The organism is Rothia sp. HMSC066G07, from assembly GCF_001814485.1.
Lineage (GTDB): Bacteria > Actinomycetota > Actinomycetes > Actinomycetales > Micrococcaceae > Rothia.
In genome coordinates this window covers 1-57,671 of sequence record NZ_KV816932.1, presented here as the reverse complement: position 1 = coordinate 57,671, position 57,671 = coordinate 1, and the positions used below count along the sequence as shown (strand labels likewise).

Annotated in this window: 41 protein-coding genes and 1 tRNA gene; 32 read left to right on the top strand and 10 right to left on the bottom strand. The window is 57.7% G+C overall.

The window, feature by feature from the left end:
* Positions 1-160: 160 nt before the first annotated feature.
* The 12 genes from HMPREF2971_RS07445 (at position 161) to HMPREF2971_RS07390 (ending at position 14,460) form a co-directional block, all read left to right on the top strand.
* The gene (locus HMPREF2971_RS07445) at positions 161-3,949 is read left to right on the top strand and encodes an Rne/Rng family ribonuclease (RefSeq protein WP_083314095.1); all 3,789 of its coding nucleotides are present in this window, start codon (positions 161-163) and stop codon (positions 3,947-3,949) included.
* A gap of 526 nt (positions 3,950-4,475) precedes the next feature.
* On the top strand, positions 4,476-4,787 hold the full coding sequence (gene rplU, locus HMPREF2971_RS07440) for a 50S ribosomal protein L21 (RefSeq protein WP_005505764.1): 312 nt from the start codon (positions 4,476-4,478) through the stop codon (positions 4,785-4,787).
* 41 nt (positions 4,788-4,828) lie between these two features.
* On the top strand, positions 4,829-5,086 hold the full coding sequence (gene rpmA / locus HMPREF2971_RS07435) for a 50S ribosomal protein L27 (protein ID WP_005505766.1): 258 nt from the start codon (positions 4,829-4,831) through the stop codon (positions 5,084-5,086).
* Positions 5,087-5,280: 194 nt separating this feature from the next.
* On the top strand, positions 5,281-6,888 hold the full coding sequence (gene obgE / locus HMPREF2971_RS07430) for a GTPase ObgE (protein ID WP_070692203.1): 1,608 nt from the start codon (positions 5,281-5,283) through the stop codon (positions 6,886-6,888).
* Between the two features lie 409 nt (positions 6,889-7,297).
* On the top strand, positions 7,298-8,047 hold the full coding sequence (nadD, locus tag HMPREF2971_RS07425) for a nicotinate-nucleotide adenylyltransferase (RefSeq protein WP_044150379.1): 750 nt from the start codon (positions 7,298-7,300) through the stop codon (positions 8,045-8,047).
* The gene (locus HMPREF2971_RS07420) at positions 8,040-9,116 is read left to right on the top strand and encodes a sulfite reductase subunit alpha (protein WP_070692199.1); all 1,077 of its coding nucleotides are present in this window, start codon (positions 8,040-8,042) and stop codon (positions 9,114-9,116) included. Before nadD ends, HMPREF2971_RS07420 begins: the two co-directional genes overlap by 8 nt.
* A gap of 66 nt (positions 9,117-9,182) precedes the next feature.
* Complete coding sequence (gene rsfS, locus HMPREF2971_RS07415; protein ID WP_005505774.1) at positions 9,183-9,620, top strand: ribosome silencing factor; 438 nt, start codon at positions 9,183-9,185, stop codon at positions 9,618-9,620.
* A 242-nt stretch (positions 9,621-9,862) separates the two neighbouring features.
* Positions 9,863-9,935: transfer RNA gene (locus HMPREF2971_RS07410), tRNA-Ala, on the top strand.
* A gap of 112 nt (positions 9,936-10,047) precedes the next feature.
* Entirely contained in the window at positions 10,048-11,037 is a 990-nt protein-coding gene (locus HMPREF2971_RS07405) for a cation diffusion facilitator family transporter (RefSeq protein WP_070692195.1), read from the top strand.
* 404 nt (positions 11,038-11,441) lie between these two features.
* Entirely contained in the window at positions 11,442-12,842 is a 1,401-nt protein-coding gene (locus tag HMPREF2971_RS07400) for a glutaminase (protein WP_070692192.1), read from the top strand.
* A gap of 324 nt (positions 12,843-13,166) precedes the next feature.
* On the top strand, positions 13,167-14,141 hold the full coding sequence (locus tag HMPREF2971_RS07395) for a polysaccharide deacetylase family protein (protein ID WP_070692189.1): 975 nt from the start codon (positions 13,167-13,169) through the stop codon (positions 14,139-14,141).
* 46 nt (positions 14,142-14,187) lie between these two features.
* Positions 14,188-14,460, top strand: coding sequence for a hypothetical protein (locus tag HMPREF2971_RS07390; RefSeq protein WP_246823570.1), 273 nt, complete (start codon positions 14,188-14,190; stop codon positions 14,458-14,460).
* 116 nt (positions 14,461-14,576) lie between these two features.
* Here the strand turns inward: HMPREF2971_RS07390 and HMPREF2971_RS07385 are convergent, their stop codons facing one another.
* A complete protein-coding gene (locus HMPREF2971_RS07385; RefSeq protein ID WP_070692185.1) occupies positions 14,577-15,557 on the bottom strand; it encodes a restriction endonuclease PLD domain-containing protein in 981 nt (326 codons plus the stop codon).
* Between the two features lie 219 nt (positions 15,558-15,776).
* Positions 15,777-16,877, bottom strand: coding sequence for a DNA cytosine methyltransferase (locus HMPREF2971_RS07380; protein WP_246825086.1), 1,101 nt, complete (start codon positions 16,875-16,877; stop codon positions 15,777-15,779).
* A gap of 330 nt (positions 16,878-17,207) precedes the next feature.
* Between HMPREF2971_RS07380 and HMPREF2971_RS07375 the strand changes: the two genes are divergently transcribed.
* From HMPREF2971_RS07375 to HMPREF2971_RS07360, 4 genes are all read left to right on the top strand, one after another.
* Positions 17,208-19,997, top strand: a complete 2,790-nt coding sequence (locus tag HMPREF2971_RS07375) for a Z1 domain-containing protein (RefSeq protein WP_070692178.1) — start codon at positions 17,208-17,210, stop codon at positions 19,995-19,997.
* Positions 19,998-20,149: 152 nt separating this feature from the next.
* Complete coding sequence (locus HMPREF2971_RS07370; protein WP_141755865.1) at positions 20,150-22,090, top strand: hypothetical protein; 1,941 nt, start codon at positions 20,150-20,152, stop codon at positions 22,088-22,090.
* A 5-nt stretch (positions 22,091-22,095) separates the two neighbouring features.
* Positions 22,096-23,019 carry a hypothetical protein gene (locus HMPREF2971_RS07365; protein WP_070692174.1) on the top strand — a complete coding sequence of 308 codons (924 nt, stop codon included), beginning with the start codon at positions 22,096-22,098 and terminating at the stop codon, positions 23,017-23,019.
* Between the two features lie 2 nt (positions 23,020-23,021).
* On the top strand, positions 23,022-24,410 hold the full coding sequence (locus HMPREF2971_RS07360) for a DUF6339 family protein (protein WP_070692172.1): 1,389 nt from the start codon (positions 23,022-23,024) through the stop codon (positions 24,408-24,410).
* A gap of 76 nt (positions 24,411-24,486) precedes the next feature.
* Here HMPREF2971_RS07360 and HMPREF2971_RS07355 read toward each other — a convergent pair whose 3' ends face one another.
* The 3 genes from HMPREF2971_RS07355 to HMPREF2971_RS07345 form a co-directional block, all read right to left on the bottom strand.
* The gene (locus tag HMPREF2971_RS07355) at positions 24,487-24,978 is read right to left on the bottom strand and encodes an excalibur calcium-binding domain-containing protein (protein ID WP_083314093.1); all 492 of its coding nucleotides are present in this window, start codon (positions 24,976-24,978) and stop codon (positions 24,487-24,489) included.
* A 251-nt stretch (positions 24,979-25,229) separates the two neighbouring features.
* On the bottom strand, positions 25,230-25,970 hold the full coding sequence (locus HMPREF2971_RS07350) for a DsbA family oxidoreductase (protein WP_070692170.1): 741 nt from the start codon (positions 25,968-25,970) through the stop codon (positions 25,230-25,232).
* A gap of 219 nt (positions 25,971-26,189) precedes the next feature.
* Positions 26,190-27,320, bottom strand: coding sequence for a polysaccharide deacetylase family protein (locus HMPREF2971_RS07345; protein WP_070692168.1), 1,131 nt, complete (start codon positions 27,318-27,320; stop codon positions 26,190-26,192).
* A 177-nt stretch (positions 27,321-27,497) separates the two neighbouring features.
* Between HMPREF2971_RS07345 and HMPREF2971_RS07340 the strand changes: the two genes are divergently transcribed.
* From HMPREF2971_RS07340 to HMPREF2971_RS07295, 10 genes are all read left to right on the top strand, one after another.
* Entirely contained in the window at positions 27,498-28,607 is a 1,110-nt protein-coding gene (locus HMPREF2971_RS07340) for an App1 family protein (protein WP_049350113.1), read from the top strand.
* Between the two features lie 773 nt (positions 28,608-29,380).
* On the top strand, positions 29,381-29,605 hold the full coding sequence (gene nrdH, locus HMPREF2971_RS07335) for a glutaredoxin-like protein NrdH (protein ID WP_005505794.1): 225 nt from the start codon (positions 29,381-29,383) through the stop codon (positions 29,603-29,605).
* Positions 29,606-29,679: 74 nt separating this feature from the next.
* Positions 29,680-30,207, top strand: coding sequence for a class Ib ribonucleoside-diphosphate reductase assembly flavoprotein NrdI (gene nrdI / locus HMPREF2971_RS07330; protein WP_044150387.1), 528 nt, complete (start codon positions 29,680-29,682; stop codon positions 30,205-30,207).
* Positions 30,180-32,360 carry a class 1b ribonucleoside-diphosphate reductase subunit alpha gene (gene nrdE / locus HMPREF2971_RS07325; protein ID WP_070692166.1) on the top strand — a complete coding sequence of 727 codons (2,181 nt, stop codon included), beginning with the start codon at positions 30,180-30,182 and terminating at the stop codon, positions 32,358-32,360. The genes nrdI and nrdE overlap by 28 nt, the downstream gene beginning before the upstream one ends.
* Before the next feature lie 147 nt (positions 32,361-32,507).
* Positions 32,508-33,485 carry a class 1b ribonucleoside-diphosphate reductase subunit beta gene (gene nrdF / locus HMPREF2971_RS07320; RefSeq protein ID WP_049352870.1) on the top strand — a complete coding sequence of 326 codons (978 nt, stop codon included), beginning with the start codon at positions 32,508-32,510 and terminating at the stop codon, positions 33,483-33,485.
* Between the two features lie 295 nt (positions 33,486-33,780).
* Positions 33,781-34,830, top strand: coding sequence for a zinc-dependent alcohol dehydrogenase family protein (locus tag HMPREF2971_RS07315; protein WP_070692163.1), 1,050 nt, complete (start codon positions 33,781-33,783; stop codon positions 34,828-34,830).
* Between the two features lie 232 nt (positions 34,831-35,062).
* Positions 35,063-36,775, top strand: a complete 1,713-nt coding sequence (locus HMPREF2971_RS07310; RefSeq protein ID WP_005508799.1) for a formate--tetrahydrofolate ligase — start codon at positions 35,063-35,065, stop codon at positions 36,773-36,775.
* A gap of 1,270 nt (positions 36,776-38,045) precedes the next feature.
* Positions 38,046-38,819: an MBL fold metallo-hydrolase gene (locus HMPREF2971_RS07305; protein ID WP_070692161.1), complete on the top strand. Its 774-nt coding sequence runs from the start codon at positions 38,046-38,048 to the stop codon at positions 38,817-38,819.
* 127 nt (positions 38,820-38,946) lie between these two features.
* Complete coding sequence (gene uvrA, locus HMPREF2971_RS07300) at positions 38,947-41,835, top strand: excinuclease ABC subunit UvrA (RefSeq protein ID WP_070692159.1); 2,889 nt, start codon at positions 38,947-38,949, stop codon at positions 41,833-41,835.
* Between the two features lie 28 nt (positions 41,836-41,863).
* Positions 41,864-43,009: a GNAT family N-acetyltransferase gene (locus HMPREF2971_RS07295; RefSeq protein ID WP_070692157.1), complete on the top strand. Its 1,146-nt coding sequence runs from the start codon at positions 41,864-41,866 to the stop codon at positions 43,007-43,009.
* 186 nt (positions 43,010-43,195) lie between these two features.
* Here the strand turns inward: HMPREF2971_RS07295 and HMPREF2971_RS07290 are convergent, their stop codons facing one another.
* Both HMPREF2971_RS07290 and HMPREF2971_RS07285 read right to left on the bottom strand, forming a co-directional pair.
* On the bottom strand, positions 43,196-44,677 hold the full coding sequence (locus HMPREF2971_RS07290; RefSeq protein ID WP_070692445.1) for a glycoside hydrolase family 1 protein: 1,482 nt from the start codon (positions 44,675-44,677) through the stop codon (positions 43,196-43,198).
* A gap of 192 nt (positions 44,678-44,869) precedes the next feature.
* Positions 44,870-46,351, bottom strand: coding sequence for an anion permease (locus tag HMPREF2971_RS07285; RefSeq protein ID WP_070692155.1), 1,482 nt, complete (start codon positions 46,349-46,351; stop codon positions 44,870-44,872).
* A gap of 379 nt (positions 46,352-46,730) precedes the next feature.
* Here HMPREF2971_RS07285 and HMPREF2971_RS07280 point away from each other — a divergent pair, with 379 nt between their 5' ends.
* From HMPREF2971_RS07280 to thrS, 5 genes are all read left to right on the top strand, one after another.
* Positions 46,731-47,429: a lipoate--protein ligase family protein gene (locus HMPREF2971_RS07280; protein WP_049342038.1), complete on the top strand. Its 699-nt coding sequence runs from the start codon at positions 46,731-46,733 to the stop codon at positions 47,427-47,429.
* 67 nt (positions 47,430-47,496) lie between these two features.
* Positions 47,497-48,387: a fumarylacetoacetate hydrolase family protein gene (locus tag HMPREF2971_RS07275; RefSeq protein WP_005505816.1), complete on the top strand. Its 891-nt coding sequence runs from the start codon at positions 47,497-47,499 to the stop codon at positions 48,385-48,387.
* Between the two features lie 919 nt (positions 48,388-49,306).
* Complete coding sequence (locus HMPREF2971_RS07270; RefSeq protein ID WP_070692153.1) at positions 49,307-51,871, top strand: Rib/alpha-like domain-containing protein; 2,565 nt, start codon at positions 49,307-49,309, stop codon at positions 51,869-51,871.
* 118 nt (positions 51,872-51,989) lie between these two features.
* On the top strand, positions 51,990-52,445 hold the full coding sequence (locus tag HMPREF2971_RS07265; RefSeq protein ID WP_070692151.1) for an ArsR/SmtB family transcription factor: 456 nt from the start codon (positions 51,990-51,992) through the stop codon (positions 52,443-52,445).
* A 132-nt stretch (positions 52,446-52,577) separates the two neighbouring features.
* Positions 52,578-54,611, top strand: a complete 2,034-nt coding sequence (gene thrS, locus HMPREF2971_RS07260; protein WP_049350123.1) for a threonine--tRNA ligase — start codon at positions 52,578-52,580, stop codon at positions 54,609-54,611.
* A 226-nt stretch (positions 54,612-54,837) separates the two neighbouring features.
* Here the strand turns inward: thrS and HMPREF2971_RS07255 are convergent, their stop codons facing one another.
* From HMPREF2971_RS07255 to HMPREF2971_RS09120, 3 genes are all read right to left on the bottom strand, one after another.
* Positions 54,838-55,410 (bottom strand): HD domain-containing protein, encoded by a 573-nt coding sequence (locus tag HMPREF2971_RS07255; protein WP_049347345.1) that lies wholly within the window; start codon positions 55,408-55,410, stop codon positions 54,838-54,840.
* Positions 55,411-55,542: 132 nt separating this feature from the next.
* Positions 55,543-56,067: a DUF1697 domain-containing protein gene (locus tag HMPREF2971_RS09125; RefSeq protein WP_080975295.1), complete on the bottom strand. Its 525-nt coding sequence runs from the start codon at positions 56,065-56,067 to the stop codon at positions 55,543-55,545.
* Between the two features lie 7 nt (positions 56,068-56,074).
* On the bottom strand, positions 56,075-56,704 hold the full coding sequence (locus tag HMPREF2971_RS09120) for a DJ-1/PfpI family protein (RefSeq protein ID WP_080975296.1): 630 nt from the start codon (positions 56,702-56,704) through the stop codon (positions 56,075-56,077).
* 622 nt (positions 56,705-57,326) lie between these two features.
* Here HMPREF2971_RS09120 and HMPREF2971_RS07250 point away from each other — a divergent pair.
* A complete protein-coding gene (locus HMPREF2971_RS07250; RefSeq protein ID WP_070678239.1) occupies positions 57,327-57,596 on the top strand; it encodes an aminotransferase in 270 nt (89 codons plus the stop codon).
* Positions 57,597-57,671: the final 75 nt, after the last annotated feature.

The window sequence follows — 57,671 nt, the reverse complement described above, 5'->3', positions numbered from 1 at the left end:
CCCTACGGCAGAAGCACTGAACGAGATAGTGCCCGGTAGCGCCGATGAACGCGCACCGTAGGGTGAGGCTTGAGCCGCGGTGACAGCAACTAGGCTTTGCGCTGTATGCGCGCTGTTAAAATCCTTGCGGTGCGGAGCAGGGTGTAACGAAAGAAGATTAATGTCTGACGAGAAGAACGTCGAACTTGGGGTTTTTGAGGCGCTGAACGCCCTCGCGGAGGAGAAGAACGCCTCTGCAGAGACCCGTGAAACTCTGCGTAAGAATGTTCGTGAGAGCTCTGACGCCCAGCAGGGTATTGAGCGCCGCCGTCCGGGTCGCCCGAAGAAGGAGAAGGCTCCTGAGGTTCCCCTGGATGAGGCGATTGCGGCTGGCCTGACCAACCTGCGTAACGCTAAGGCTAAGCACGCGCCGGCACCGAAGGTTGCCGCTCCCGCTGCGTCTGAGACCGAGGTTGCTTCTACTCTGGATAGCCTGTTTGAGGCTGCTGAGAAAAAGGCGGCTGAGCCTGCTGTTGAGGAGAAGACCGCGAAGGTTGAAGAGATCGCCAAGGTTGAGAAGGTTGCTAAGACTGAGACCGTGGAGAAGACCGCCAAGGTCGAAGAGATTGCCAAGGTCGAGAAGGTGACCAAGGCAGAAAAGACCGAAGAAGCCGCAGAAGAGACTGCCGAAGCTGAATTCGTTGAGGGCGAGGCCGCAGCGGAAGCCGAGGTTGAATCCGAGGCAGAGGAGACTGAGACTGCCGAGAAGCAGGCTGAGAACACTGAGGCTGACTCCGCAGAGGCAGAGCCCGTAGCTGAAGCACCTGCAATTGAGGAACCTGCCGCCGAGGAGCCCGCAGAAGCTCCCGAGCCCGTAAAGACCATTAGCGACCTGCAGCGCGAAAAGCTGCAGGAGCTGCGCTCGCGTACCCCCATGGGTGCGATGCCGCTGTTCATGGCTCCCGAGCCGGAAGAGCTGAGCGAGCTCGCTGTTGCCGCCAAGCTGGAGCGTGAGGCACGCCGCGCCGCTGCCGAGGAGCAGAAGCGTAAGGAGCGCATGGAGCGCCGCCGTGAGGAGGCTGCCGCTGAGGCTGAGGTGACGAGCCACCGTCGCCGTCGCCGTCGCCGCGGTACCGAAGATATTGAGATTGAGGGCGGCGTTGATGACGACGTTGAGACCGTCACCAAGGTGCGTGCGCCGCGCCTGGCTGACTCTCACGCGTCCAACACTGTGACCGGTGTGCGCGGTTCTACCCGCCTGGAGGCGAAGCGTGTGCGCCGCCGCGAGTCCCGTTCCCTGGGTCGCCGCCGCCATATCGTGACCGAGGCTGAGTTCCTGGCTCGCCGCGAGTCCGTGGACCGTCAGATGCTGGTTCGTCAGAAGGACGGCCGCATCCAGATTGGTGTGCTTGAGGACGGCGTGCTGGCTGAGCACTTCGTGTCTAAGACCCAGCAGGATTCCCTGATTGGCAACGTGTACCTGGGTAAGGTTCAGAACGTTCTGCCGTCTATGGAAGCCGCGTTCGTTGACATTGGCCGCGGCCGCAACGCTGTGCTGTACGCGGGCGAGGTCAACTGGGATGTTACCGGTCTGGACGGTGCGCCCCGCAAGATTGAGAACGCCCTGAAGCCCGGCGATTCGGTGCTGGTGCAGGTCACCAAGGACCCGATTGGTCACAAGGGTGCCCGCCTGACCAGCCAGGTTTCCCTGCCCGGTCGCTTCCTGGTGTACGTGCCGGGTGGTTCGATGACCGGTATTTCCCGCAAACTGCCCGACACCGAGCGTGCTCGCTTGAAGAAGATTCTGAAGGACAAGCTGCCCGAGGGCGCTGGCGTGATTGTTCGTACCGCGGCGGAGGGTGCTTCTGAGGAGGAGCTGACCCACGACATTAACCGTCTGCGTGCGCAGTGGGAAGAGATTCAGGAGAAGGCTAACTCCCGCAAGGTGCTGGCTCCGGAGATGCTCTACCAGGAGCCCGACCTGATGATTAAGACCGTGCGTGACGTCTTCAACGAGGACTTCACCGCGATGATCGTTCAGGGCGAGAACGCGTGGGATTCCATCGAGGCATACGTGACGTACGTGGCGCCGGACCTGGTTTCCCGTCTGCAGCAGTGGGACGGCGATGACGACCTCTTCGACCACTACCGCATCAACGAGCAGCTGGCGAAGGCACTGGACCGTAAGGTGTACCTGCCTTCGGGTGGTTCGCTGGTGATTGACCGTACCGAAGCCATGACCGTGGTGGATGTGAACACCGGTAAGTTCACCGGTAGCGGCGGCAACCTTGAAGAGACTGTCACCAAGAACAACCTGGAAGCTGCTGAGGAGATTGTCCGTCAGCTGCGTCTGCGCGATATCGGCGGCATTATCGTCATTGACTTCATTGACATGGTGCTTGAGTCGAACCGTGACCTGGTTCTGCGTCGCCTGATTGAGTGCCTGGGCCGTGACCGTACCAAGCATCAGGTGGCTGAGGTGACTTCGCTGGGTCTGGTTCAGATGACCCGTAAGCGCCTGGGTACCGGTCTGCTTGAGGTCTTCTCGGAGCCCTGTGAGCACTGCGCCGGTCGTGGCCTGGTGGTTCACGATCAGCCGCTGAGCGGTCGTAGCGGTGGCGCGTCGGATTACATTCACCGCCATGAGCGTAATGACCGTAAGCGTAGCCGTGCCGCTGCCCGCGAGGATTCTCGTGACCAGCAGAAGCAGGATGCTCTGGAGTCGAAGAAGGCTGAGCGCCGTAACGCTATGGCTGCGGTGGCTGCCGCATCCGCTCACAGTGAGGAAGCTTCGGAGGAGACTGCTTCGACCCGCAAGAAGCGTAAGCGTCGCAAGCGTTCGCGCCGCGCGGAGACCGCTGAGCTGTCGCTTGAGCAGGAAATTCAGGGTATTGCCGAGGCTGCCAGCGAGCAGGCCCACGCGGAGGTTGCTCAGCGTGAGGACAAGGTCGCTGAGGTCACCGAGGGCAACTGGATCGGTGAGCAGGGCGGTTTCTCCCTGGAGCAGCTGGCGAGCGCGTTCGACCGCGTGGAAGAGTCCGCTGAGGGTTCCTCGAAGGACTCTGCTGAGGAGCGTTCTGATCAGGAGCGTGCGGAGGAGCGTCGTTCGTCTAAGCGCGGCGAGAAGAAGTCTTCTCGTAACCGCCAGCGCCGCGAGCTGACTGATGCGGATATTGCCGCTGTGGAGGATTCCGGCGCGGGTGCGCTGGAGGATGAGCACCACGTTGACCCGGAGCTCGACCCGCGCTTTAGCCGCTCTTCGGATCGTTTTGAGGCGATTCGTGCTGGTGAGGCGAAGGCTCGTGCTTCTCAGAAGGCTGGCCGTCTTGCCCGTACCGAGGGTGAGTCGTTCCGTTCGGGCCGCGAGGATCGTTCGGCGAAGCGCCAGAACGCTGAGCAGAAGGGCGCTGAGGCAACCTCCGCTGAGGTAAACTCGGGTGTGCAGAAGGCTCAGGAGTCCAAGCGTGTTGAGCGTGAGGACCTGCGCATTGAGGATGTTCGTGAGACCCCGCGTGCGTCCCGCCGCCGTGCTCGTCGCGCCGCTGATGAGAAGCGCGCCGAGAAGGCAGCTGAGCAGAGCGTGGCATCCGAGCAGGCACCCGCAAAGGCTGATAAGATTGAGAAGTCTGAGTCTCGCCCGGTTGTGACCGGCGTGATTGGTGCTCCGGCTGTGACCGGTGTGGTGGGCGCAGCTCCCGCAGCGGTTGAGGCTCCGGTTGAGGATCAGACGCCTGCGGCTCAGGTGCCCGGTTCGACCCCGCGTAAGCGTCGCACTCGCCGTGCGGCTTCGAGCGCCGGTGCCGGTGCTCAGGTCGTGACCGTGGACGCTTCCGAGCGTGCTGAGGGTTCCGTGGTTGCTTCCGCTTCTGTTGCGGATGTGGCTCCGGTGGCTGATGACGCTTCGGCCCCTGTCTTGTTCGGCATTGGCGTTGCCGCTGCCGACATTAAGCGTGAAGGTAAGGACGATTAGTCTTTAGCTTCCGATCATCGGAATTCCGATGGTGTGTGTATATGAGATAGCCTCGGTAGGGCGAGCCGGAACTTCCCTACCGAGGCTATTTTTTTCTGTGCGTGTGCTGCGTCATTTTAAAGGCGCTACTAAGAGTGCGGTGCAGTATTAGAGGAGCATCACGTGGTGTCTGCGGATAATCCGTAAATTTATCTATTGCGCGGCGCGTAGATCATGCCGTATCCTTAAGGACTGGTGTTTATCTCAGTGAAGCCCTATCGACGCAGGGCCAGCGGGAGACACCGCTCCCACCCGCATCGTCTTCGGCGTGGTCGAGTATTCGGCTGAGTCGAAACGTGCGGGAGAGAGACACCACCGGTGAGCCTCGCGTGTTGGCTTCGGCGGGCAATCCCGCCGGAACGCACGGGCCGTTCCTCCTTGTTCGCGGTCATTCGACTGGCGGGGGAGGGCGCACAGCAATGAAAGCGCAGGTTGCTCATTCGTGTGAGATCCAAGAAGCAAGTTGTCGAGAAAAGTGAGTCCCATAGTGGCATACGCGATTGTACGCGCTGGCGGCCGCCAGGAGAAGGTTTCCGTAGGCGACCTCGTTACCCTTGACCGTGTTGCAGGCGAGCCCGGCAGCACCATCGAGCTGCCCGTGCTGCTGCTCGTCGACGGTGACAAGGTCACCGCTGATGCAAAGTCCCTGGCTTCCGCCAAGGTTGTTGCTGAGAAGGTTGAGGACCTGCGCGGTCCGAAGATCGTTATTCAGAAGTACAAGAACAAGACCGGTTACAAGAAGCGTCAGGGCTTCCGCGCCGAGCTGACCACCGTCAAGATTACCGCTATCAACGCGTAATTAAGACGACCGGAATTCAAACCCTAAGGTAGGAATACAGAATGGCACACAAGAAGGGCGCAAGCTCCACCCGTAACGGCCGTGACTCGAACCCCCAGTACCTCGGTGTTAAGCGCTACGGCGGCCAGTCCGTCAACGCAGGCGAGATTCTCGTTCGCCAGCGCGGCACCCACTTCCACCCCGGCCTGAACGTTGGCCGCGGTGGCGACGACACCCTGTTCGCTCTGGCAGCAGGCACCGTCGAATTCGGTACCCGCAAGGGCCGCAAGGTCGTTAACATCCTGGCAGCAGCTGAGTAATACTCACCGCTAGGGCAGAGGGGGTAGGCGTTAGTCTACCCCCTCTCGCTATGACCTCGAATGCCGTGGACGCCTGTGCTGGGCTCCACGATGAGGCGCACCCCAACCCGGTCGCGCCTGCCGCCGCATCCGCAGCATGATTGGTGTGTGCCGTGCGGTGGCGAAGTGAAGATTTTCCAAGATAAGGAGAACCCGTGGCAGAATTCGTGGACCGCGTGGTCTTGCATGTATCTGGCGGTCGCGGAGGTAACGGCTGCGTCTCCGTGCGACGTGAAAAGTTTAAGCCCCTGGGCGGCCCTAACGGCGGTAACGGTGGTAATGGTGGCGCGGTGATTCTGCGCGTGGATAACCAGACCACGACCCTGCTGGAGTACCACCACAGCCCGCACCAGCACGCCCCGAATGGCGATATTGGTCGTGGCGATATGCACCACGGCTTTAACGGTGAGGACCTGGTTCTGACCGTGCCGCAGGGTACTGTGGTGAAGGACCGCGAGGGTAATGTTTTGGCTGACCTGCTGCGTGTGGGCGACGAGTACGTTGCTGCCCGTGGCGGTATGGGTGGTCTGGGTAACGCTGCGTTGGCTTCGGCTAAGCGTAAGGCTCCCGGTTTTGCTCTGCTGGGCACCCCCGGTGAAGAAGCTGATATTGTTCTGGAGCTCAAGTCCATTGCGGATGTGGCTCTGGTGGGTTACCCCTCGGCGGGTAAGTCTTCGTTGATTGCTGCGATTTCTGCGGCGCGTCCGAAGATCGCTGACTACCCGTTCACCACTTTGATCCCGAACCTGGGCGTGGTGCAGGCGGGCGATGTTCGCTACACCGTCGCGGATGTTCCGGGTCTGATTGAGGGCGCTTCGGAGGGCCGCGGTCTGGGTCACCGCTTCCTGCGCCATGTGGAGCGTTCTTCGGCTCTGGTGCACGTGATTGACTGCGCTACTTTGGAGCCGGGCCGCGACCCGATCAGTGACTTTGAGGTGATTCGCGGCGAGCTACAGAACTATGAGGTTGACCCGACTGCGGGTGTGACCGTGCCGCTGCATGAGCGTCCGCAGATTGTGGTGCTCAATAAGATTGACGTTCCTGAGGCTCGTGAGCTGGCTGAGTTTGTTCGCCCCGAGTTTGAGGAGATGGGCTTCAAGGTCTTCGAGATTTCGACGGCTTCCCATGAGGGTTTGAAGCCCCTGATCTTTGCGATGGCACAGCTCGTTGAGGAGGACCGTGTGGCTCGTGCCGCTGCCGAGAAGGAAGCGGAGCGCGTGGTTGTTGAGGCTCCTGTGGTTCGCCCGAAGGGCTTCCGCGGTAAGAAGAAGCAGGAGTTCACTATTCGCCGCGAGGAGCGTAACCTTGAGCCGCTGTTCCGCGTGATTGGTGAGAAGCCTGAGCGTTGGATTCAGCAGACTGACTTCAATAATGATGAGGCTGTCGGCTACCTGGCGGACCGCCTGGCGCGCCTGGGCGTTGAGGATGAGCTGTTCAAGGCTGGTGCTCGTGCCGGTGACGCCGTGGTGATTGGTGAGAACGACAACTCGGTGATCTTCGATTGGGAGCCGACCATGGTCGGTGGCGCTGAGCTGCTGTCCTCCCCGCGTGGTACGGACGCTCGTCTGGAAGAGATTATTCGCCCGACTCGTGCGCAGAAGCGTGTGGAGTACAAGGAGCGTATGGACGCGAAGGCGGAGGCTCGTGCCGAGCTGGAGTCCGAGCGCGCTGCAGGCGTGTGGACCGAGTCGGTTGAGTACCGCAAGAAGCTGAAGGAAGGCAAGGTCGACGAGAATATCGACATGCCGAACGTCGAGGACTAATAGCTGAAGCGTTAGCTGTTGCCTAGACAGCTGTTTCCTAGGCAGCTGTTTTCTAGACGGTGAATGGTGCCGCGTACCGGGGTTTGGCTCCGGTGCGCGGCGCTTTCTTGTGTGCGGTGCTTTCTTTTGTGTTCTGTGGTTGCCGCTCGCACCGGATGTGCGTGTCGGAACACGCGGGTGAGCCTGTGGAGAACTTGTGGTTGGGCGTGCTGGCTGGGTATTCCACTGGCGGCTTAGCTCACCCCCGTCATTTCGGTGTTTTTGACCGTAAGCAGGTAGCATAGAGGGGAATGTACGCGGGCACCGTTTTCGGTGTTGCGTACCTTCTGTGTACCTGCCCGCATCCGCACCTGTGGTGGCTCCTTAAGCTGCCGTGGTGCGGTCTCTGTCCCCAGCAAGGACGGCATTTGTGACTGACCAGCCTGTTCACCTTGATCTTGGTGCCCCGAGCACCGAATCGATTCCCCCGCGCACTCCCGGTCGGGTGCGTCTGGGTGTGATGGGTGGAACCTTTGACCCGATTCACCACGGACACCTGGTGGCGGCTAGTGAAGTTGCCGCCGTGTTCGACCTGGATGAGGTCGTTTTCGTTCCGACCGGTCAGCCCTGGCAGAAGGTGGGGGAGCGGCACGTGAGTGACGCTGAGCATCGTTACCTGATGACGGTGATTGCGACCGCGTCGAACCCTCGTTTTACGGTGAGCCGTATTGATATTGACCGTGGCGGCGCCACCTACACCTTTGATACGCTTAACGAGCTGCGCGCCCTGCGCCCGGATGCTGACCTATTCTTCATTACCGGTGCGGACGCGATCAGCCAGATTATGACCTGGCGCAATGCCCATAAGCTGTGGGATTTGGCGACTTTTGTGGGTGTGACCCGCCCCGATCATGAGCTGGATCCGCCGCTGGCAGAGGGTCGTCATATTACGACCCTGAAGATTCCTGCGATGGCGATTTCTTCGACCGATATTCGTCGCCGCGCAGCTGAAGATGCCCCCATCTGGTACCTGGTGCCCGATGGTGTGGTGCAGTACATTGCTAAGTACGGCCTGTACAAGAAGGACGCCTTGACGGCGTACCGTGATGGCTTGCCCCGCGTGAAGGATGAGTCTGGGCAGGCACCCCAATCGACGAATAATGAGGGAACACATGAGTGAAGCTACGGGTTCGAAGCCCTATAGCGAGGACGAAGCGTACCTCTACGAGACGTACGTGACCGAGGACGGCATTGAGGTGCCGCCGCCTACTAAGGTGATGGGTCCGCGCCGTCTTGCCCGTTACCGTGAAGAAGTTGCCGAGTACCTGCGTGCGAACCGCCGCGGTGAGCCCGCGAAGCCTGTTGCGAACATGGGCTCCGTGATTTATACGGACGCTATTGACCCGCAGGTTCTGGCTGTTCAGCGTCGTTTTGCGGCGCTGGCGGCTCAGGGCAAGATTGACACTGAAGCGAACGATGAGGAGAAGCTGCACGAGCCTGCTCCTCTGACCAGTAGCCTGCGTATTCTGCGCCCCGAAGAGATCGCGCAGAACCGTGTGGATGCGACCAGCCCCTCCGCGGTGGATAACCCGATGACTTCTTCGATCCCGGTCATTGCCGTGGTCAAGGAGGAGAAGCCGGAACCCGAGCTGCACCAGTACTTGGTGCGCGATGAGCCGAAAGTTGAGGAGCTGGACAGCTCTGACGTTGAGGCTGAGCAGACCGAGGTTGCTTCCATTGAGGAAGAAGCCGTTGAGATTGCTGAGGTTGAAGAGTCTGCTGACGAGCTACCCACCCGCGTGAGCGCCGTGAACGCGCAGGGTCTTGACCTGAGCGTGCTGGATAGCGCCTCCGCAGGGGATACCGTGGATTCGGTGGACGGCGACCCGACTGTTGCTCTGAGCCCGGATGAGGTGGAGGAGCTGCTGCAGCGCATGGTGGATCGTCAGGATCCCGAAGAGTCGGCTGCTCTGGTTGAAGAGGTTACCGAGGACGCTGAAGAGTCTGAGGAAGCCGCAGAAGACGGCGAGTCCAAGTCCGCTGAGTCGAAGTCGGCTGAGTCCAAGTCTGCTCCGGTGCCTTCTGCTGAGGCTTCGAAGGAAGCTGATGAGTCTGCTTCTGAGAGCGCTGTTGAGAAGGCTGAAGAGGTTCTGCAGCCTGCGCAGAAGGCCTCCCTGGCGTGGCTGTGGATTGTGCTGTTGCTCGCCCTGGTCGTTGTTGGTCTGATTATGATTTTTGGCCCTAAGTAGGCCGTGAACAATGCACCCCTGTTGCGGGTGCTGCCGGCGGGTGTTCTGCCGGCAAGGAAGGAAAATATGACTGCTGCACAGTCCTCGATTGAGGCTCTGCGCATTGCCGCCCGCGCTGCGGAGGAGAAGCAGGGAACGAACCTGTTCGCTGTGGATGCATCCGACGCGATGGGTCTGATTGATGGCTTCCTGGTGGTTTCTGCCCACAATGAGCGCCTCGTGAACGCCGTTGCGGATGAGGTTGAGGACGCTCTGCGTGAGCAGGCTGACCTGAAGCCGGTCCGCCGTGAGGGTCGTTCCTCGGGTCGTTGGATTCTGCTGGACTTCGGCGATATTGTCGTGCATGTTCAGCATGAGGAGGACCGCGAGTTCTACGCTCTGGATCGTCTGTGGGCTGAGGCCCCGCGTATTGAGCTGGGCGTTGAGAACGAGGCTCCCTTCGACATCGAGGGTGAGACTGAGGAAGATGCTGCACGCATCATTCCCGCTCAGGATGAGGCGTAGGCTTCCGCTTGATTTTTAGCTGATGAGGGGTGGGCTCTGCTGGCGCTGTATGGTGCCGCGGGGTCCGCCCCTTTCGGCGTGTTTGACCTGCGTGTCGAGGGTGTTTTTGCTTGCCCGGTTGCCGCTTCTGCTTACCCAGTTGCCCCAGAACTTTTTGGATTTTTGGGTGCGCTGGTTTGCATCGTTGTCCGTGGTGTGTGTAATATATTCATGTTGCCTCGTTGAGGTCACTAACAGAATATGGGGATATGGCGCAGCTGGTAGCGCACCTGCATGGCATGCAGGGGGTCAGGGGTTCGAGTCCCCTTATCTCCACGTTTTCCTCGATTGAGGAGCTTTTCGCCCGGTTCTTGTGAATCGGGCGATTTTGCTATCTGCCGATAACTCTCGATAATCAACAACGCAATTCATAGTTGAGGAGAAGCGCATGGGAGCGCACGCACATCACGCACACCACGGCCACCACGGCCACCACGGGCATCATCATGGGCACGACCATTCGCATGCCCCGAGCCCTGAGGACGCCGCCTCCATGCGTCCGCGCCTGCTGATTGCGTTCAGCTTGGCGGTCGTTATTGTGTTGGCGCAGGCGATTGGTTCGTTGGTCACGGGAAGTCTTGCCCTGCTGACCGATACGGCGCACGCCATTACGGACGCGTCCGGACTGCTGGTGGCGCTCACGGCGGCTTCGCTGATGACGCGCCCGGCAACGTCCCGCCGTACGTGGGGTTTCCGCCGCATTGAGGTGCTTGCCGCCCTCGGACAGTCAGTGCTACTGCTGGCGGTGGGTATCTACACGGCGGTGGAGGGCGTGCATCGCCTGTTCGCTCCGCCGGAGGTGCCCGGTACCGAACTGCTGATCTTTGGTGTGGTTGGCCTGGTCGCGAACGCTATTGGTATTGCGGTGCTGGCTTCGGGCCGTAACTCGAACTTCAATATGCGTGCCGCGTTCCTGGAGGTGCTCAATGACGCCCTGGGTTCGCTGGGTGTGATTGTGGCGGCTATCGTGATTTGGCTGACCGGCTTCTACCAGGCGGACGCTCTTGCGGGTCTGTTCATTGCGGCACTGATTGTGCCGCGTGCGGCGCGTCTGATGAGGCAGACCACGGCGGTGCTCATGGAGTTCACCCCGGACGGCCTGGATTTGGACGCGATGCGTGAACACATGCTACGCGTTGACGGCGTTGTAGAGGTGCACGATGTGCACGCCTCGATGGTGGCGACCGGTCTGCCGGTGGTGACCGCGCACGTGGTGGTTGCCGATTCGTGCTTCCATGACGGGTCTGCGGTGACGATTTTGGACCGTATCCGTTCGTGCGTGGCGGGCCATTTTGAGGTGTCGGTGGAGCATTCGACGTTCCAGCTGGAGACTGCCGAGTTGGGTGGTCGTGAGCCGGACTCGGTTCGCCACCCCTAGGCTGGCTCGCGCAGGTTTTGCCTCGCGCAGGTTTTGCCTCGCGTAGGTTTTGCCTCGCGTAGATTTTGCCCATGCTTCGCCGGCAGGTCTGCCCGCCGCGGTAGATAGAGCAGAAATAGCAAGCCAGAACAGGTACCAGAACCAGAGATAGCGGGGGAGAAGTGACCGTTATATTTGGTGGCTTCAACACGCAAAAGATACACTCTTTAGGGAGCAAAAGGTGCTCCTCACCCACACACTTTGACAGGCTCGCTGGCAGACTCTTTAGTTTGGTAGCCGCGGTAGCCTGCAACGATGAGCGCCTCAGCCCAGCTGAAACGGAATAGCTGAAACGGAACAGCGGGCGGGCGCATCCTGGAATTTTTGACGAGAACAACCACGATTAGCAGCAGATACGGAACACTATGCATTCACCTATTGCCACTTACCTGACCGAGACCCTCGAGTCGGTCGCTTCTGATACCTCCGGTGAGCTGGCAAACTACATTCCGGAACTTGCCGCCGTGGACCCGGACAAGCTCGCCGCGTCTATCGCCATGGTTGATGGTGAGCAGTACGCCGCCGGTGACTCCGATGTGGAGTTCACGATCCAGTCGATTTCTAAGCCGTTCGTGTACGCCCTGGCGCTCGCGGACCGCGGCTATGATGACGTGCTTGCGAAGGTGGGCGTGGAGCCTTCCGGTGAGCCGTTCAACGAGCTGTCCCTGGAGGACGGCTCCGGCAAGCCGCTGAACCCGATGATTAACGCCGGCGCGATTACCACGCATTCGCTGGTGGGTCCTCCCGGCGCGACTCAGGGCGAGCGCATGGAGCGCGTCATTTCTGGTTTGTCTGCGTTTGCGGGCCGTCGCCTGTCGGTGAATGAGCGCGTGTACGAGTCTGAGCTGGAGCACGCGCACCGCAACTACGCGATTGCGCACATGCTGCGCGGCCACGGCATCCTGACCGGTGACCCGACTGTGGCGGTGCAGGGTTATACCCGCCAGTGCTCGCTGATGGTGACGGTTAAGGATTTGGCGCTGATGGCGGCGACTTTGGCGAACTATGGTGTGCATCCGGTGACGGGTGAGCAGGTGGTTCCTAAGACTGTGGTGCGTCAGGTGCTGAGCGTCATGTTCACGTGCGGCATGTATAACTCTGCGGGTGACTGGGCGACCCAGGTGGGTGTGCCGGCGAAGAGCGGCGTGGGCGGCGGCATTATTGGTGCGGTGCCCGGTCAGCTGGGTGTGGCGACGTTCTCGCCGCGTCTGGACGGTCACGGTAACAGTGTGCGCGGCGTGGAGCTGTTCGAGCAGTTCTCGGATGACATGGGCATGCACGTGATGAACGTGCCGACCGTGGCTCGTTCGGCGTTGCGCGCGAACTACCAAATCGGTTCGGGCGATGAGTCTATGCGCCTGATCCAGTTGCAGGGCCGTATCCGTTTTGCGGGTGTGGAGCGCGTGATTCGTGAGATTGTGGAATCCCCGATGGAGGGTTCCAAGGTTGCCCTGGATGTGACTCGCGTGTACGCGGTGGATGAGGTTGCTCAGAGCATGCTCCTGGAGCTGATGCGTCGCCTGCGGAATGATGGGTACAAGGTGTACCTGATTGATAATGACGAGACGATCACGAATACGGATGCGCTGCGCAGCATGGGTGTGAAGGTTCTGACGAACCCGGCGGCGGTGACTTCTGCTGAGTCGGATGTTGAGCGTGTGGCTGAGGCTGACGCCGAAGAAGCGGCGGAGGCTGCAGCGCTGGAGGCGCTGAATGCGCTGGATTCCGTTCAGGCGGAGCAGCCGGAAGCTTCGGAAACTGAGTAGGTTTCTCTCCGCGTACTTGATCGTATCTGCGTACTTGGCAGTACGATTGCGTGAACTTTATATATTGAGGCCCCTTTCCCGGGCGCGTTGTGAACGTGTTCTGGGGGAGGGGCCTCGCTGTACTTACCTAGAGTTGCACCTTGCGCTGTAGCTGGAGCTGTACCTGGATTGCCTGGCGGGGGTAGCTTAGTGCGCTGAGCGTGGTCTTCGGTGAGTGAGGGGACTGAAAGTACGTAGAGGTTCTTTAATGGCGCAGTTGTTAATCATTAAGTAATATTTTGAATTTTTCGATAGCTAACAGTGGTCTCATCATACACTCGTAATATGAACACTGTTCCACACCCAGAAACACCTATCGCTCCTCGTCAATCCGCTATCGTCAACCCCGTTACTGACCACATGGTATCGGGCGCCTCTGCCCGCGCCTCCATGGGGCGACGGGAACTCTTACAACACGTTGGTACCTTTGGTCTGGGCGCGGTGGGCTTCGGTGTGCTGGGTCTTGGCCTCGCCGGTTGTACCCCATCGAGCAACCCGTCCGGTAGTGCGTCGGGTAGCGCCTCGGCGAGCCCCTCGGCAAGCTCGGCGGCTGCCCCTTCCGCAACGGGTACTGCATCCCCGACCGCCGCGGCATCTAAGACCGCTTCTGCGACTGCGACCTCGTCGAACCCGGTTCCCGAAGCTCGTGCCTGGACCGGCCCGCAGACCGGCCTGCCCGGTGAGGGCAAGTACATTGCGTGGACGGTCGATGACGGCGCCGACCCGGAGGTGGTACGCGCCTACGCGGAGTTCGCACACCGTACCGGCACGCGCCTCACCTTCTTTATCAACGGTCAGTACCCGGCGTTTAGGCAGCATCGTGACCTGTTGTTGCCGCTGGTGAAGAGCGGCCAGTTGCAGATTGCGAACCATACGTATAGTCATGCGGCGTTGACGAGCCTGACGGATGAGCAGATTGTTCAGGAGTTGACCCGTAATGATGAGGAGATTAGGCGCCTGTTTGGGGTGTCTTCGAAGCCGTACTTCCGCCCGCCGTACGGGTATTATGATGCGCGCGTGTTGGCGGCTGCGGCGTCGTGTGGTTTTACGCGCCCGGTTCTGTGGTACGGGTCGTTGGCGGATTCGTCTAATATTTCTTCGGCTGAGGTGTATGCCTATGCGGAGAAGTATGCGTTGGCTCAGCATATTGTGATTGGGCATTTGAATTATCGGGGTGTGGTGTCTGAGCTGGACCGTATTCGGGCGTTGTTGGATCGGCGCGGGTTGAAGACGGTGACGATTCGCGACTATTACGGGTAGTGCGGGGGAGCCCCGGCGAGGGGTTCCGGTGGGTATACTGGGAGGCATGATGAAGCTTCCTCAGAACCCTATCCTTCGGCAGGTGCACCGCTTCCGTGAGTCGCTGCTGCTTCTGCTGTATTACTCGCTGTCTTTTCTGGGTGTGCGGTGGGTGCGCACGGGGCATCCGCGTGTGGCGGCGGTGTGGTCTGTGGGTTTGTGGCTGAACTTGGTGCTGCGCGGTATGGGCCAGGTGGTGCGTATGCTGGTGCCGGTCCTGCAGGATGCGGAGGCGCGCCGTGCTCGCGCTGAGCGTGCCCGCGCCTACCAGCCGCGCTAACCTCACCGGCTGAGCTGACAGAACGAGGCTGATATGACGAAGCCCCCTTGCCCCGGTTCAACTAAGAACCGGCACAAGGGGGCTTTCGTCATATCTGAGGGCACTAGCCAGGGGAGCTATTCGTCTTCATGAGAAAACTCGTTGACAATCTCTGGAGTCTGCATCGCAAACTCATCGGGTTCCGCCGTCTCGGGAGAGAAATCCAGATAGTAGTTACCCTCAGAGGTGCGGGTGATGGTGACGTAGGTTCGACCGTAATCGAGCAGTTCGCGAATGCCGACCTTGGTGCCTTCATCGAGGCCCATGCGCTTACGGATATAAGAGCCAAGCTCGGAGTTCGGGATAGTCGACATGTCCTTACCGCAGCGGTCGGAACCACTGGCAACGCGCATGATGAGGTCTTCGCCGTCATCGCAGTGCACCACAATGGGGGTGTTCTTTACCGGGAAGAAGTTGGACCGCCCAATATTCGCGGGAACCGCGAAGTAGGCTTCATCCTTATTGGCTCGAATATCTCGTAGGCCCCAGTTAATACCGGAACCGCAATTGTACGAAGAACCCTTACCACCATGGCTGTACAGGTACAGCTTGATGGAGGAGAAGTCCTTCAACCGTTCTTCGCGTTCCGTCTCAGGTTCGGGGAGCGGAGGAACCGGAGGCAGAGACTTATTCGCCAGGACGTCCGCGGGCGCTTCTGGGAAGGTGAAGAGAGAATCAACCACAGGGTCGGTGCAGCTCAGCGAAGCGCCGAAAAGCGTATCGGTATAGTTCTCCGCATACTCCACCGACACCGGCACAAGAATGTTCTCCTGCTGACATTCCGAAGCGTCACGACCGATATTGAGACCGTCCGTCGACAGGTTAGCTGAGCCAGCGTAGGCAATATCGAAGGAGCCGTTCTGCGCCCAAGCGTAGAGCTTGGTATGCACCAGGGGAGAGACGCGAGGATCCGGGTAACGAATATCCAGGTACCCGCGACTAGCCTTGACCCACCCCTTGAGGATTTCATGAGTCGTAATGCTCACCGCACCGTCTCGTGCCATACCAATCAGAAGATGAATCTTCGGCGTGGTAGAGGTCGGGGTAAACTTGCTCATCTCACCCCAATGACCACCCTCCTTAGAGCGTCGTCCGGGGGTAAAATCAGCCTGATACAGCGCACTGAGAATGGTAGTTCGCGAGATATATCCGGTAACCGCCCACAGTTCGTGTCCGGCGCAATCATCCTGAGGATATGGTGATTGGAGAACAAGCTCAGCGAGGTTGTCGCCCATGAGTGACGAGTAAAATTCCATGGGAATACGTCCTTCTTTTACCTAGAAAAGAGTGCCTTCTTTCTCCTCAAGTTCACGAATGCGCTTATCTACATCAATATTCGGTTCGATGCTTTCGTAATACATACCTTTAAGACTCTTGAAGAGAGCTTCGAATATGACCTGCGCACCGTCCGGGGGAACCGCCATACCAATCTGGCGACGGACGTTCTCCTTGTTGCCGATGAACTTGTACCAGTCAGGGAACGTCTGCAGGCGCGCGCGCTCGCGGTTGGTCAGGGCGCGGGGCTCTTCCCAATGGTAGATGTGCGTTCCGCCGCCGCCGGATCCGGTGACGGTGTATGCGGGCTTATTGGGATCCAGACGCTTATAAATCTGGCTGAGCTTAGCACCACGCACATTGAGGCGCAGTTCCTTAGGCATATCGGTAGCGTTGAAGGCGTTCTCGCCGGGCTTGATGTAGGCGAGGCGTTGCTTCACCACCTCAGACTGGCGAGTGAGCTCATTGTTGGTTGCCCACTCGGGGATGGGAGGCTCGGTAAGCGCCTGCTTAGCGGTGCGCATCATCGAAGGTTCGGGAGTGGTGGGTTTCGGAACCTTGAATTCTTTGCCGCTGGCAATAAGGTCATTATGTAGGCCTACGATAATGATTCGGTGTCGAGCCTGGGGGAGACCGTACTCCTCAAAGCGGTATTTATGAGCGACAACAGTGTACCCCTTACGCTGCATTTCACGCAGAATGTAGGGGAAAGCAAAACCCTCATTAGCGCCAGAAAGACCACCCACGTTTTCTGCCACAAACCAATCAGGCTTATGGCTCTCGAGCACGTTGATTCCGTAGGTGTAGAGGGGACCGTAGGTACCGTCTAGACCCTTCTTTTTTCCTACGAGGCTGAAGTCGTTGCAGGGAAAACCGAACGCAAAACCGTCAATCGGGGGCAAGGCATCGGTGTCGAGCTCACGAACGTCACCTACGTAGACGGTCTCTTCAGACGCACCGGGGGTATTTTCGCGGTAGGTATCTGCAGTCGTGGGGTCGTAGTCATTAGCCCAGGCGTGTTCAACCTTGACTCCGGGTACCTTATCGGCAGCGTTGTGCGCGCCCAGGGCAATGCCGCCGGGGCCACAGAAGAGCTCTCCCATTCTGTAGATTTTGGGTGATGTGTGCTTCTCAGTCATAAGGTTCTCCGCGGTTCATAGTGTTGTGTCATGTGCCGGTTGAATACACAGATTAACCGTCTATGTATTCAGAGTTAAACCCTCTAAGAATAGCAGCCCGGGAGCCCTGCTCGCACCCTTACCCCAAGTAGATTTTGTTGCCTGGAGCAAAACAACTTGGCTTTAGTAGTTTTATGGTGCATCGTGATGACGAAAAGCTGTGCTGACGTGTGAGAACGAGTGCTAAACTCACAGAGGAAGCTAACCATTGGCTCCCGTAAACACTCACATCTCTATTTTTCAACGAGGAGAAAAATGGCCGAGGAAATTTCCCAGCCGGAACAGCATATTTATGACACGGCTGCGCGGGAACTCATCTCGTACGAAGACGCTTGCCGCCAGGTAATTGACGGTATGGTTGCCGTGCCTATTCCTGAAGATGTAGTCGTTCCCATCTATGAGAAGGCACTTCGTAGCATTCAGGAGCGCGAAGCCGCGAACGCCAAGGGCGAGTTCGATGAGGCCGCTACGGCCAAGGAAGACTACCACCACTGGTACGATGCTGCGAAGCCCGATACTGCCGGATGGAGCCACCTGCGTAGGAAGCTTACCAAGAAGATTGGTGAGGACGGTACGTCCACTATTCACCAGGAATCCGGCAAAGTTGTCGGTCTTCTTGCCGACCCCGCGACGAAGAATCTGACCCACAAGGGCCTTGTCGTCGGCTACGTGCAGTCCGGTAAGACCGCGAACTTCTCGGCGGTTATCACCAAGGCAGTTGATGAGGGTTACCGATTCATTATTGTGTTGGCGGGTATGTTTAACAACCTGCGCCGCCAGACTCAGGAACGCCTAAATGCCGATGTCGTGGCCTCCCTACATGACGCCGATAAGAGCGTTTTCCCTCTGACTAATGCCGAGGATGATATCGCTCCGAACACTGACCTTCTGGCTATGGGGCTACGTAACAGGAGCAACGTTGTTTTTGCTGTGGTAAAGAAGAACCCCAGCCGCTTGAAGAATCTGCTGAAGCATATGGAATCTGCAAACCGAGAAGGTCTGCTGGATGACGTTCCCGTGCTTATCATAGATGATGAGTCGGATCAGGCGACTCCCAATACCGCGAAGGAAGATGAAGCGTACTCCGGTATTAACCGACTTCTCCGCCAGATTTGGGATCAGGTACAGCATGGCTCCTACGTGGCGTACACCGCGACTCCCTTCGCTAACGTTCTGATGGATCCGAATGACGAGGACCGCTACACCGAGTATCTAGAGCCGGTTAATCCTGAGGAATCCGAGGGGGAGACCATCGAGCGTTACCCGGGTCTGTACCCCTCCGACTTCATCTACGCTTTGGAACGCCCGAATGGCTACGTTGGTGCGTCCCGTATTTTTGGTACCCCGCTGTGGGCTACCGAGGACGAAGACGGCGTACTCAACGATGGCGTAGATGTCGATGCTGTCCGCGATATTGAGGAAGAGGAAGCAAAGATTCTGCGTCCTCCTACTCGTAAGGATGGTGGGGACTACATGCCTGAGATGGTTCCCAGTCTTGAAGCTGCAGTGCTGTGGTTTATGATTGCCACGGCTCTTCGTCGTCGTCGCACTCAGAAGAAGCAGCACAGCTCGATGCTGATTCACCTTTCGCACAGGGTTGAGACTCACTTCGAAGCGGTGAAGGTGATTGAGGACTACATCTCAGAGCTGAAGGAAAACTACGGCAGTCCTAAAATTAACGATGCGATGCAGCGTCTGTACGAACGCGAAGTTGCTCGTATGCAGGCTATCCGCCCTGAAGAGATTTACCCCGAATGGGATGAGCTGAAGCTTGCTGTGGGTCAGGTCGTCCGCGAGACTAAGTGCATTGTGGACAACGGTTCCTCGGATGAGCGCCTGGAATATGACGCAGATTCGCCGGCTACCTATGTCGTTATCGGCGGTAATACTCTCGCCCGTGGTCTGACCCTTGAAGGCTTGATTAGCTCGTACTACCTCAGGACGAGCAAGACCTACGATACTCTTCTGCAGATGGGTCGCTGGTTCGGTTTCCGCCCCGGCTATGATGACCTGATTCGTCTGTGGACGACCAGGGACCTTCAGGACTATTACCGTCACCTTGCCGGTGTCGAGGATGAGATCCGCGAAGAAATTCGTATCGTTGGTAGCACCCCCAAGACCGTTGGTGTGAAGATTCGTACTCACCCTGGTGTGCTAAAGGTTACCGCTGCCAATAAGATGCGTCATGCCAAGGCGCTTACCGTTGATTACAGCGGTAAGCTCCATCAGCTGACTCGCTTCGAAGAGAAGAACGCCGAAATCCTGAACCACAATATTCAGGTATTCGAGTCCCTTGTTGGCTCTATCTCGAGTACTCATGAGGTAGTGCAGGATAAGAACAACGGTAGCTACCTCTTCACTGGCGTGCCTGTGGATGTCGTGCTGTCCTACTTGAAGGACTTCAAGGCACACTCCTCGCATTACGAAGCTGGCTCGGACAAGCTGGTTGAGTGGATTGAGAAGTACGCCGACCAGGACTGGAACGTTGTCGTCTACTCCGGTACCCAGAAGGATATGCCGCAGCAGAACTTTGCTGGTCTGGACATTCGCATGGCAACTCGTAGTGCACACGTTAACTCTGAATCTGGCATCGTTGATTTGAGGGCTATCGCTGCGGGTGAGACTCCGGTTCTGGACTTCAAGATTCTCGCTAACACGGGAAATCAGGAGTACAAAGATCTGCTTGAGGGTCTGAAAGAAAAGGAAAAGAAGAACACTGGGAAATCTGAAAAGAAGCGTACGAGTCGAGCTGCACAGCTAAACCTTCGTTATGTTGAAGGTAACGTGCCGCTTCTGGTCATTTACGTGGTCAACCCCCACTCGAAGGCTAAGCCGGGCGCTCGCCGTCGTGACCTTGACGCTGTTGCACCGGTCGTCTTGCACGCTGTGGTTCTTCCCCAGGTTGCAGGTTCCGACTACAGCAACTTCATCTCGGTTGTTCCTGAGCAGGTTGAGGATCTGGCTCTTGATGAGGAAGAGCTGGATGAGAACAGCTCGATTCTGGCTGCAGTCGACAGCGATGATGAAGGCGACTACAAGGAGTAACCTCAGGTAGCTTCTTGAATACCCAAAAGTGGGTATAGGTTTCGGGGTGGCATTTCACCGGATAACGCCACCCCGAAGCTTTATGCCCCCCCACAACACACACCGTACGACTCAATAGCGCCCATACTTCTACAGGGCAAGGAGATAACATCGTGAGCCTTAACTGGTTCCCCCTTCCTAAAAATACTGGTTCGATATCTGCTCGAGGTGCCTCGCGTACCCTCGGTCGACCCAATCTGAGCCCGCTTGCTCTGGTGACCCGTGAGATGGCTCAGAACTCGTGGGATGCACGCCTCGAAGAACATATGCCGGAGTTTGGCTGCCTGGTTCGGCACGCCAATCAGGGTGTGCTGAATACCCTGAGGAATGAGGTATTTGCAGCTGGTTTTGAGATTCACAGCAAGTACACCGGTCTCGACCAGACTTTTAACCGCGGCGACGTCTACTTCTTGGAGTTCTGGGACCGCGGCACCGTCGGTCTTGATGGCCCGGACCGCCCAGACGAAGCCGTTGAGGAAGGGGAGAGCCAGAACTTTGTTAACCTCACGATGAACCTTGGTAGCGATAACAAGGGTCAAGGTAACGGTGGCTCATACGGCTTCGGTAAAACGGCTGCTTTTAATATGAGCGAGTCTCAATCTGTTATTTACTGGTCTGCCTTTAAGACCAAAACTGGCGAGATTGATTACCGACTTATTGCTGTCGCTCTCGGCAAAGAATATACGTATGGTGGTCGAAACTACACTGGTCGCCATTGGTGGGGATATGAGGGACCCACAGTTAAGGGAACAGGTAACATTCTCCCGCTGACGGGAGAGCCTGCTCGTCGGCTGGGTGAGGCTATTTTCTCTCGTCACTTTAACGATGGCGAAACTGGCACTTCAATTCTTATCGTTGATGCAAAGCCTGCAGAGCTTATGGAAGTATCAGACGATGAAGGTAAGATTCCGGATGACCCGGGTCGAATTATTGACCGTTCCCACGAAAAAATTCAAAATATCGTGATGTACCATCTTTGGCCCAAATTGGATGTTGAAGATGGAAATAGGTCTATGGATATCAGGATTAACAATAAGCCTGTCTTAATTCAGGAACTTAAAAATAATCCTGAATATAAGGGAATTGAGCAGCTGTGCTCAGCTCTTGTTGACGTGCGAAAAATGGCTGAGCTTAAAAGGATGAATTTTGATGCCGACTCATTTGACGGTGTTTTCTACTATAAGAGCTTTGTTTTTAAGCGAGCAAGGGATTCCTACAATATCGGATATCTAAGGATTGCTCGAGGTGCGTACGATATTAACGCTGAAAGGTCCATCTATCCGCAAAACACTGTGTGTTTGATGCGTAATGAGGCTGAATTGGTTGTCCAGTACCGAAAGGTGAATGATCTGGATGACTCGAAGGCCACCTGGTACGGTGTGTTCAAACCCGACCTTGAAACGGACGTTGCTTTCCGAGAGGCTGAGCCTCCGGCCCACGACGAATGGAATCCGAGCTCTCTCGAAAATGCTAAGCACAAGAATATTGTTGTTTATGCTGCTTCGAATATCACTAAGAGCCTGAAGAATCTTTTTGAATCGAAGGACACTAAGCGTGATAGCGGGTCCTTGGGTTCCTTGTCGAAGATTTCTCAGAAGCTTGCTCGGTTCAACCCGATTATGTCCACCGGAGGCGGTGTCATTACTGAGCTGCCGGATGAGGATGAAGGAAAGAATAAAAAGCGCCCTGGTGGCGTCGTTCGTCGTGCCTCGGTGTCAATTGAGTCGGCATCGATGACTGGCGTGCACCCGCAAAACCCTGATTACGTGCAATATTTCATTAGCTTCTCCTGCAGTAGCGCTTGGAAGGCTGGTCAACGCGTCGGCATCAAGGTATCTATTGCAACCGGTGATGAGAGGACTCTGGAGTACACGGACTCTCACGACCTTGAGCCTTCTTGGAGCGAAGGCTGGGGCCCCGATGCTAACGACACCCAAAAGGCGGGCCACGTTTATGTGCAGTGGGACGGTCCTGAAGATTCCGAGGAGAACCAGGGATCTGTGGTCATCACGCTGCGTAAGGGTAAGACCTATATTTTTGAGGTGGAGGGCTAATAGCTATGGCAGGTAAGCGTGTAAAGGCGTATCCTCATCTCACCCTTTTCCCGCACGAAGTGGAATGGGGCGAATGGGATATTCGTACTCAGAACGGCGAAATTGTTGACCCGGAGAAGTTGCCCTCCAACTGGGATTACGATACTGATCTGGAGCTCTCCATCACCGTCAAAGTACGTCTTGAAGGAATCCTTCGAGTACTGGGCAATGAGGAGTCTCTGCCTCGACTGATTTGTGAGGTTCAGTGTCGACCGACCCACTGGAGCGTCATTGAAGAGAGCCGAGATATTCAGCTTGATTCGGAATCATTTGTCGCGGTTGTTAGCGCTAAGATTCCTGGACGTAAGGTTGCGGGAGAACTGAAACTTCGAGCCGCTCTAGTAGCGGGTGCCCTGAATATCGATGGATATAACACCGATGAAACCGCCTATATTGCCGTGCAAGAGGACAGCCTGTCTTTGAGCTCTAAGGGCGCTGGTATGCCGTTCTCGCAGCTTGATTTTTCTCGAGTGCGAGAGTGGGATAAAAATGCTCCCTGGGTTGTAAGGTGCAATGCTAGTAATCCGGAAGCGCTGTATTCACGGTGTGTGCGAGTATTTGTAAATACGAAACACCCGGTTTGCAAGGTTTTGGTGCGAGGGGAAGAAAAGGATTATGAAATTCTAGAACCCGCTATTTCTCGAGATTTCCTGGCAACTCTTGTGCGAGAAATTTATGTTGCTCATCTGAATGAGAATTCTTTGTATACGTCGCAGAAAGAACTCACTGAAGGAAATTGCGAAGAGTTCCAAATCGTCACGCAGAGGATTATTAAAGAAAATTTCTCAATGACGATTCCGGAACTTATTGACGCGCTGAAAAGGGATTGGAATTCCGTGCAGAGCAAGATTGACGGTATTACCGGGTACATGCAGAAGGGATGGAAGTAGGTATGGTTCAGCAGAATGTGGAACCTGCGCAGCAGGACGTTAGCCCTGAGTCTACTCAGGCGCCTGCAGAGCAGGAAGAGCAGTATCTTTACTACCGCCTGGAAGAATTTCTAGCGGGTATAGAGTTGCAGGAATGGAAAAACTCTGGGGTTCCGCTACGCAATGTAGATTGTGGAGAAATCGACACGAATCTAGAAATCCTCAACATTGGCGGTAACGAGATTCCGATGCCGACTCTGAAGAATCTCCGCAGAATTGTAGATAAAGAGCTCGATAGCCTTAAGGCCTTTTCCGATGATCGGGATAAGTGGAAGTACGAGTACTCTCACCGTATCGGTAAAGCTCTGCACAAGAACCTGCATATGATTCGTGGTGAAGCTGAATCTATTGAGGTGTGGCAGTTTATTGGTCTGAGGGTTCTTCCTGCGGCTGCTTTTGCACGTTTTGCACCTTCGAAAGAAGTCCGACATATCGGTAACTTGCGCCGCCACGTGCTACGCCGAACCTGGCTGACCTATGACCTCCTGGGCGAGGTCATGGACGAGGGAGGCTACCTCACGGAAGATGACCTGAACCAGATTCTTGACCGAACCTCTATCTCGACGAATCGTGATTTGGCGTTGGCTCTCGCTCGAACCCTAAACTCTGTGGGTGCCCCCAGCGAATATGGTTTGGAGAGGGGAGTCTCTGCCCGTGATATCAAACGTAAAATTGCTGAAGAGCTCACGGTACGTATGGGCGTTGAGATGGTGCAGCACAAGTCGTATGAGGATATGTGCGCACTCCTTGAGATCATCAAGAACGAGGTTATCGAGGCCTTCAAGCTGCAGGAGGGTATTGCCGAAGAACAGGATGAAGATACCTGGGATTCTGATTCCGAAGCTGTAGAAGACTACGAGTCAGAAGATGTAGAAATCGAAGAATCGGAAGTCGTAGAGATTGAAGAGCTGGAAGACTCAGAAGACTTCGATACCGAGGCTGACGAGTATGACGAAAGCCACTACGAGGATTTCTCCGACGAGGAGTCTGAAGAGGAGGAAGAGTTTGCAGATCTCGATGTTGCTAAGGCTATCGAAGCTGAGGAGTCTGAGGCTGAGGAGTCTGCGGAACCTCAACCATTCTTCGTGCCGGTTAACGAATTCCGCGAATCAAACCTCTTCAGCTCAACGCAGTACGGGTACTACGTTGACGAGGAACCCGAGGAGCGTCCGTCACGTCTTCGAACTCCGCAGAGCAAGCTCAAGGCCAAGCTGGAACAAGCAAGCTCTGAGGTAACTGCGGATGAAGAGGCTCATGAGCAGGCTTCTGAAGCTAAGACTCACAGGAGCAAGCTCACGCCTCCCAAATCTAAGATGGGACAATTCTGGGACAACATGCCCTGGAAGCGCTAAAAACTAAGAAGCCCCCTTGCCCCGGTTCAACCAAGAACCGGCACAAGGGGGCTTCGCTATATCTGGGGGTAGAAGCTTAGTGCTTCTTCTTCGGCTCGCACGCCACGCCGTCACCATCAGAATCAAGACCGGGGCGGTAACCCGGCTCGCCACGATGCAACGGCGCCGCACCAGCTGCACGTACCGCATCACAATTCTTGTAATAAACACTCGACTGCGCCGGAGCCTGCTGCACCGGCTGCGCGGGAGCTTGCTGAGCGGGAGCCGCAGAAACCGGAGCCGCCGGCGCCTCCGCGGAAGGTGCCTCAGCCGCCGGTACCTGCACGGGAGCCTCAGTCGTCGGAACCGGAGACGGGGTTACCGTCGGGGTAGGAGACTCCGAAGGAGTCGCAGACGCACTCGGCGTCGGAGAAGAACTAGGAGTAGCTGAAACCGAAGGGCTAGCAGAAACAGACGTCGACGATGACGCAGAAGGCCCAGGCTTCGGAGCGCGAACAGACGAAGAGCAGCCAGTCAGCAGCAGAGCACCCGCAAGAACACCAGCGGTCGCGGTGTGAATTTTCAACACAATATTCCTTTATAAAGTGAGTGGACAAGTGTGTTCACCGTAGAACACACACTCAAGTGTAAATGAAAACGGCCCCATTCGCAGGCAATATTGAGCCACCCAAACATTTCTGACAAGGGAAGATGTAACGTGTGGGCATAGTAAAGCCCCCTTGTACTAGAAATAGTACGAGGAGGCTTCGCTATATCTGGGGCTGCATTAGCCGGGGCGCTAGGGGAGTAGCACCCCCGCCGCGCACTTCTCAGCGGCTACTAGGAGCAGTTGCCATTCACATCGCAGGACGGACCCGCCTCCGCAGCATTGTTACCTGCTGCGTCACCAGCCGCGCCCGCCAGCGGGTTCAGGAACTCAACCTGATGAGTCTGCTCCCACACCTGACGCAGCGCCTGCACCAGCGCCTCCGCAGGCTGCGCACCACTGACCGCCCACTTCGACTCAATCAAGAAGAACGGCACACCATTAATGCCCAGCTGGTGTGCCAACTGCTCATCAGCGCGCACATCCGCCGCGTAACGGTCGCTCTTCAGAACAGCCTCAACCTCGGCGGTGTCCAGGCCAATCTCAGAGGCGATATCCAGAATCGACTCGTGATCCTGCACCGAACGGCCCTGCGTGAAGTACGCCTTCTTAAACGCCTCCTGCGCCGCCGCCGCCAAACCCTGCTCCGCCGCATAATGAATCACACGGTGCGCATCAAACGTGTTACCGTAGCGTGCCTGCCGCCAATTGAAATCCAAACCCACCTCGCGGGCACGCTCCGCCAACGACTCCTGGCTCGCAATCGCCTGCTCCAGCGGCATCTGATACTTGCCAGCAATCATCTCAGGCAACGAACCTGCCGGATGCTCCGTAGCCGACGGGTCCAGCTCAAAACTATGCCACACCACCTCAACCTCGTCACGGTGCTCAAACTCGGCGAGCGCCAGCTCCAGGTTACGCTTGCCCACGTAGCAGAAGGGGCACACAATATCGGACCAAATATCAATACGCATGTTATCTATTCCTCTCATACTCGGATGCGGCAACTGCCGCCCTGTACGCTCACCTAACACCCCGGTTGCCGCGCTTATTCCCTAGCCTTTATTCCCGCGCGTTTATTCCCACCGGGTACGGCAAAGCCCCCTCGCGCCGGTTCGTACAGAATCTTCTGCACAGGAATATCCGTACAGGAACCGGGTCAAGGGGGCTTAGCACACGCGAAATACGCGACCCTATCGGCGGGCAGCCGCCGGTGCGGTCGTGGCAGTAGCCGCGGGAGCAGTCGTAGCCGCAGGTGCAGCGGTCGCACGAGCAGGCGGAGCCGTAGTGGGTGCCGCCGCAGGTGCAGTCGTAGCCTGCTGGGTAGCCGCTACCTCATCCTCATAGCGGGTAGTCGGCGCCTGAGTCGGAGCCTCAGTAGTCGGCTCCGGGGTAGGGGTAGGCGCCTCCGTAGTTGCCTCGGGGGAGGGGGTGTTCTCCTCCGGGGTGGGGGTCGGCGAAGGAGCCGCCGCCTTAATCTCTTCCTCGGATGCGTCACCGTAGTAGTCACGAACCGTCACTGCAGTCAGGCCGCGGTCATCGAGCAGGCCCTTCACCTTATCCAGAATCGGGATGATCGTCTCGTAGTTCAGGTGACCCAGCACGATCTGCTGCGGCAGCATGTAGCGGATACAACGCATGTAAATCACACGGGAGCTGGTCTTCGCCTCGTCGCCGGTAGTGCCGTTCCACATGACCGGGCGGGTAAAACCAATCTCACCGGCAGCCTTCAGCACCGCATCGTTATAGCGGCCGTAGGGCGGGCGGAAGTACGGCTTCGACGAGACACCGAACATGCTCATAATCTCGTCTTCGTTACGCTGCAGCTCTTCCTTCACACCCTCAGCATCCAGGGTGGTCAGGTCAGCGTGGTTGTACGTGTGGTTCGCAACCTGAATCTGGCCGCTCTGAACCAGCGGACGCAACAACGACACATGCTCCTTAAAACCGGTGTAAGAAGCGTTAATGAAGAAGGTCAGGCGAGTATTCGTACGCTTCGAGAACTCAGCGTAGCCGCGAATCGCCTCCGGGCTTGCGCCGTCATCAACAGTCCACGCAACATACTTGCCGTCACCAATGAGGGAGTTGCCGATGCCGGGCCATTCGCGCGGCTTATCAACCGGGTTGCCAGCAGCGGCAACCGTCGGCGAATTCGTGGGTGCGGGGCGAGTAGCAGTAGCAGAGGTCTCGCCGCCAGCCTGATACGGAGTGAAATTACCGCTGGTGCCGTCGTAGTCATTCGACTTCTTCGAGCAGGCAGCAATCAGCGGAAGCATAGCAGTGCCGAGCACAAAAAGTCGGCGGTTAGGCTGTGAGTGGGTCATACTCTCCAGGATAACGCCCCCACCTGCAAGGAACGAATCTGAACAGCGAATACACCCTAAATAATGTGCACATCACACCCCGCGCTCAGCACCACAGTATTAATAGGTATAAAAACTAGGTATAAGAACACAAAATCCTAAAGCCGCAAGCCGGTAACGCTCCGCTACACTAGTGGGATGGAGAATTTGGGCACTCACGAACTGCGCAACCTTGTGAACGATGCTGCCGACGAGGCTGTCAACATCGGCTACCGTGTTGCAGACCGGCTGCACAGGTGGCGCGAAAAGCGTGCCATCGCTGCCGGTCGCGAGCCTATCCTCGTGCCCACCGAAGGCTACGGCCGCGCCGCCTCCGACGGAACCCCCGGCTGGGTCCGCGTTATCGCCCGCGCCCTTTACAAGACGGTCAACCTCGAACGCCTCCTGCAGGTCGTCGACGGCACCCAAGACACCGCCAACCCCATGCGCGGCTGGCGCTCCTTCACCGCAACCGCAATGTCCGATGCGCCCGTCACCATCGTCATCGACGGCACCAAGCACGAGGCGTACACCGACCGCGGCGGCGTGCTCGACGTCAAACTCAGCATCGACCTGGAACCCGGCATACACGAAGTCATCATGTACGTGCCCGGTTCCCGCGCCGTAGCAACCAGCGTCTATATCGTTCCCGAAAGCCAGAAGCTCGGCGTCATCATGGACGTCGACGACACCGTCATGGTCACCATGCTGCCGCGCCCCATGGTTGCCGCCTGGAACTCCTTCATCCTCGACGAGCACGCACGTATCCCCACCCCCGGCATGGCGGTCATGACCGACCGTATCCGCCGCAGCCACCCGAATGCGCCGTTCATGTACCTGTCCACCGGCGCCTGGAACATCACCCCGACCCTGCGCCGTTTCCTCAGCCGCAACGGCTACCCGCGCGGCACGTTCCTGCTCACCGACTGGGGCCCCACCCCGGACCGCTGGTTCCGCTCCGGAACCAACCATAAGGTCGAGTCCCTGCGCCGCCTCGCCGAGGAATTCCCGCAAATGAAGTGGATCCTCGTCGGTGACGACGGGCAGCGCGACCCGTACATCTACAACGGCTTCGCGGTACGCTACCCGGACAACGTCGCGGCAATCGTCATCCGCAACCTGACGGTGGGGGAGACCATGCTCGCCTCCGGCCGAGTCTGGAGTGACTACCGTGCCGAACAGATGATGCGCTCGCCGCTGTGGATTGAAGCCACCGACGGCGTAACGCTGAGTAAGAAACTGCGTGAGCTGGGCCTGATCGATTTCTAGCCGGTTACTGCTCGCCGGTTGCTAAAATCTGTGCCTATAGCCTGTAAACCCACCGCAAATACCGCGAAATGCCGGTATATGCGGTGGGTTTTGGTGTTTCAGCGGAATTAACCAACTTAAACCCACGACACACCGGCTGCTGAAAAAGAGTTAAAAATCTTTTCTACAGCCTTAATCACATAGCTTAAAGCCGCTCGAAGGGGGTTAACCCCCGCCTTTAAGAAAGTCCGTTCTGCTTTAAAACCGCGCCGTTCCGCGCAAGAACGGGTGAGAGCGGAAATCTCTTTAAAATCAAGCCCGAATCTGCCGGGTTTTATGCCCCCAAACGCATACATGAGGTTAACTGAACCTCAACTCAGCGGGCGAATGAACCCTTAAAAATCCTGCCCAACTTAAACCCCACCTGTGGATAACCCGGCGCACCCCGCGAAAATCCAACGAACTAGCCTCGCGGTAGGGTGTGGATAAGCTGTAGGCACCCCCTCTTAAGTGGGTTCAGCTGTGGGTTTATCGAACGAAACACGACCCTTGCACCACATCATCTTGTGGTGAAGAAAAATCTCGACACTAGATGTAGTATTAATACTCGGTTCCACCACTACGGCACTTTTGACCGCCCTGCCCCAACGCAGGAAGCCGCCACACCCCATTAGGAGGGGCAGCGGACGGCACCGCGCCCGCCGTAAACAACACGTGGTGAACCACAAACGAAACACGCCAGATTCATTCACGAGATAACCCCGCCTGAGCGGGAGAAAGTAAGAGGCACTCCCATGGTAGTGACCGTGTACACCAAGCCCCAGTGCGTCCAGTGCAACATGACCTACCGCGCCCTCGACGCGAAGGGTATCAGCTACACCAAGGTTGATATCACCGAAGACGCTCAGGCCCTCGAAATGGTCAAGTCCCTCGGCTACATGCAGGCACCCGTCGTCATTGCAGGCGACGAGCACTGGTCCGGCTTCCAGCCCGACAAGATCAACGCTCTGGCAGCCTAACAACCCAGCCGAACCCGTACAAACGGAAAAATCGGCACGGAACTCACACCGGCACACGAGATAAGGAGTACACGTTGAGTACCGCCCTCACGCCCAACCCCGTCGACGAGCACGCAGAAATCCGCAAGATTCTTATGGATGCACGCAATGCTTCCGAGGGTCGAGCGACCGAGGTCCTGGACGACTCAGCGCCGCTCATCGTGTACTTCTCCTCCATCTCGGGTAACACCCACAAGTTCGTGGAGAAGATTCGTGCCCGCCGCCTCCGCCTGCCGCTACGCACCGGCGAAGACACCCTCATTCTTGATGAGCCGTTCGTGCTTATCGTCCCCACCTACGGCAAGCCTGAAGGCGCCGGTAACGTTCCCCCGCAGGTGGTTAAATTCCTGAACGTGGAGCAGAATCGCCACCACATGCTCGGTGTGATTGGCTCCGGCAACACCAACTTTGGTCCGCTCTTCGGTATCGCGGCAGACATTGTCGCCAAGAAGTGCGATGTGCCCGTGCTCTTCAAGTTTGAGCTCATGGGCACCGATTCAGATGTAGAAAAAGTCAACGAAGGATTGGAAGCATTTTGGACGCAAAACTGCCCTCAGCACTAGAAACTCTCGGTGCGAGCCACAACGGCAAGAGCGTACCCGAGAAGTTCAAGGGTATGAGCTACCACGAGCTGAACGCGCTGCTGAACCTCTACGATGAGAACGGCCAGATTCAGTTCGATGCAGACCGCCAGGCTGCACGTCAGTACTTCCTGCAGCACGTCAACAACAACACCGTCTTCTTCCACGACCTGGAAGAGAAGATCGAGTACCTGATCGAGAACCAGTACTACGAGCCGGAACTCTTCGACAAGTACAACTTCCAGTTCATTAAGAACCTGTTCAAGCGCGCCTACGCCGTGAAGTTCCGCTTCCCGACCTTCCTGGGTGCCTTCAAGTTCTACACCTCCTACGCGCTCAAGACCTTCGACGGTCAGCGCTACCTGGAGCGTTTTGAAGACCGCGTCTGCATGGTCGCACTGCTGCTGGCAGAAGGCAACGAGAAGCTCGCCGAAGACATCGTCGACGAGATCATCTCCGGCCGTTTCCAGCCGGCAACCCCCACCTTCCTCAACGCAGGTAAGAAGCAGCGCGGCGAGCTCGTCTCCTGCTTCCTGCTGCGCATGGAAGACAACATGGAGTCCATCGGCCGCTCCATCAACTCTGCACTGCAGCTCTCCAAGCGCGGCGGCGGCGTGGCATTTGCCCTGACCAACCTGCGCGAGTCCGGTGCGCCCATTAAGAAGATTGAGAACCAGTCCTCGGGCGTTATCCCCGTCATGAAGCTGCTGGAAGACGCCTTCTCCTACGCAAACCAGCTCGGCGCACGTCAGGGTGCCGGTGCCGTGTACCTGCACGCACACCACCCCGATATCTACGCCTTCCTGGACACCAAGCGTGAGAACGCTGACGAGAAGGTCCGCATCAAGACCCTCTCCCTGGGTGTTGTCATCCCCGACATCACCTTTGAGCTGGCGAAGAAGAACGAGGACATGTACCTCTTCTCCCCGTACGATGTGGAACGCATCTACGGCGTGCCCTTCTCCGACATCAACGTCTCCGAGAAGTACTACGAGATGGTCGACGATGCACGCATCACCAAGACCAAGATCAACGCACGCGAGTTCTTCCAGACCATTGCAGAGATTCAGTTCGAGTCCGGCTACCCGTACGTGATGTTCGAAGACACCGTCAACCGCGCGAACCCCATCGCCGGTAAGGTCATCATGTCCAACCTGTGCTCCGAGATTCTGCAGGTTTCTGAGCCGTCCACCTACCACGCTGACCTCGGCTACGAGACCGTCGGTAAGGACATCTCCTGCAACCTCGGTTCGCTGAACATTGCACTGACCATGGACGGCGAAGACTTCGGCAAGACCGTGGAAACCGCGATTCGTTCGCTGACCTCCGTCTCCGACCAGTCTGACATCCGCTCCGTACCCTCCATCGAGCGCGGCAACGGCATGAGCCACGCCGTGGGTCTGGGCCAGATGAACCTGCACGGCTACCTGGCACGCGAGCACGTCTACTACGGTTCTGAAGAAGCACTGGACTTCACCAACATGTACTTCTACACCGTTGCCTACCACGCAATCCGCGCCTCCATGCAGATTGCTAAGGAACGCGGCCAGCGTTTCGAGGGCTTCGAGAACTCGAAGTACGCATCCGGTGAGTTCTTCGCAAAGTACATTGAGAAGGAATGGGCACCGCAGACCGAGCGTACCCGCGAACTGTTCGCTAAGCACCACATCCCAACCCGTGAAGAGTGGATTCAGCTGGCTGCTGACGTGGCACAGTACGGCATGTACAACCAGAACCTGCAGGCTGTTCCGCCGACCGGCTCCATCTCCTACATCAACGGTTCGACCTCTTCGATTCACCCGATCGCTTCGAAGATTGAGATCCGCAAGGAAGGCAAGCTCGGCCGCGTCTACTACCCGGCACCGTACATGACCAACGAGAACCTGGAGTACTACCAGGACTCCTACGAAATTGGTTACGAGAAGATTATCGACACCTACGCTGTGGCAACCCAGCACGTGGACCAGGGTCTGTCGCTGACCCTCTTCTTCCGCGATACCGCAACCACCCGCGATATCAACCGCGCCCAGATTTACGCATGGCGTAAGGGCATCAAGACCATCTACTACATCCGTCTGCGTCAGATGGCTCTTGAGGGTACCGAGGTTGAAGGCTGCGTATCCTGCATGCTCTAGCCCGAATGCTGTGACGCATTCAGCCTGAGCTGGCACACTATAACTAAAGACTGGAAGGGGCGGTTACGGTAAACACGCAAACCGCCTGCGCGACTGGCTGGGCGCGCGTGGCACCGTAACCGCCCCTTAAGAATCGGAGAATTACTAATGAGCGAAAAGGTGAAGCTCGTCGACCACGTGGTCGAGGCTATCAACTGGAACCGTATTGAGGACGAGAAGGACCTTGAGGTTTGGGATCGTCTGACCGGTAACTTCTGGCTGCCGGAAAAGGTGCCGCTGAGCAACGACGTGCCCTCCTGGAAGACCCTGACCGAGGAAGAGAAGCAGCTGACCATGCGCGTCTTCACCGGTCTGACCCTGCTGGACACCATCCAGGGTACTGTCGGTGCTGTGTCCCTGCTGCCGGACGCTGTGACCGCGCACGAAGAGGCCGTGTACACCAACATTGCGTTCATGGAGTCCGTGCACGCAAAGTCGTACTCCTCGATCTTCTCGACCCTCGCCTCCACCAAGGAGATTGACGAGGCGTTCCGCTGGGCTTCTGAGAATGAGCACCTGCAGAAGAAGGCGAAAATCGTTCTGTCCTACTACACCGGTGACGACCCGCTGAAGAAGAAGGTCGCCTCCACTCTGCTGGAGTCCTTCCTGTTCTACTCGGGCTTCTACCTGCCTATGTACTGGTCTTCGCACGCGAAGCTGACCAACACCGCTGACCTGATTCGTCTGATTATTCGTGACGAGGCAGTGCACGGCTACTACATTGGCTACAAGTTCCAGCGCGGCCTGGCGAAGGAGTCCGCGGAGCGTCAGGCAGAGCTGAAGGAGTACACCTTCAACCTGCTGTACGAACTGTACGAGAACGAGGTGGCGTACACCCACTCCCTGTATGACGGTGTGGGTTGGAGCGAGGACGTGAAGAAGTTCCTGCACTACAACGCTAACAAGGCTCTGATGAACCTGGGCTACGAGCCGATGTTCCCGGCGTCTGTGACTAATGTGTCTCCGGCGATCCTGTCGGCGCTGTCCCCGAACGCTGATGAGAACCACGACTTCTTCTCCGGTTCCGGCTCTTCCTACGTGATCGGTAAGGCTGTGAACACCGAGGACGAGGACTGGGACTTCTAAGCCCCTTCTCGCTGCGAGATATCAGGCTGAGATAAACCGAGCGGAACCCCCGCGTATCCACTATGGATGCGCGGGGGTTCCGCCGTTTAACCGGGCTATTCAACGTGCCGGGATGTCCAGGATTCCCCGGTTTAACCTGGTGTGGAAGCGCTGGGGAAGCGGGGGAGTGGGAGCAGTTTTGCGGGTTCAGATTGTCGGAGTTTTTGCCTTCACCCCGTAGCATAAAAAATCATTGATATATCGGGGCGCGGGGCGTACTATTGGACTACTATCCCACAACCCCTAAAGGAACATCATGCGTTCAGTTGTTATGGAAGCCCCCGGCAAGGTCGTCGTCAACGAAGTTGAGAAGCCGACCCTGCTCGAACCCACCGACGCCATCATCAAGCTCGCAGCATCCTGCATCTGCGGCTCCGACCTGTGGCCCTACCGCGGCGCAGACGCAAAGCCCGTCGACCACCGCGCAATGGGCCACGAATACATCGGCGAGGTCGTAGAAGTCGGCTCCGAGGTCACCACCGTAGCCCCCGGCGACTTCGTCGTAGGCTCCTTCTGCATCTCCTGCGGCGAGTGCGAAACCTGCACCGCAGGCTACCCCTCCCGTTGCCTCAAGGCAATCGCAGCAGGCGACACATTCATCGGCATGCGCTCCAACGGCACCCAAGCAGAATACGCCCGCGTACCCTTCGCAGACGGCACCCTCGTCAAGACCCCCGCAACCCCCACCGAAGAGCAGATTCCGCACCTGATGGCGGCATCCGACGTGCTCGGCACCGGCTGGTACGCAGCAGACGCAGCGCAGGCAGGCCCCGGCAAGACCATCGTCGTTGTTGGCGACGGTGCAGTCGGTCTGAGCGCAGTCATCGGCGCTAAGCAGCTCGGCGCGGAAAAGATCATCATCATGTCCCGCAACCCCGAACGTCAGGCGCTTGCTAAGGAATTCGGCGCAACCCACATCGTGGAAGAGCGCGGCGAAGAGGGCATCGCCAAGGTTCTGGAGCTCACCGACGGCGTGGGCGCACACGGCGTTGCGGAGGCTGTTGGCTCCCAGCAGTCCTTCGACCAGGCACTCGGCTGCGTACGCCACGGTGGCTACATCGGCTTCGTGGGCGTGCCGCACGACAGCGCCATCGGCACTGATAAGCTCTTCGACAAGCAGGTTCACCTGGAGGGTGGCCCCGCCCCCGTGCGCAAGTACCTGCCGACCCTCATCGACCTGATTTACAAGGGCGACATTGAGCCCGGTAAGGTATTTGACCTGGTTCTGCCCATCGACGAGGCAGCTAAGGGTTACGAGGCAATGGACCAGCGTACCGCCACCAAGGTTCTGCTGACCATGCCGTAATAGCCGCTCGTATCGCCGGTTCTTGTACTTTCTTGTACTAGCAACCCGGCGCGTATACGCTACTAATCCCCGCACCGACCCTGTTCACTCCATGTGAGCGTAGGGTACCGGTTGCGGGGATTCGTGCATTAAAAATTGAGTTTATTTGTCGGAGTCCGGCGAGGTGAGGGACAAATGCGTGAGCCAAGGCATAGAATAAAAGAGCATGATTCGTACAACTCGAAGGATGACAATGACGAAGAAGCCTTTCCCTTCCGACCTCGAAATCGCACTTGCTGCAGATCTCTGGCCTATCAATAAGATCGCAGCGGACAACGGCATCAGCGAAGATCGCCTTGAGCCCTACGGCAAGTACGTTGCTAAGGTCCTCCTCGATGAAACCACCAACGCAGAGACCGCCCGCAAGCGCGGCTCCAAGTACATCGTGGTTACCGCAGTCACCCCCACCCCCCTCGGTGAAGGTAAGACCGCAACCTCCGTATCCCTCGCACAGGGCTTCGCACAGACCGGCCGCAAGGCAATCCTGGCTCTGCGTCAGCCCGCAATGGGCCCGACCTTCGGCATCAAGGGCGGCGCAGCAGGCGGCGGCTACTCCCAGATCGTTCCCATGGAGAAGCTGAACCTGCACCTGACCGGCGACTTCCACGCCGTCACCGCAGCACACAACCTGCTTGCCGCCATGATTGACAACCACCTGCACCACGGCAACGAGCTGCGCATCGACCCGCGCGCAATCGAGTGGCGCCGCGTTATCGACATGAACGACCGCTCCCTGCGCAACATCGTCGTGGGCCTGGGCGAACGCATGGACGGCGTGGTCCGCGAGACCGGTTTCGACATCACCAGCGCCTCCGAAATCATGGTGATTCTCTCGCTGGCAACCTCCTTCAAGGACCTGCGTGAGCGCCTGGCAAAGATTGTTATCGGCCTGAACTACGACGGCGAGCCCGTCACCGCGGCCGACCTGAAGGCTGACGGCGCAATGTCCGTCATCCTGGCGGACGCAATCAACCCGAACCTGCTGCAGACCCTGGAGCACACCCCCGCCCTGATTCATGCGGGCCCCTTCGGCAACATCGCAACCGGTAACTCTTCGGTTGTGGCTGACTATGTTGGTCTGGAGTACTCCGACTACGTCATTACCGAGGCTGGCTTCGGCGCCGACATGGGTGCCGAGCGTTTCTTCAACGTCAAGTGCCGCGTCTCCGGTCTGAAGCCCGACGCAGCAGTGCTCGTCGTCACCGTGCGCTCCCTGAAGTCCCACTCCGGCCTGTACAAGATCGTTCCGGGCAAGCCCCTGCCCGAAGGCATGTTGCAGGAAAGCCCCTCCGACGTGGAGAAGGGCGCAGAGAACCTGAAGAAGCACATCGAGATTGTGCGCAACTTCGGTGTTCAGCCGGTCGTGGCAATCAACGCCTTCCCGACCGACTTCGAGTCCGAGCACGAGACTATCCGCCGTATCGCTGAGGAAGCTGGCGCTCGCGTCGCTATCCACCGCGGTGTGGCAGAGGGCGGTAAGGGCACCACCGACCTGGCAGACGTGGTTGCTGAGGCATGTGACGACGTTTCGGATCTGAAGTACACCTATGATCTTGAGGACTCCATTGAGACCAAGATTGAGAAGGTTGCCACCAAGGTCTACGGTGCGGACGGCATCTCCATTGCTCCCGCTGCCGCTAAGCAGCTGAAGCGTTTCGCTGAGCTGGGCTACTCGCACCTGCCCGTGGTTATTGCGAAGACACACCTGTCCATCTCTTCGGATGCAACTCTGAAGGGCGCACCGACCGGCTGGACCCTGCCCGTGCGCGAGGTTCGCCTGGCTGCAGGTGCTGGCTACGTTTACGCTATCTGCGGCACCATGCGCACCATGCCGGGCCTGAGCAAGAGCCCCGCAGCTGAGCGCATCGGCTTCGACGAGAATGGCGTGATGGTCGGCCTGTCCTAAGGCTTGTCCTAAAGCGGCTGTTCCAGCTGATTTATAGCTAGTGGAGGCGGCGCTCCTTCCCCACAGCGGGGGAGGGGCGCCGCCTTTGCTGTGCCCTATGGTGCTCTCTGTAGTGATTATAAGGGGAAGTAGAGTACCTGAAAACGGGGGAGTGAAGGATTCTGAAACCCCTGGTGGAGGGGTCTTTCAACCTTTCATTGAGGCTTCTAGAGCGCCTGTTTTGAGGGTGAAATTGGTACGTGCTGGTTAATAATTGGGCTCTATTTGTGCTTAAAGGTCAGGTTTTATTAAACAATCTATAGAGGTTGATTTTTTAGTGACACACTGTCTTGCATTTTGTGAAAATACGGCATTGACTAGGTATTTTGCTTTTTGAAAGGGGTTTTAATGGGTGCACTCAGTGAACCTGAATGTGGGGCTGATGTTATTGTTTTGTAATAAAACCTCTACTTTAGGGGGTACCTACAGGGGTAAAACAGACCAATTGATTTTGCCCTCGCGCAAATAATTGTGCAGATTTTGAACGGTGAGCGGTACATTTTTTCCGGCTAATGAAGTTGCAACTACTTGAAGATACTTTTACCTTAACCCTCTAGTTCCGCGGAATACCGGGCTAAAACCGGGCATTGAGCCTTCAAGATTGGTGAGCATGAAGCTCAAGTTAAAGGTGCACTAAAGTGCCAAATGAGGGAAAATCTGAAATTATTTTGGGTGAAATAAGTCACATCAAAACTCGAAAAAAATGAAATTGGTACGTATGGATACCCTAAAAAACACCTGTTTTTATTACAGAATGATTACAATGAGGTGTGGGTCACTAAATCTGGCTCTCCGTACCAAATTGGGCGGTAAAACAGCCCCCAAAAAGTTCGCTACTATTGAGTCATCAAGTAATCGTGAGATTTCCAAAGTCCTCGGGTTGCTTGTGTTTGAGTGAGTGATAGATACCCCTGGGTGTCATGAGAAGCGACTGTGTATCGATGCGCAGTCGCTTCTCTGTTTAACTTTTGAATTTCAGCGGACTTTTGAATTTCACTGAACCCTCAGCCAGGCGGGATCCAGCCGGGACCTAATCCGTGCTGAACCCAATCTGTACTGAGCCTAATCTGTACTGAGCGTGCTCCAGAATCTGTTCCCTGTGCATCCCGCACATACATCCCGCACACATGCAACCCGTACATGTATCCCGCGCGTTCAACGCCGAATGCGCTGATAGGGGAGTATTACGCATAGGTAACTGCTGTGCGGTCACAACCCCTACACTGGAACTATGACTACTTACCCCGAACCTACCCTCATCTTTGAGAACCCCGAACTGACCGTCCGTGCGTTCAGTGTCTCCGAGATGGACAACAGCGTCTACCTCATTACCATGCGCGCCACCGGCGAGCAGGTACTCATCGACCCTGCAGACGATGCAGAAGAACTCTACGCATTCACTCTTGACGCGCTCCTGCACGACTGCCCGCAGCTCGAACTGGCAGATGGTGAAGAACGCCGCGTGCGCGTCATGGAGAAGGAAGAGGACTTCAACTCCATCAGGCCCCGCGCTATTGGTCTGACCGGCATTCTGGTTACTCACGGCCACTGGGACCACATCCGCGCTATTAAGGAGCTCGACCACCTCACCGGTGCCGTCACCTCCGCGGGTGCAGCTGACGCCGCTGAGATTAAGGAACTGGAAGACTACACCGTCGAAGAGGAGCTGACCGGCGGCGAAAGCTTCGACTTCTACCTCTCTGACACCGTCATCCGCGCCCTGCACGTGCCCGGCCACACCCCCGGATCCATCGTCTACACCCTCGAAACCACCTGGGAAGACGGCACTCCCGCAACCCTGCTGTTCACCGGCGACACTCTCTTCCCCGGCGGCGTGGGCAAGACTGACTCCCCGCAGCAGTTCGGCGAGCTCTTCTCCAATGTGCTCGAAAAACTCTTCGGCGGCTTCGAGGACGACGCTATCGTGCTGCCCGGCCACGGCCGCTCCACCACCCTCGGCGATGAGCGCCCCCACCTGGAAGAGTGGGGAACCCGCGGCTGGTAAATCGCGCCTGACAGTCCACCTCATATAAGTACTGCACCCTCATGCCTTCACCGCCCGCATAATCGCACCGGTGAAAGGTATGAGGGTGTAGAATTTAAGTTCGAAGATTAAGACGAAAGGATTTTCGATGACACCCCGCCCGGCACACGGAAGCACCGCACTCAAAGCGAACGACCTGACCAGTATCCGGGTTCAGGGTGCCCGCGAAAACAACCTCAAGAACGTAGACCTCACCATTCCGCGCGATGCGATGGTCGTCTTCACCGGCCTCTCCGGTTCCGGTAAGTCCTCCCTCGCCTTCGACACCATCTTTGCGGAAGGTCAGCGCCGCTACGTTGAGTCGCTGTCCTCCTACGCGCGTATGTTCCTCGGCCAGGTTGACAAGCCCGACGTAGACTTCATCGAGGGCCTCTCCCCGGCGGTGTCTATCGACCAGAAGTCCACCTCCAAAAACCCGCGCTCAACCGTCGGTACCATCACCGAAATCTACGACTACATGCGTCTGCTCTGGGCGCGCATCGGCCACCCGCACTGCCCCGAATGCGGCGAAGAAATCACCCAGCAGACCCCGCAGCAGATCGTGGACATTCTGCAGGAGTACCCCGAACGCACCCGCCTGCAGATCCTCGCGCCCGTCGTCAGCGCACGTAAGGGCGAGTTCGTGGACCTCTTCAAGGACCTGCTCACCCAGGGCTATTCGCGTGCCCGCGTGGACGGCGAAACCGTGCAGCTCTCCGACCCGCCCAAGCTCGCCAAGCAGTACAAGCACACCATCGAGGTGGTCGTCGACCGCATCGTCATTAAGGACGGTATTCACCAGCGCCTGACCGACTCCATCGAAACCGCGCTCAAGCTCGCCGACGGCCGCGTACTCATCGACTTCGTGGACCGCGAGCAGGACGACCCCGAACGCACCCGCTCCTTCAGCGAAAACCTCGCCTGCCCCAACAACCACCCACTGCAGATCGACACCATCGAGCCGCGCGCCTTCTCCTTCAACTCGCCGTTCGGCGCATGTAGCGCCTGTGACGGCATCGGCTCGCGCCTGGAAGTAGACACCGAACTGCTCGTACCCAACCCCGACCTGACCCTCGGCGAGGGCGCTATCGCCCCCTGGTCGCAGGGCAAAGCAACCACCGAATACTGGTTGCGCCTGCTCGCAGGCCTGGGGGAGGAGCTCGGCTTCGACCTGAACACCCCCTTCAAGGACCTGCCCGCCAAGACCCGCGCCGCCATTCTGGACGGCAAGGACTACAAGGTTGAGGTCTCCTACCGCAACCGATTCGGCCGCGAACGCCGCTACACCTCCGGATTCGAGGGCGTGAAGGCGTACATCAAGCGCAAGCACGAAGAAACCGAATCGGACTTCGCCCGCGACCGCTACGAACAGTACATGCGCCAGGTCGCCTGCCCCTCCTGCGGTGGCGCGCGCCTGAACCCGACCATCCTCGGCGTGAAGGTTGGCGGCCAGTCCATCGCAGACATCACCGACCTGTCCCTGGCTGACGCGCTCGCCTTCGTGCGCGGCCTGCAGCTCAGCGCCCGCGAAGCCAAGATTGGCGAGCAGGTCCTCAAAGAAATTGACGCGCGCCTGCAGTTCCTGCTGGATGTGGGCCTGGACTACCTGACCCTCTCACGCTCCGCCGGTACGCTCTCCGGCGGTGAGGCGCAGCGCATCCGCCTCGCAACCCAGATTGGTTCAGGCCTGGTCGGCGTGCTCTACGTGCTCGACGAGCCCTCCATCGGTCTGCACCAGCGCGATAACCGCCGCCTCATCGAAACCTTGACCAAGCTGCGCGATATGGGCAACACGCTTATCGTGGTTGAGCACGACGAAGACACCATGCGCGAAGCCGACTGGATTGTGGATGTAGGACCCGGCGCCGGCGAGCACGGCGGCGAAATCGTGCACTCCGGCAGCTTTGAGGAGCTGCTGAAGAACACCAAGTCCATTACCGGCGACTACATGGCTGGCCGCCGCACTATTGAGGTGCCCGCATCCCGCCGCCCCGTGGACAAGAAGCGTCAGCTGACCGTGCGCGGCGCCCGCGAAAACAACCTCAAGAACGTGACCGTGTCCTTCCCTCTGGGCGTATTCACCGCGGTGACCGGGGTATCCGGCTCGGGTAAGTCCACCCTCGTCAACGACATTCTGTACACCTCCCTGGCGAACAAGCTCAACGGCGCCAAGCAGGTACCCGGACGCCACAAGAGCATCGACGGCCTGGAACACCTGGACAAGGTCATTCACGTGGACCAGTCGCCCATCGGCCGTACCCCGCGCTCGAACCCCGCCACCTACACCGGCGTGTTTGACCACATCCGCAAGCTGTTCGCAGAGACCAGCGAAGCGAAAATGCGCGGTTACACCCCCGGCCGATTCTCCTTCAACGTCAAGGGTGGCCGCTGCGAAGACTGCTCCGGCGACGGCACCCTGAAGATTGAAATGAACTTTCTGCCGGACGTGTACGTACCCTGCGAAACCTGCCATGGCAAGCGCTACAACCGCGAAACCCTCGAAGTGCACTACAAGGGCAAGACCATTGCCGACGTGCTCGAAATGCCCGTGGAAGAAGCCGCAGAGTTCTTTGCCGCATTCACCCCGATTGCGCGCCACCTGAACACTCTCGTGGACGTGGGTCTGGGCTACATTCGCCTGGGTCAGCCCGCAACCACCCTCTCCGGCGGTGAGGCGCAGCGCGTGAAGCTCGCAACCGAACTGCAGAAGCGCTCCAACGGCCGCTCCATCTACGTGCTGGACGAGCCGACCACCGGCCTGCACTTTGAAGACATCCGCAAGCTGCTCGCCGTGCTGCAATCGCTGGTTGACAAGGGCAATAGCGTCATCACCATCGAGCACAACCTGGATGTGGTCAAGTGCGCCGACTGGATTATCGACATGGGCCCCGAAGGCGGTAGCGGCGGCGGCACCGTGATTGCCGAAGGCACCCCGGAACAGGTGGCTCAGGTGAAGGGCTCGCACACCGGCGCGTTCCTCGCTGAGATCCTGAACTAGCCGAGAACTTGAACCAGAGGAAACCTACGTGACTGATACTCAAGCAACCGGACCTGCCCGGGGAGCTCAGGCAATCCGCGACGCTGTGAACCGAGGCCCTGTGAACCGGGGCGCTGTGACCACCGCGGACCGTGCCCGGCACATCCTGCACACCCAGCTGGAGGCGGACTTCTGCCAGGCACCCGGCTCGATTAGCCGCGCCCTCGAAGAGCTACGCGACTACCCGGAAGCTGAGAGCCTGCCGCTGCTCGCCACCGTGCAGCCGCCCTCCGAGAAGATGGGTGCCGCACGCCGTCGCAACGACGACATCTGGGAGTTGCGCGTCGCCAACTATGCGAGCGTCGGCATTCTCTGCGCCAAGCATCCGCGCGTGCTGGAGAAGGCTATCGACTACATGCTTGGCGATCAGTCGAACTGGCTGGGTGACTACGCGCAGCTGCGCCAGCTCAACGAACTGCTCACCCCCTACACCCAGCAGGTCAGCGGCACGAGCATCTACTACACGCCCGGCCGCGCCCTGCTGAACTCGGTCGTACCCGAGGGCGTGCAGGCGCAGGAGGTCAAGTGCGCCGTGCCCGGTGTGGGCATGATGCGCCGCGTTGACCCCGCCGAGCTGAAAGCGGCGCTGCTTGCCGAAATCACCGACGAGCGCACCATCCGCAGGGAGGCAAACGCCTCCGCGGGTGCGCTTGAGGTTGACCCGGAAGATACGGAGGCGCGCGTAACCCGCCTGCGCGTGGAGCTGCTGGACGCTGAGCAGTTTGAGCGCTTCCGCGGGGATAAGCGCTACTCGAACGCGCTAGGTTTTAGCGTGACCCGCCCGGATGTGCTGGTGCTCGCCGCCTACCCGGTGGATGAGGATACACCTGATGCACCCGCGGCGGGGGAGAGCGACCCTGCGCTCGCAGACCCTATCGCTATGGTAGGCCTGAGTGACGATTCGCCGATTATGCGCCAGATTGGCATTGATGTGCTGCCTGCCTGGCGTGGCGCCGGCATCGCCAGCGTGCTGGTGCGTGATGCTGCACGCCTGACCCTGGCGGAAGGGTACCTGCCGTTCTACGGTACGAGCCCGTCGCACATGCTGTCGCAGAGGGTTGCGATGAATGCTGGGTTGGTGCCGACCTGGTGGGAGTACGTGTCCACCAGCCTGAATGACCTACCCATGGACTAGATTTGCCTACAGACTAGAGCCGCCCGCGCTAGGCATAACGGACATGCGCAAAAGCCCCCGAGATTCAGAGTCTCGGGGGCCTTTTGTCGCTGGTTTCGCGGGGCTCAGGCTTACGAGGGGGCCTGAGTTTCACGCGCCGTGAATTTCGCGTGCTAGTTTCGCGGGGCGGGGGTAGAACCTGACCGGTTACAGCTCCGCGCCGTTGCTGGCAATCACCTCGCGGTACCAGTGGAAGGACTTCTTACGGTAGCGCTCCAGGGTGCCGGAGCCATCGTCGTTGCGGTCCACGTAGATGAACCCGTAGCGCTTGGACATCTGCGCGGTCGAGGCGCTAATCGTGTCGATGCAGCCCCATGTGGTGTAGCCGAGCACGTTCACGCCGTCCTCGATGGCTTCACGCACCGCGCGCAGGTGCTGGCGCAGGTAGTCGATGCGGTAGTCATCCTCCACGGTGAGCTCACCGTTCACCTCAACCAGTTCGTCGCGGGCGCCCAGGCCGTTCTCCACGATGAATAGCGGCTTCTGCCAGCGGTCCCAATACTGGTTGAGGACCACGCGCAGGCCGGTCGGGTCGATCTGCCAGCCCCATTCGCTGGAGGGCAAGGTCGGGTTCGCCACGCCGCCGAGGATGTTGCCCTCGCCGCGCTCGCCTCGTGCCGGGTCGCCGGTCGCGCAGGTGGACATGTAGTAGCTGAACGACACGAAATCCACGGTGTTCTTCAGGTCCTCGCGGTCCTGCTCGGTGACGTTCAGCTCCACGCCCTTCTCACGCAGGGCACGCAGGAAGTAGCCGGGGTAGGCGCCGCGCACGTGCACGTCACCGAACGCGAAGTTTGCCTGTTCCGTCTGCATGGCGGCGAGTACGTCGGCGGGGTCGGGAGTAAGCGGGTAGGTGGGCATGGCAAGAATCATGCAGCCGATCTGTGCGCCCGGTGCCAGTTCGCGTGCCGCAGCGGTGGCGCGTGCGGAGGCGACCAGCTCGTGGTGCATTGCCTGGTACAGGTCGGCGTCGCTGAGCTGATCCGCCGGGGTGTTAATGCCACCGGACATGAACGGCAGGTGCAGCATCGAGTTGATTTCGTTGAAGGTCAGCCAGTACTTCACGCGCTTGCCGTAGCGGGCGAACACGGTGCGGGCGTAGCGTTCGTAGAAGCCGATGAGCTCGCGGCTGGTCCAGCCGTTGTACTGCTCCACCAGGTGCAGCGGGGTTTCGTAGTGGCTGAGGGTGATGAGCGGCTCCATGCCGTGCTTTTCGAGCTCGTCGAGCACGCGGTCGTAGAAAGCGAGGCCCGCCTCGTTCGGGGTTTCTTCGTCGCCGCGGGGGAAGATACGCGACCAAGCGATGGAGAAGCGGAAGACCTTGAAACCCATCTCCGCGAGCAGGGCGATGTCTTCGCGGTAGCGGTGGTAGAAGTCGATGCCCTCCAGCTTGAGGTTGTCCTCGGTGGGTTCCGCGGTGCGCGGGTACAGGCCGCCGGCAGGCAGCACATCCTGCAGGCTGGGGCCCTTGCCGTCTTCGTTCCAGGAGCCCTCGAACTGGTTGGCGGCGGTAGCGCCTCCGAAGAGGAACCCGTCGGGGAACGCGCCGAGCGGCTGCGGCTCGGTCAGCGCCGGGTTGGAGTTTGGCAAAGAGGTAGTCTGGGCGGTGATGTGCTGGTCCTGGTGCACGGCATCCTCCAAGGTGTTGTGGGGTTTTCTTCTACCCTAGCGGAGGGGGTGGGGGAATACTAGGATTTGCCCTGTTTTAGGAAGCTAGCGGGCGCGTAAAAGCCCGGTGTTCTCACACGAAAATTCACGTGAGAACACCGGGCTTTCTACAGCGCTTTTACGCTGAGCTAGGCCGCCGCGGGGCCTGCGCTATTAGTTGGCGAAGCCGAGCGCGAACAGCCACGCGGTACCGACTACACCCCAGACGACGAGGTTCACGATAGCCGCCATGAAGCCGATCTTGAACCATTCGCCCACGCTGAAGTAACCGGAACCGTAGTACACGCCGGCCGGGCCGGAGGCGTAGTGGGTGATGCCGCCAATCAGGTTACCCATGAAGCCGAGGAACAGCGCCGCAAACATCGGCGGAACACCCGCCGCGACGGCCGCGCCGAGGAACACTGCGTACAGTGCAACAATCTGGGCGGTGTTCGAGGCGAACATGTAGTGAATGAAGAAGTAGGCCAGAACCAGGATTGCGAACGCCATGGGCCATGCCATGCCGCTGACGCTGTGGGCGGCCTGCTGGCCAATCCAGTCCACGACCTTGAGCTTCTTGAGGTGGTCGGCCATGCCCACGAGCACGGCGAAGAAGATGAGGGTGGACCAGGCGCTGGAGTTCTTCGCCATGTCCTTCCATGTCAGGACCTTAGTCACCAGCAGAATACCGATGCCGAAGAAAGCGGCGCTGGTGGCGTCAATACCCAGGGCGGTGCCGGTAATCCACAGGACCAGCAGCAGCACGAAAGTGCCGAGCATAATCCATTCCTTGGAGCTCATGGGGCCCATTTCGTGCAGTTCCTGGCGGGCGTGCTCGGGTGCGTCCGGGGTCTTCTTGATGGTCGGCGGGTAAATCTTCGACATGATCCACGGCATGACAATCAGCGCGGCAAGACCGGGAACGATGGCGGCCAGGGCCCAGGTACCCCAGTCGAGGTTGATGTTGTGGTCGTGCGCGAACTTCTGCGCCAGCGGGTTGCCCGCCATTGCGGTCAGGAACATGGCGGAGGTGATGGTGTTGACCTGCGCCTCGGTCATGAGCAGGTAGGAGCCGAGCTTACGGCGTGATTCGGGGGTTTCGTTGGTGGAGCCGTTGACCTCGGAGAGGGAACGGATAATCGGGTAAATCACGCCACCGGCACGCGCAGTGTTGGAGGGGGTGGCGGGGGCGAGAACCAGGTCGGTGATTGCCATACCGTAGGACAGGCCGAGGGAGGACTTGCCGAGCGCACGCACGAACAGAAGTGCGATGCGCTTGCCCAGGCCGGTGATGAGGAAGCCGTCGGCGATGAAGAACGCGGCAACAATAATCCAGATGGAGGAGTTACCGAAGCCGGTCAGCGCCTCGTTCTTTGCCGCCATGGTGCCGGTAATCATTGCGGCGCCAAGGCCGACGAGCGCCACGGACGGGGTCGGCAGCGGCTGCAGGATCAGGCCGAGGATGGTGCCGACGAAGATGGCGAGCATGTGCATGCCGCGCGGGTCGACGCCTTCGGGGGCGGGAACGAACCAGATGGCGAGGGTCGCTACGAGGATGATGGCAACGTGCAGGATCAGCTTGTTTCGCTGTTTGCGGGCTGCGCTCACCTCCTGGCTGGGGGCAGCGGCTGCTGCTGTGTTGGTGGACTGTGTCATGTCCGTACTCCTTGTGTGAAACGTACAGTTTGGTCCGTGGTGGGTGGTTCCGCCACGGTGCGCGTTTCTTCTGCGTTGTCATGCTGTGTTGTGTACTTATGGCAACGTGTGGGATGCCACGTAGTCTTTTAATCGTAATGGTTTGGATTCACGGAGTGAAGAAAATCGGCATAAAAAATGTGAATATGGCGGGATGTATTGGCGGCTGGGATTCCGCGGGGTATCGGCGATGATTTTGCACAGATTCAAGGGGGAATCGGTGTGAGGCGTAGCGGGCGAGTGCCGCCTCCTGAGCTGCCTCTGGGTTGCTTCCGCGTCGCTCCTGAGACGCCCCACCGACCATGCACCGTAGTGACGGGCGTAACCGTAAAATAGGAACGTGCAGATTATTCGAGAGACCGGCCCCGAATCCGGCGATATCCTCATTCACCACGACCAGACGGTGCAGATGCTCCGCGAGGTGGCAAGCGGGCAGCGTGAAGCCACCTTGCGCATGTATCAGCCGAACCCGACGGTTGCGTTCGGCCGCCGTGACGAACTGAACCCCGGCTTCGCGGAGGCCTCCGCGGCGTGCGCCGAGCACGGCTTTGAGGTGCTGGTGCGCAAGGTCGGTGGGCACGCCGCCGCCTACCATCAGGGGTGCCTGGTCGTGGACCATTTTCAGCCCGCCACCGACGCCCGCAGCGGCAACACCCTACGCTACGAACTCTTCGGTTCCATGTACGCGCAGGCGCTACGCGAAGTCGGCGTGGATGCGCGCATGGGTGAAATCCCGGGGGAGTACTGCCCCGGCGAGTATTCGGTGCACGCGCAGCTTCCCGCCTCCGCAGGTGGCGGCCGCATTAAACTGGTCGGCACCGCCCAGCGTGTGGTGACCGGCGGCTGGTGGTTTAGCACCGGCATCGTGGTCTCTGATTCTGCACCCCTGCGGGCGGTCACCGCGGATGTGTACCGTGCCCTCGGCATGGAGCTGGACCCCGCCACGGTCGGCGCGGCGCAGGACGCGAACCCCGCCCTGCTCATGGAAGACCTGGAAGACGCCATCGTTGAGGTGTACGCCCAAAACGGTTTTCACTAGGTTGTTTTATTTCTGACTTTTATCCGTAACTATTCGATATATCCCCACCTGAAGCGAAGGAGCATCCATGCGTTGGGCACAGATCAAAGACTCGAAGGGCAGCCGCGCGGTCTGCTTCTTCGAAGAGACCGTGTACGAGCTTCCGGCGAAGCTCAGCCCGCTACTGAATTTCTACAGCCGGTTCCGCCTGAACTTTGGCGACCCGAAGAACGCCGTGGCGATCCTGAAGGAGAACGGCGCGACCGTCATGGGCCACGGCGAGGAGCTGTGGAACTCCCTACCCTTTATTCGCCCGCTGGATAAGCCCGGCAAGATTGTGTGCGCTGGCCTGAACTACCGCGACCACGCCGCGGAAATGAACCTTGAGGTGCCCGAGCATCCGGCGCTGTTCGCGAAGTTCCCGAACGCGCTGATTGGCCCCGGCGAGCAGATCCGCATGCCCGCCGCCGACGGCACTGGCAGCACGAAGGTCGACTGGGAGGTTGAGCTGTGCCTGGTCGTGGGCGCTCGCCTGCGTAATGCCACGGAGGAGCAGGCACTTGAGGCTCTGATGGGGTACACGGTCATGAATGATGTGTCGGTGCGTGACTGGCAGGGTCGTTCCTCGGAGTGGTTCCAGGGTAAGAACTGGGATGCGATGACTCCGTTTGGTCCGGTGATTGTGAGCCCCGATGAGGTTGACCCGGTTGCCGGTCTGGAGCTGGTCTGTGAGGTGGACGGCGTGGTGCGTCAGCGCGGTACGACGGCGGATATGGTGTTCACCCCGGCGCAGCTGCTGTCCTATATTTCGCGGTTTATGACCCTGGAGCCGGGTGACCTGGTGGCGACGGGTACCCCGGCAGGGGTTGGTTTGTCGCTACATCCGCGTCAGTGGTTGAAGCCGGGGCAGACGGTGCGCACCCGTATTGAGGGTATTGGTGAGCTGGTGAATGTCTGCTCGGAGGCGGGTGCGCTGTAACTATCGTGCGCCGTAACTATTTTGCGCTGTAGTTAACCCGTGGCGCCGTGGTTTCCCCTGGCTCTGTGAGCAACTGCGGAAGAACCCACGTGAACCCATACTGGGGGCTACCGATACCTGCTGCGGGGTGTACCCGTGGTAGCTATAGATGAATATATATGCACTCCGCATGTGTTTTTGAGGCACATGCGGAGTGCTTTTTTGCATTGATAAAGCCCCCGGTGGGCGGCTTGGAGTCGTTGCTGGGAGCTGCGTGCAGCACCTCGAGTGGGGGAATGGTGCGTTTGCATGGTTACGCGCTGATAAACACACAGAAACTTTGAACTTTTACGTGAATTTTAGGGTTTTGTGTGGGTTTTGAGGGGTCTGCGGGGTGAAAAGCAGGGTGCTCCTGCTGGGTGGTGGTTGCCAAAAATCGCTCTTTGAGGGGTGGTTGGTGCCCGTCTCGGTGCATGGGGTGCTATCTGCTCTCGGTGCAGAATCTCAGATTGTGGTCACGTGTGAGAAACTCAACAGGAAGTTTTGGCGCGTCTTTCAGGGAAATTCAAGGTTTAAGGTTTAGTTTCTCGTGCACATTTTTCGTTTTCTTCACATCACCCTCGCTTGACTAGGAGTAAAGCCTAAACACTGCGGTGCAAATTCTGCGTCTTCAAACACCAATAAATGCACAAAGGTGCAAGGAGATGTGACTCTAAACCTGAACCTTTATCAAAAAATCGGTGCCCAAAATCACAAACTCGTTTTGCGTTCACCCAAAAGACTATGTAGGGTATGGGGATTATCTGAGAGTTTCCTGAGAACTCCTGCCAGAAGATTAGGACCCACCCGGGCACACCCTCAGATGCATATTTCACTCACGTCCGTGTTTGTTCATACAAACGCACTCACTCAAATAAGCCGACACGAACGAAAGAAAAACATGACCGCAACTGCATCCAAAAACCCGGCACAGCGCCCGGCAAACCGCCGCCGTGCCACCATCGCTGCCTCCGCAGCACTGGCAACCGTCATCACCGGCGCGAACCTCCCCGCGACCTTCGGTGCAACCGCCCCCACCCGTAACGTAGCCGGTACCACCTGCGTCGACGCAGGCTACCGCACCGTGCCGACCCTGGCGAACCTCACCAACGTGGCGCCCGGTCCGACCTGCTACTGGAACCCCGACCAGAAGGCACAGAGCATCGCGACCCTCGCACCGGTTAACTCCTCCCTCACTAAGGCGCAGCTGACCACCACCGAGAACACCTCGCCCCTCAGTGGTAAGCTCGCCCGTGATTCATTCGCCGCCAAGAAGCTCACCGGCACCGAAGCCGTCGTAGCCAATAGCAGCGAAATCAGCCGCACCTTCCTCGAATACAGTGCCGATGCGGGTAACCACCCCATCACCACCGCCATCAACGCGGGCACTGTGAAGAAGGACCGCGCCCAGACCGTTGGCGGCCACGAGAATATCCCGACCCTCGCCGTGAACTCCGCGAACCCGCACCAGGAGTACGTCGAGGTCGTCTCCCGCGATGGCCGTGTCAACGCCAATGCAGAGAACAAGCGCATCCTCACCGGCGGCGTCCCGATCCCGAAGTGGCTTGCCGAGGACCACGGCCTCTCCGGCGACCAGTCCGTCGCCCTGTACGACGAGGCGACCGGCATCTGGCGCTCCTACTTCAAGTTCGTCAAGGATGCAGACGCACAGACCTACACCAGCACCGCCCGCGTGCAGGTTGGCGGCGGCAACGCATCCACCCCCAAGAGCGCCAAGATTCAGTACGACAACGTCGGCCGCGGCAACGCGGGTCAGACCGTCACCATCAAGGCGCCCGTGAGCATCGATGCGAAGTCCGGCAACGCCCGCACCTCCTACCCGATTGCTCGCGGCGCGAAGTTCCGCCTGGCAAAGAACGTGCCCGGCGCGTCCATCAACGAGACCACCGGCGAGATTACCTACAAGATTCCCGCCGGCACCCGTGGTACCGTGGACATCCCCGTTGCGGTTGACTACCCGGCAACCTACCACGTGTCCTCCGGCGGTTACATGCTCGCTAAGCCGAACTTCGGCGGCGTGGGTGAAGACAACTACTGGCTGACCCTCAAGAACGGCACCTCCTCCGTGGTGGGTATGGCGAACGAGCTCACCCAGATCGGTGTGGACGAGCTCAAGGCCGGCAAGATCAACCACATGGTGTCCATCACCGCGGCTGACTATGCGGCGCTGACTTCCTCCTTCCCCGCGAAGGGCACCGACGGCAAGCTGGACATGAGCAAGTACCCGAACGCGCCCCGCGCCGGCCAGCGTGGCTTCCTGCCCGCGAACTTTGACGTGGAAGAGCACCTGCGTAACACCGGTCATGCCGACGACCAGCTCACCCGCATGATCCTGACCGCCATGAAGGAATACGGCTTCATCATCGCGGACCGCAACCTCTTCACCAACGCATTCAACCTGGAGGCGGCAAGCTCCTACGCGCCCTACGCCCGCCAGGGTAAGAACGTGTACAAGGAAGACCCGCAGCTGGCGGCAATGTTCGCGAACTTCGTTCCCAGCGGCTTCACCGGCAACCAGTTCCCCTGGCAGCAGGTGCAGTGGATGCCTGTGAACTACACCGAGTCCGCTGAAAACAGTGCAGGCCGCAACACAGCCAGCGCAGATACCAGCGTGAAGTTCAAGTACCCCTCGGATTCCTACGGCAAGACCGGCACCGGCTCCGGCGTGATCTACCAGCCCGCCGAGCACCACGCCACCGTCTACTCCGGTGAAACCGCGGTTGCGCAGAGCGTGCACCAGTCGCACAAGGTTTCCCCGAACTACCGTTACGCCCGTGACTACAACTTCCAGGAAATCGAGCAGACCCCGAACTTCCGCCCCAGCCGCTGGGTCAACAAGGAGAAGGTCAACACTGCTGGCGGCCAGTTCTCCAGCGCGGAGACCGGCATCCGCTTTGCCTCCAACGGCAAGACCGGCACCTACTCGATTGACCTGAACACCCACGACGTCACCGGCACCACCTGGGACCTGCGCCGCGACAACGGCACGAACATCACCGTGAACCGCACCGGCAAGGCACCCGCACGCATGTCCGATGTGAAGGCGAAGAAGGGCGCAGCCGCACAGCTGTACTCGATCCCGCTGAAGGTGCACGTGGTCGATAAGAACAGCCCCATCGCACGTGAGGACTCCGTCTCCCTGTACTCGGGCACCACCCAGAACGTGGCAGTCCTGAACAATGACGAAGCATCCTTCGGTGCGTACCGCCGCGGCGAGACCGTGAAGAAGCTGGAGCTGCTCAACGAACGCGGCCAGGTCGTCAGCTCCTACAGCGACGAATACGGCACCTATCGTGTGGTGACCCTGCCCGACGGCACTCAGGGCATCGCGGTATCTGCTAAGAATAAGCAGGGCTTCGCACCGCTGGTCCGCTACCGCGCAGTGACCGACAAGGGCGTAAAGTCCGCTGAAGGTTACCTGCAGGTAGCAGTCGCTAACCGCTAGCCGGACGCACCCGCGAGCATCAGCGCACATAGGGGAGAGGGGCACGCTCAAGAAAGCACGCCGCGCAGGCGTCACTTCCTTGACGTGCCCCCTTTCCTGTACATAAGGTGAAAATACTATGATTCAGAGCCAGCACACAGACCAGACCGAAACCACCCACGCTCACTACGCCGCCGAGCAGGTAGCGAAGCACGTAGCCGAGCACGCCGTAGAGCACACCGCGGAGCACGCCCACGAGGCGCCCGCCAACGCGCCCCTCCTCGAAGGCAGCGGCCCCAAAGACTGGGAGGAACAGTTCGGCGGATCCGTCGCGATTTTCTCGGCGCTCGCGAACCCGCTGCGCCTGGCGATTGCGCACCACCTGATGCACCGCCCGCACAGCGTGAGCGAACTGCACACCTGCCTGGGTATTTCGCAGCCGCTCGCCTCGCACCACCTGCGCATCCTGCGTGAGGCTCACGTGATTGACCGTGAGCAGCAGGGACGCACCACCATTTACCGTCTGAAGGACGACCATATTAGCCACATTGTGGTTGACGTGTACGAGCATACGCGTGAGCATCATGCGGACTAGTTTGCCCTCAAGCTGAGCGTTGGCTGGGAGCCGTTGTAAGATGGTGTGTGTCCGTGCACCAGTACAGTGCGGAATAGTATGCGCACCGGCGGCGCCCCGAGTGGCACGCTTGCGCCTGAGTTAAGGAGACTTATGTCTGCCGCTGATTCTTCAGCAATTGTTATTAGCGTTTCTGGTGAGGAGCGCGAGGTCACCGCGAAGACTGCCGCTGAGCTGTTCGCTGACGACCCGAAGATTGTTGTGGCACGCGTGAACGGCGTGCTGGTTGATCTCTCCCACGAGCTGTCTGCTGGCGACTCCGTTGAGCCGGTTTTCATTCACGAACCGGACGGCCTGAACGTTCTGCGCCACTCCGCTGCGCACGTGATGGCGCAGGCGGTGCAGGAGTACCGCAAGGACGCCAAGCTGGGCATCGGCCCGTACATTACTGACGGCTTCTACTTTGACTTTGATGTGGCTGAGCCGTTCACCCCGGAAGATCTGAAGAAGATCGAGAAGTCGATGATTAAGATCATCAAGTCCGGTCAGCTGTTCCGCCGCCGTGTGGTCACCCACGACGAGGCTGTCGCCGAGATGGCGAACGAGCCGTACAAGCTGGAGCTGCTCTCCCTGACCCAGGGCCCCGGTTCTGGTGCGGATGCTGCCGAGGGCGCATCCGTGGAGGTCGGCGAGGGCGAAATCACCATTTACGACAACGTGCACCCGAAGACTGGCGAGACTGTCTGGAAGGACCTCTGCCGCGGCCCGCACCTGCCGAACACCAAGCTGATTGCTAACGGTTACGCCCTGATGCGTGCCGGTGGCGCGTACTGGCGCGGTTCTGAGAAGAACCCCATGCTGCAGCGTATTTACGGTACCGCTTGGCCGACTAAGGACGAGCTGGTGGCGTACAAGGAGCGCATCGCTGAGGCGGAGCGCCGTGACCACCGCCGTCTGGGCCGTGAGCTGGACCTGTTCTCCTTCCCGAAGAACATTGGCCCCGGCCTGCCGGTGATTCACCCTAAGGGTGGCGTGATTAAGCGCGAGATGGAAGACTACGTGCGCACCCGCCACATTCAGGAAGGCTTCCAGTACGTCAGCACCCCGCACATTTCGAAGGAAGACCTGTTCTACACTTCCGGTCACCTTCCGTACTACGCGGACGGCATGTTCCCGCCCATGGAGCTGGATAACGGTCATTACCGCCTGAAGGCTATGAACTGCCCGATGCACAACGAGATTTACCGTTCTCGTGGCCGTTCGTACCGTGAGCTGCCGCTGCGTTTCTTCGAGTTCGGCACCGTGTACCGTGACGAGAAGTCCGGCGTGCTGCAGGGCCTGACTCGTGTGCGCATGATTACTCAGGATGACTCCCACTCGTATGTGACGAAGGAGCAGGCACCGGACGAGGTGCGTCACCTGCTGAAGTTCATGCTGAGCCTGCTTGAGGACTTCGGCATGACCGACTTCTACCTTGAGCTGTCCACCCGCGACACTGAGGGTGATAAGAAGGATAAGTTCATCGGTACTGATGAGCAGTGGGAAGAGGCTACCGCGGTTCTGGAGCAGGTTGCGAAGGAGACCGGCCTGGAGCTCGTCCCGGATCCGGGTGGTGCTGCGTTCTACGGTCCGAAGATTTCGGTTCAGGCGAAGGACGCTATCGGCCGTACCTGGCAGATGTCGACCGTTCAGTATGACTTCAACCAGCCGAGCCGTTTCGGTCTGGAGTACCAGGCTGCGGACGGTACCGTGCAGGAGCCGGTGATGATTCACTCGGCGAAGTTCGGCTCGATTGAGCGCTTCTTGGGCGTGCTGACTGAGCACTATGCGGGCGCGTTCCCGGCGTGGCTGTCGCCGGTCCAGGTGATTGGTGTGCCGGTGGCTGAGGCTTTCAACGACTACATGACCGAGATTGCGGACAAGCTGCGCGCGCACGGTGTGCGTGTTGAGGTGGATTACGGTTCGGATCGCTTCACGAAGAAGATCCGTACTGCGTCTACTGAGAAGGTTCCGTTCATTCTGATTGCTGGCGGTGAGGATGCGGAGCACGGCGCTGTTTCGTTCCGTTTCCGCGGCAACAAGCAGGAGAACGGTGTGCCTGTGGATGAGGCTGTGGCACGTATTGTGGAGCATATCCGCAACCGCGTGAACGAAGACCCCAAGCCCAGCACTGAGGCTGCTGAGTAGTACTAGGCTTTCTGGTCTAACTCATATATAGAAACCACCCCCTTTGCGGCGACAAGCTGCGGAGGGGGTGGTTTTTTGTTTGCTTTGAGGAGGTGCCGGTAATTGTTCGATTTAGATAAGGATGTCTGAATGCATTGAACATCTTAAAATGGGGGGGGGTAATAGTCGATTTAGCATATCTTCCTATCAAATGAGTCTTTTATAAAAGTTAATTTCAATGTTTTATTCAGTACAATTCCTTTTCTAGTTCATTTAGGAAGGTGATTAAAAATTGATGGCGACTTTCTGCCATTTGTTTGGCAGTCTCCGTGTTCATTTCATCTTTTAAGAGGAGCAACTTGTCATGGAAATGTTGAATGGTATCAGTAAGGGGCCTCCCTTTGTGGCCACCATAGGAAAAAGTTCGCGCAATTCCTACAGCTCCTATCGCATCCAGGCGGTCTGCATCCTGGACAATCTTGCCTTCTATGGTTTCTGGATGTTTACCGCGATTTTTGCTGAAAGAAACAGCATTGATAACCTGGCAAATCTGGTCGATTTGGTTTTGAGGAGTACCAATCTCTTCTAGAAACGTGCGAGCATTCGCATTATTCTCTGTTTGAAATAATTTATCATCATCAGCATCGTGAAGAAGAGCTGACAAGCCCACTACCTCCATATCACATAGACCTTCTGCTTGTGCGATTCTCATAGCATTGGTATAGACGCGAAGGGTATGCTCTACATCATGGCCATCCGCTCGATCAGCAAATAAAGTTTTAACATACTGCTTTGTAGCATGGATTCGTTCTTCTATCATCGTTCTTCTCCTTTGTATACCTTACTTCAATCAATCTCATGATAGGCTTTGCCTGCCATATCTAGATCGTAATATTGATAGAACTCTTCTTTTGTCTGTGTGGTATGGACTTGACCATCCTTTTCTGTCTGGTTAAAACTTTGAAAGTCGATTAACTACACTTAATTTTCGCATAGTCATCCGAATTCCAAATTTCTTTTCAAGATAATTAGTATTTAAACGTTTTTTTCGAGCTTCACGTGGTAAATATAGGTAACAGCACTCGTGACCACCATAGAACTCTTCATCTCCAAAATTCTCTCTACTAAGTTCTGTTAGAGTACTTTCGGGAATCTGTTCATTAGTAAAAACTAGATGAACGCGAGAACTATCATAAGTATTATCAAATGGGTTTTCTTGAATAGCAATCTCTAATTGATTAATTTCTTTGATAATTATTGATAAATCAGCTCCAATTTTATTCAAAATTGTATCATGAACTAACTTTCTGATTTCTTCGTCAGATAACTCTGATTCTAACATTACATTTCCGCTCTGAATATATGTTTGAACATTTAAAAACCCAACTTCCGTTAGGATTTCTACTAAATAAGACATTTTTGGAATTTTATTGGTACCAGTCGGTGTTACTCCACGAAGGAAAATAATTTTTTTCATACTAACTTTACAATGCGTCTTTTGCTAGAGAGTTCATCATTTCCCCATAATATTGATGGGCTCCCGTTGAAAAATAATTAAACCATGCTTCAACTGTAGTTTTTGAATACAGACCCAACTCCTCGACAATTAACTTAGCCCATAATAAAGAGCCGGCTGAACTTGCGGTAATAAGATTTCCGTCTTGAACTGCAATCTCATCTTTGTAATAACTATGTCCTCGATAATGTTGGCTCATCTGGCTTAAAAAGAATGAAGCATTACTCGTATGATATCGATTATCTAAAATTCCTTTTTCGGCTAATCCCAAAGTGGCTCCACAGATAGCTCCAACTAAGATATTTTCTTGTAGTAGTTTAGAGGCAAGTTCTAACACGTCATCTTGCTCATTGTTTAACCAACTATCTCCTCCGATAAGCAATAGAGCATCTGTATTCGCAATATCTATATCATATAGATTAAAATCTGGAACAATTGTCATTCCTCCAGCAGTTTTTATAGACTTTTTCCCGTTAGAAACCGTTAATAATTTTACTTTAGGTTCTCCTAACATAGCCTGCAAACTTAGTGCATGCATCAAATAGCCATGTTCCCAATCGGCCATAGTATCTTGAACATACATATAAATATTTTTCATAATGCTTACCACCCTTTGATAAATAATAAAACTATTAATTTTTTATTGTATCATATTTTGTGTTTCACTGTAATACCAATATTTTTACTTCATTAGTAAAATAGAGATTTTTAAATATTGAACAACTTGCGGAGGGGGTGGTTTTATGTGTGCTTTGAGGAGGCGCGGGCGGGGGAGTGCGGTTGGGGTGCAGAAAGTTGTGTTGTGAAGGGAGTTTTTAACCCCAGAGTGCTAGCGTGGTAGTAAGGCGAACGTCCATAGTCATTCAGAAAATGGGTAGCTGGATGGCTACGAAAATGATGTATCGCTGTTGATGATTGAGGGAGCGTGAGCGTATGAAGTCGAATAAGTATGTTCCTGTTGGGATGCTGTTCTTGATCCTGGCAATTATCTTGAACGTAGTGTCAAATGTCAGCGACCTAGTGCTTGGAATTCTCTACGGCGTCTCGATAGCAGTATTGATTATTGGACTATTTAATAGTCGAAAATAGGTGCTGCAACTGACAAAAAGGACCCGGCAGGCTATCCATCAGATAGCCCGCCGGGTTTTTCGGGAAGCAAAGTTCGTCCACGAAGAAGTAGTAGACTTTGCTGTTGAAGTGTATTTTGAAAGGATTGAAGAATGGCAAGCATCGAAGTGATGAAAGAACGAGCTCGCATCGCGGGACGCTTCAACCTGTCTGCCCGCCGCAATCCAGAACACCAGGCACTCGTAGCGCTCACTGCGCAGAAGGCAGGAGGGGAGTGTCATGTTATTCCCGCTGCTCCCGGCGAAGAAGAGGCTGATGTGCTCCGCCGCGCACGCAAGGTTGCGGGCGGTAAGCCGGTCATCATTGTGACCGAGGCTGACGGGGAGCTTCATGCTCGTCTCTTCCACAGTGAGAGCAATTAGGCGGGGTAATCCTAAAACTATTAGAAGACCCGGCGGGTACTACAGATGAACTGCGCCCCGAAACTTGGACGCTAT

Coding starts and splice junctions, on each gene's coding strand:
- thrS (WP_049350123.1), top strand. CDS start 52,578: ATGTCTGCCGCTGATTCTTCAGCAATTGTTATTAGCGTTTCTGGTGAG.
- rpmA (WP_005505766.1), top strand. CDS start 4,829: ATGGCACACAAGAAGGGCGCAAGCTCCACCCGTAACGGCCGTGACTCG.
- HMPREF2971_RS07380 (WP_246825086.1), bottom strand. CDS start 16,877: ATGGGAGAGCTCTTCTGTGGCCCCGGCGGCATTGCCCTGGGCGCGCAC.
- HMPREF2971_RS07375 (WP_070692178.1), top strand. CDS start 17,208: ATGGCCGAGGAAATTTCCCAGCCGGAACAGCATATTTATGACACGGCT.
- HMPREF2971_RS07405 (WP_070692195.1), top strand. CDS start 10,048: ATGGGAGCGCACGCACATCACGCACACCACGGCCACCACGGCCACCAC.
- HMPREF2971_RS07305 (WP_070692161.1), top strand. CDS start 38,046: ATGACTACTTACCCCGAACCTACCCTCATCTTTGAGAACCCCGAACTG.
- uvrA (WP_070692159.1), top strand. CDS start 38,947: ATGACACCCCGCCCGGCACACGGAAGCACCGCACTCAAAGCGAACGAC.
- HMPREF2971_RS07420 (WP_070692199.1), top strand. CDS start 8,040: ATGAGTGAAGCTACGGGTTCGAAGCCCTATAGCGAGGACGAAGCGTAC.
- HMPREF2971_RS09125 (WP_080975295.1), bottom strand. CDS start 56,067: ATGAAAAAAATTATTTTCCTTCGTGGAGTAACACCGACTGGTACCAAT.
- HMPREF2971_RS07350 (WP_070692170.1), bottom strand. CDS start 25,970: ATGCGTATTGATATTTGGTCCGATATTGTGTGCCCCTTCTGCTACGTG.
- HMPREF2971_RS07365 (WP_070692174.1), top strand. CDS start 22,096: ATGGCAGGTAAGCGTGTAAAGGCGTATCCTCATCTCACCCTTTTCCCG.
- HMPREF2971_RS07400 (WP_070692192.1), top strand. CDS start 11,442: ATGCATTCACCTATTGCCACTTACCTGACCGAGACCCTCGAGTCGGTC.
- HMPREF2971_RS07275 (WP_005505816.1), top strand. CDS start 47,497: ATGCGTTGGGCACAGATCAAAGACTCGAAGGGCAGCCGCGCGGTCTGC.
- HMPREF2971_RS07340 (WP_049350113.1), top strand. CDS start 27,498: ATGGAGAATTTGGGCACTCACGAACTGCGCAACCTTGTGAACGATGCT.
- nrdH (WP_005505794.1), top strand. CDS start 29,381: ATGGTAGTGACCGTGTACACCAAGCCCCAGTGCGTCCAGTGCAACATG.
- HMPREF2971_RS07360 (WP_070692172.1), top strand. CDS start 23,022: ATGGTTCAGCAGAATGTGGAACCTGCGCAGCAGGACGTTAGCCCTGAG.
- HMPREF2971_RS07385 (WP_070692185.1), bottom strand. CDS start 15,557: ATGAGCAAGTTTACCCCGACCTCTACCACGCCGAAGATTCATCTTCTG.
- HMPREF2971_RS07285 (WP_070692155.1), bottom strand. CDS start 46,351: ATGACACAGTCCACCAACACAGCAGCAGCCGCTGCCCCCAGCCAGGAG.
- HMPREF2971_RS07390 (WP_246823570.1), top strand. CDS start 14,188: ATGATGAAGCTTCCTCAGAACCCTATCCTTCGGCAGGTGCACCGCTTC.
- HMPREF2971_RS07395 (WP_070692189.1), top strand. CDS start 13,167: ATGAACACTGTTCCACACCCAGAAACACCTATCGCTCCTCGTCAATCC.
- HMPREF2971_RS07250 (WP_070678239.1), top strand. CDS start 57,327: ATGGCAAGCATCGAAGTGATGAAAGAACGAGCTCGCATCGCGGGACGC.
- HMPREF2971_RS07345 (WP_070692168.1), bottom strand. CDS start 27,320: ATGACCCACTCACAGCCTAACCGCCGACTTTTTGTGCTCGGCACTGCT.
- rsfS (WP_005505774.1), top strand. CDS start 9,183: ATGACTGCTGCACAGTCCTCGATTGAGGCTCTGCGCATTGCCGCCCGC.
- HMPREF2971_RS09120 (WP_080975296.1), bottom strand. CDS start 56,704: ATGAAAAATATTTATATGTATGTTCAAGATACTATGGCCGATTGGGAA.
- HMPREF2971_RS07255 (WP_049347345.1), bottom strand. CDS start 55,410: ATGATAGAAGAACGAATCCATGCTACAAAGCAGTATGTTAAAACTTTA.
- nrdF (WP_049352870.1), top strand. CDS start 32,508: ATGAGCGAAAAGGTGAAGCTCGTCGACCACGTGGTCGAGGCTATCAAC.
- HMPREF2971_RS07315 (WP_070692163.1), top strand. CDS start 33,781: ATGCGTTCAGTTGTTATGGAAGCCCCCGGCAAGGTCGTCGTCAACGAA.
- HMPREF2971_RS07265 (WP_070692151.1), top strand. CDS start 51,990: ATGATTCAGAGCCAGCACACAGACCAGACCGAAACCACCCACGCTCAC.
- HMPREF2971_RS07445 (WP_083314095.1), top strand. CDS start 161: ATGTCTGACGAGAAGAACGTCGAACTTGGGGTTTTTGAGGCGCTGAAC.
- HMPREF2971_RS07270 (WP_070692153.1), top strand. CDS start 49,307: ATGACCGCAACTGCATCCAAAAACCCGGCACAGCGCCCGGCAAACCGC.
- HMPREF2971_RS07310 (WP_005508799.1), top strand. CDS start 35,063: ATGACGAAGAAGCCTTTCCCTTCCGACCTCGAAATCGCACTTGCTGCA.